Raw genomic sequence first — 57,671 nt, 5'->3', positions numbered from 1 at the left:
GCTGGTCGCCGACACCGTGCTCGACGGGGCCAGGTACGGCACGTACACCCTGCGGGCCGCCTCGGTGCGCGGGGACTCCGCGCGGTTCCGCGGCGAGCCCCGGCGCGACGCCCTGCTCACCGTGCGCTTCGGCGCGGCCGACAACGCCCTCGTACTCGTCGCCGTCGCCAGCGGGGCCCGCGCCGCCGAGGGCGCCCATCTCGCGGCCGCCGACGCCTGCCGCTGGATCGGCGGTGCTGTCGGCCGTAGCCACGCCCGCCTCGCCGAGGACATAAGGGCAGGCCGCCGGGCCGACCTCAAATCGGGTCTGCAACGCCTCACCGACCGCAGCTACGGCAGGCTCCGCGCCCGCGCCGCCGAGCTGGGGCTCGAACCGCACGAGTACACCGCGGGCCTGCGCTGCCTGTTGCTGTCGGCCGACCCCGACTGCCGCACCCGGGTCTTCTTCGGAGTGGGCGGCGGCGGGCTCTTCCGGCTGCGTGACGGCGTCTGGCGGGACCTCGAACCGGACGTTCCGGCGCCCGGGGCCGTCACCGGGGAGCCCGTCGTGGGTTTCGGATCCGCGTCCCCCGAGAGCGGGCCCCACGGTGACCGGCTGACCATGGACCTGGGGATCACGACACCTCCGTCCCCGTACATCGAGAGCTCGCCCCCGCCGCCCGCGGAGCCCTTCCGGTTCCGGGCCTCGGTGGCCCGACCGGGGGACACGCTGCTGCTCTGCAGCACCGGGCTGGCCGAGCCGTTGCGCGGCGAGCGCGCCCTCGCCGACGAGCTCGCCGAACGCTGGACGCCCCCGGAACCGCCCGGCCTTGCGGCCTTCCTCGCGGACACCCAGCTCAGGGTGAAGGGGTACGCCGACGACCGCACGAGTGTCGGCGTCTGGGAGGCGTAACCGTGCGGGCCATGGGTTGATGGACTCCTAGCGCGCTGCCGGCGCGGAGAGGATACGCACCCATGGCCAAGCAGAACGTGTCGGAGCAGTTCGTCGACATTCTCGTCCGGGCGGGCGTGAAGAGGCTCTACGGCGTCGTCGGCGACAGCCTCAACCCGGTCGTCGACGCCATCCGCCGTAACTCCGCCATCGAGTGGATCCAGGTCAGGCACGAGGAGACCGCCGCCTTCGCCGCCGGTGCCGAGGCGCAGATCACCGGCGCCCTCGCGGCCTGCGCGGGCTCCTGCGGCCCCGGCAATCTGCACCTCATCAACGGCCTCTACGACGCCCACCGTTCCATGGCCCCCGTCCTCGCCCTCGCCTCGCACATCCCTTCGAGCGAGATCGGTCTCGGCTACTTCCAGGAGACGCATCCGGGCCTGCTCTTCCAGGAGTGCAGCCACTACAACGAGATGATCTCCAACCCGCAGCAGATGCCGCGGCTGCTCCAGACGGCGATTCAGCACGCGATCGGCCGCGGCGGGGTCAGCGTCGTCTCCATGCCGGGTGACATCGCCTCCCAGCCGGCGCCGGAGAAGTCGATCGAGCATGCCCTGGTCACCTCGCGGCCGACGGTACGGCCCGGCGACGAGGAGATCGAGAAGCTCTGCCGGATGGTCGACGAGGCGAAGCGGGTGACCCTGTTCTGCGGCAGCGGCACCGCGGGCGCGCACGCCGAGGTCATGGAGTTCGCCGAGCGGGTGAAGGCCCCGGTGGGGCACGCGTTGCGCGGCAAGGAGTGGATCCAGTACGACAACCCGTACGACGTCGGCATGAGCGGGCTGCTCGGCTACGGCGCCGCGTACGAGGCGACCCATGAGTGCGATCTGCTGGTCCTGCTCGGCACCGACTTCCCGTACAACGCCTTCCTGCCCACCGATGTGAAGATCGTCCAGGTCGATGTGCGCCCCGAGAACCTGGGGCGCCGCTCCAAGCTGGATCTGGCGGTGTGGGGCGATGTCCGCGAGACGCTGCGCTGTCTGACGCCGCGGGTGAAGGCCAAGACCGACCGGAAGTTCCTCGACCGGATGCTGAAGAAGCACGCCGAAGCGCTGGAGGGCGTGGTCAAGGCGTACACCCGCAAGGTCGAGAAGCACATCCCGATCCATCCGGAGTACGTCGCTTCGGTGCTCGACGAACTCGCCGACGATGATGCCGTGTTCACCGTCGACACCGGGATGTGCAATGTCTGGGCGGCCCGCTATCTGTCCCCGAACGGCAAACGTCGGGTGATCGGTTCGTTCAGCCACGGCTCGATGGCCAACGCGCTGCCTCAAGCCATCGGCGCCCAGTTCGTCGACCGGAACCGGCAGGTCGTGTCGATGTCCGGCGACGGCGGATTCACCATGCTGATGGGCGACTTCCTGACCCTTGTCCAGTACGACCTGCCGGTGAAGGTGGTCCTGTTCAACAACTCCTCCCTGTCCATGGTGGAGTTGGAGATGCTGGTCGCCGGTCTGCCGTCGTTCGGCACGACCAACAAGAACCCGGACTTCGCCGCGATCGCGCGGGCCGCCGGGGCCTACGGCGTACGGGTCGAGAAGCCCAAGCAGCTCGAAGGCGCCCTCAAGGACGCCTTCAAGCAGAAGGGACCGGCCCTGATCGACGTCGTCACCGATCCGAACGCGCTCTCCATCCCGCCGAGGATCAGCGCGGAGATGGTGACCGGGTTCGCGCTCTCCGCCAGCAAGATCGTGCTGGACGGAGGCGTGGGCCGGATGGTGCAGATGGCCCGCTCCAACCTGCGGAACGTGCCCCGCCCCTGAGGGCCCGTCGGGTGACCTCCGATCGAAGGTCACCCGACAGGCTCTGAGCCGGTCCGGGGCGGGGCGGTCGCTCAGGCCGGGGTCAGCCGTACCGTCAGGATCTGGAACGGCCGCAGCGCCAGCACGAGACCGTGCTCATCGGCCGTCGCCTCGTGCAGGGGTCGCTCCAGCAGGTCGGTGATCTGTGCCCGCACGACGGGGAAGCCGACCCGGAGCGCCGCCTCGGCCCGGCCGCCCGCCGACTCGTACAGCCGCACGATCACATCGCCGCTGCGGTCCTCGGCCAGCTTCACCGACTCCACGGTCACCGCCGGGTGCCCGGTGGTGATCAGCGACGGCACCATCGGGGCCACTGCCGCCCGCAGCGGCAGATTGAGCGCGAGCCCCGCGCGGACCGCGTCCGTGACCTCCGCGCCGGGCGCCAGCGCGTACCGGAACCGGTGCGTCCCGAGGTCGGTCTCCGGGTCCGGGCTGTGCGGGGCGCGCAGCAGCGTCAGCCGTACGGTCGTGGCGAGACCCGACTCGTGCGGGGTCCGTGTCACATCGTGCCCGTATGTCGAGTCGTTGAGCACCGCGACCCCGTACCCCGGCTCGGCGACCCGCAGCCAGCGGTGCGCGCAGATCTCGAAACGGGCCGCGTCCCAGCCGGTGTTGTCGTGCGTGGCCCGGTGGACGTGGCCGAACTGGATCTCTGCCGTGGACCGTTCGGCATGCACATCGAGCGGGAATGCAGCCTTGAGGACCTTCTCCGACTCCTGCCAGTCCACCTCGGTCTCGATGTCGACCTGCCGGCTGCCCGCAGCCAGCCGGATCTCCTGCACGAGCCGGGACTTCCCGAACGTCCGCACCACGCGCACCGCCGTCCGCAGCGGTCCTTCCTCGACCAGCTCGACCGATTCGGCATCGGTCAGATCGGTGCGGGAGCGGCGGTAGTGCCGGTCGATGTCCCAGGCGTCCCAGTGGTTGGGGTGATCAGGGTGCAGCTGAAGGAGGTTGGCCCGGTGGCCGGGGGCGATGACCTCGCGATGCGCGTCGAGATCGCGGACGGCCGCGATCAGCCCGTCGTGGTCGACGGTGACCCGCAGGAGCCCGTTGTCGAGGACGAACCCGCCGTCCGCCGTGCGGCTCGTCACCGCCTCCCGCTCCGGCACCGCCGATCCGTCGAGCAGTCCCGCACCCAGTCCCGGTGACCGTGCGAACACCGCCGTACGCCCCTCGTCCAGCGGCTGCGACTGGGCGCCGGACGGCAGCACAGCGCTTGCCTCCGCATCCAGCTCGATCACCTGACCTCGGTCGTACGGCGAGGAGTTCAGCGCGACGAGTCCATCTGCCGCGCCCAGCTGCGTGACCGCTTCCGCCACCAGGTCCGCCAGCTCCGCCCGCACCTCTTCGTACGTGTCGCGGGCCTCGCGGTGCACCCACGCGATCGACGAGCCCGGCAGGATGTCATGGAACTGATGCAGCAGGACCGTCTTCCACACCCGGTCCAGCGTCTCGTACGGATACGCGTATCCGGGTGCCCGCAGGGCCGCCGCAGTCGCCCACAACTCGGCCTCGCGCAGCAGGTGTTCACTGCGCCGGTTGCCCTGCTTGGTCTTGGCCTGGGTGGTGTAAGTCGCCCGGTGCAGCTCCAGGTACAGCTCGCCGGACCAGACCGGCGCCTGCTCCGCGTACTCCTCCTCGGCCGCCGCGAAGAACGCCGACGGCTTCTCGATCTCCACCCGCGGCGACCCTTCCAGATCCCGCAGCCTGCGCGCCTTCTCCAGCATCTCCCGGGTCGGACCGCCCCCGCCGTCACCCCAGCCGAACGGAACCAGGGACCGGGTCGCCCGCCCCTTGTCCGCGAAGTTCTTCTCCGCATGCGCGAGTTGACGTGCGTGGAAGTTCGCGTTGTACGTGTCGACGGGCGGGAAGTGGGTGAAGACGCGGGTCCCGTCGATGCCCTCCCACCAGAAGGTGTGATGCGGCATCTTGTTGGTCTGGTTCCAGGACAGCTTCTGCGTCAGGAACCACTTCACCCCTGCCAGCCGTGCCAGCTGCGGGAAGGCGGCCGTGTAGCCGAAGGAGTCCGGCAGCCAGATCTCCTGCGTCTCCACCCCCAACTCCTGCTCGAAGAAGCGCTTCCCGTGCACGATCTGCCGCGCCAGCGCCTCGCCGCCCGGCATGTTGGCATCGGACTCCACCCACATCGAGCCGACCGGCGCCCACTGCCCGTCCGCCACCGCCCGCTTGATCCGCTCCCAGATGTGCGGCTGATGATCACGCACCCAGGCGTACTGCTGGGCCTGCGAACACGCGAAGACCAGCTCCGGATAGTCCTGGGCGAGTGCGGTGACGTTGGCGAACGTACGCGAGGCCTTCCGTACCGTCTCGCGCAGCGGCCACAGCCACGCGGAGTCGATGTGCGCATGGCCGGCCGCCGAGATCCGGTGCGCACTCGCCGACGCCGGGCGGGACAGGGCCTCGGCCAGCTCGGCGCGGCCCGCGGCCGCCGTGCCTGCCACGTCGTGCAGGTCCAGGGCGTCCAGCATCCGCTCCAGCGCACGCAGGATCTCGTGGCGCCGCGACCGGTCGGCGGGCAGCTCGTGCATCAGCTCGGACAGCACCTCGATGTCCAGGACGAGATGCCAGACCTCCTCGTCCAGCACGGCCAGGTCCGCGGAGGCGAACCTGTAGAGCGGCCGGTCACCCGCCGTCAGGACGTCACCGAGCGGTGTCGGCTCGAAGCCGTGCTCCAGGACGGCAGGGTTGGCCGCCGCCTCCAGCAGCAGGGAGACCGACTCACCGCCCGACGCCGAGGCCGAGACGGTCAGATGGCGATTGTGCGGATGGATGCCCTTGAGCGGTACGCCCTCGGCGTCGTAGAGCATCCCCTCGGCCTGGAAGCCGGGTCCCTGACCGGAGAAGCCGGGATCCACCACCACCTCGACATGGCGCCCCGCCCACGCCTCGGGCACCGTGCCCTCCAGCCGGAACCAGCTGGTCGACCAGGGCCTGCCCCACTCGGTTCCGGTCGCGAAGGGCTCGTACGTCCCCTTCATGGCCTCCACCACCGGCACCGGCTCGCCCGGGGCATGCCACACCGAGAGACCGAGCGGGGACCGGTCCGCGTACTGGGCGGGGCGGATGAATTGATGGAGAGCCCGCTCCAGGCGGCCCTCCACCAGCGTGCGGTCGTCGTGCATCACGGCTCCTCGGGGTCGGCGGCTGCGGGGTGCTCATGGCACCACTTCCCCGGCGACGCGCAAGGCACCCCTGGTGCAGGTCCGTGACGGACGACGTGCCCCGGCGGGCACCGGAGCCGTACGCACTCGGTGCGCGGCGGCAGGCGCGGCGACGGTCAGCGCAGTCGCAGTGTGCCGGGTCCGGTCCGTTCCTCGATGATCTCCACCAGTTGGTCGAACAGCGTCGGACCGTGTCCGGCCAGTGCCTCGTCCAGATCCCGCTGGAGGGCCGGCCGGTTGGTGGGGTGTGCCCGGCCGAGCAGCCGGCGCACGTGGCGTGCGGTCTCCTCGTGGCCCAGGGCGCGTGCGGAGCTTGCGTGGTCGCGCCACTCGATGACGAAGTCGCCGTCGTCCGGTGTCCCCATGCCGCCGCTCAGACAGTCCGCGAAGGCGTCGAGGTTGCGGCCGAAGTAGCCACCGGGACCGTTCACCGCCTCGCCGATCACCTGCCAGAACCGTTCCAGTCCGGTGACTTCGGAGCCGTCGATCACATAGGTCACGGTCATGGGCGCAGCGTACAAGGCACCGTCGTCCCGTCGGTCCGGTGATCCGCGCCGCAGGTGGGGGGCTACGGCGCGGACCGGTCCGGAGGGTGCTGCCGGTGGAGCGTCAGCAGCCGTGGTCGACGAGGTCGAACGTGACGTAGTGGTCGGCGGTGTAGTAGTCCTCCTGGCTCTGCTCACCCGTGACGATGCGTCGCGCGCCGCGGGTCGGTGAGCCCGGGGTGATCACCGTGTACTCGTGGTAGTAGCCGGTGTTCCGGCTGGGCAGCACGCCTTCCCGGTTCTGGAAGACGACGCCGTCCTGCGAGTAGGGGTAGGGACCGCCCGCCTCGATGAGATCGAGTGTGTCGTGCGCCTGGGACGGCAGGTCCGAGTAGCAGATGCTGCCGACCGATGCGGTGGCGGCGGTGGCGGAGGCCGTGATGGGGCCACCGACGAAGAGGACGGACAGGAGGGCGGCGACACCGCCGAGCGTGGTGATCCGTGGGGGGATTCGCATGTCCACCATGATGACGCGCGTAGACATGTCCCCGTCAACGTCAACTCATGTGAATTTTTTGGAAGTTAACCGCGAAGACGGGAATGTGTCGGCCGTGTTTCCGAGGCCGGGAGGGCTGCCCCGTTCCCATATGTGCTTATTGATGAGTCGACAAGCGTGACAGCTCGCGTGCGGGGCATGCATCCCGGGAAGGTGTTCGACGAGAAGGGGGTGATTCACTGTGCACGCGGGGGAAACGATGGAGCGTCAGCAGCTGATTCGAATGCACCGCAGACTGGCTCATACCGATCTGGCGGACATCTCCGAAGTGCGCTGTGCGCTGCGGGAATTCCTACGATACCGATGGCGCGAGGAGTCGGCCGAAGTGGCGGAGCTCCTGCTGAGCGAACTGGTGACGAACGCCCTGGTCCATACACGGCACGGCGCGGTCGTCACGGTGACCGTGGCGCCCGCGACGCTACGGGTCGAGGTGCGGGATTTCGTATCCGGACTGCCCATGTCGTACGTACCGGACGCCGACGACGGTACGCACGGCAGAGGGCTGATCCTGGTGCAGAGTCTCGCGGACGCCTGGGGTGTGAAGGCGCACGCGTTGGGCAAGGTGGTCTGGTTCGAACTGGCCGGCGGAAGGCCCTGAGGGGTCCGGAAGTCCGTACGAGCCGGATGCCAGGACCGGGCCTTCCGCCTCGAGCCGCACGGACGTCCACCGTCCGGGTGCCGCGGAGCTGGGTCCCGATCAGCCGAACTGCTGCTCCAGGTCCTTGAGTTTCCGCTCCAGCGAGTCGAGCCGGGGCAGGGCCTGGGTGTCGTCCTCGGCGGTGAGATCGACGGTCCTCGGATCACTTGTGTCGCGGTCCGGGGAGCCCTTCGAGCTCGCGCCGTTCACGGCTTGCAGGGACGGCCTGGGGCGTAGAGGCAGCTGTCCCGGCTCCGGTATGGCGGGCTCCACGACGGACTGTGCGGAGCCCGCCGCCGGGGCGATGGCCGAGACATCGATCTGGGTATCGCCCCGGCCGCCCCGGCCCCAGGCCCGGTTCTGCCGGTTCAAGGCCTTGATGTGGGCCCGGTCCAGCTTCTCCTGGTCCCTCCTGCGGAGACGGTTCTGTTCCTTCTCCCGCCGGTCCTCGCGTACCTCGTCGACCGCTTCGTCCAGCGTGCGTACGCCCTCCAGCAGCATCAACGACCAGGCGCCGAAGGTCTCCCGGGGCGCGCGCAGCCACCGTACGATCCGGATCTGCGGCAACGGGCGGGGTACCAGGCCCTGTTCGCGCAGCGCGGCCCGGCGGGTCTGTTTCAGTGCCCGGTCGAAGAGCACCGCTGCGGACAGCGACATCCCGGCGAAGAAGTGCGGGGCACCCGCATGGTCCATGCCGCGCGGCGCGTGCACCCAGTTGAACCAGGCGGCCGCGCCCGCGAACGTCCACACCAGCAGCCGGGAGCCGAGCGCCGCGTCACCGTGGCTGGCCTCGCGCACGGCGAGCACGGAGCAGAACATCGCCGCCCCGTCGAGGCCGAACGGGACGAGGTACTCCCAGCCACCGGAGAGGCTGAGGTTCTGCCGGCCGAAGCCGACCAGTCCATGGAAGGAGAGCGCGGCGGCGACTGCCGCGCAGCAGAACAGCAGCACGTACGAGGCGGTGGCGTAGAGCGCCTCCTTGCGCCTGCGCCGGTCCTCGCTGCGTTCCCAGCTGTCGTCGGCCGCGGACTTGTCAGCGGCGCGCTTGCCGCGCGCGACCATCGCCACCGCCGCCATGACCCCCACGAGCAGGACTGCGCCCGGAAGTAGCCAGTTCAGCGATATGTCGGTCAGTCTCATGCGCGGTCCCTTGCATCGCGTTAGGGGTTTCGGGCGCCATAGTGGCGGAAATCCCTTCGGGCTCAGAGGGTTTCGGGGCAAGAGAATGCCATTGGGGTGCGGGGTCGTGCGGATGGGCTGAAACTCCTCGAACGCCCGTATGTGGCACCCGAGTTGCGTTCGAATGTCGCCGGGCCGCGCGGTCGGTACGGATCAGGCGGGCGTCAGCTTCCGTACCCGGTCGGTGTCGCACGTACGCGGGCAGGTGACGCAGGTGTCCTCGGGCCGCAGTGTGTAGAAGAGGCAGCAGCTGGCCCGGTCGCGGGTGGGCAGCGACTCGCCGTTCGGCCCGGTCAGTTCGCGGAAGCCCGCTGTGCCGACATACGGCTTGGTGGTACCCGGCAGGAGCGCCTCCAGCTCGATCATCGCCCGCCGCTCCTCGCCGAGCAGATGGGCGATGTACCAGAGACCCTCGACGATCTCGTCCGTCGCCATGCCCCACAGGGCCCGCTTGCCGCGGCGCATCCGGGGGCCGAAGCCGTCGAGCACCGGACCGATGTGCTCGGCCACCGCGGCCAGCACCTCGGCTCGCAGCGCGGCCTCGTCCGCCACCACGCTGGCCCCCGGCAGCGCCGCCGCCGGATCGTCCGGCAGGCAGGCGAACTCCCTTACGCGCACGGCCAGATGGCCCAGGGTCCGCTGGAACGCCACGTCCTCGACGGGGATCCGCGGCACCCGCCGGTGCAGGAACCACGGCACTGTCACCAGAAGACACGCCGACCAGGCGTAGCGGTGCAGGCCGAAGCTGGCGACCACATCGGGCCGCGCCTGCTGCCCGTAGTCCCGCAGCACCTGCGCGTTGTCCCAGGCGAGAAACGTGTCCAGAGCGGCGCCGCCGGCCGCGAGCTCGTGCGCACCCACCCAGCCGACGCCGGAGGGGGTCGGCTCGTCGTCCCCGAGAACCTCGGCACGCAGCCCGGTGAAGACCTCGGCCAGGCGGGTGTACGCGTCCGACACCGCGGACGTCGTCGTGTCGGGAAGCAGGGTGGGCAGGGTCATGCAGGGACCACCGAATCGCGATCGTTTGCAGGTTAGCCTTACCTTACCCGAAGAGATCGATGTTTGAACTGCGCCCTCCTCCGCCTATCGTGCACAGGAGGCATGGCGCAGGCGGCCCTGCCCGGAGCAGGCCGAGGAGGTCGGAGTGGAGCAGGGCAGAGCGCATCAGCAGGTGCGTCCGCCGTACACGTCCACCGCATCCGCGGCCGTCCGGTCGGCCGCGGCCCCCGACCGGGTGCCGGGTCAGGCGCGCGCCCATCGGGCGCGGGACGAGCAGCAACCCGGTGTGCAGTCGCCCGGTGAACAGCCGCGCGGCGAACGGGCCCGCGGGGAGCACATCCACTGCGAGTCGCCCGTGCCCCGCGTCGTGGTGCAGCGGCACTCCGTACGCGGGCAGATCCTGGACGCACTGCGCGCCGCCCTCGTCGACGGTGAGCTGCTGCCGGGCCAGGTCTACTCCGCCCCGGTGCTGGGCGCCCGCTTCGGAGTCTCGGCGACACCGGTCCGTGAGGCGATGCAGCAGCTTGCCATCGAGGGCGCCGTGGAGGTCGTCCCGAACCGGGGCTTCCGGGTCGCCGAGCGCGGCCCGCACGAGCTGGCCGAGCTTGCGGAGGTGCGCGCCCTGATCGAGGTCCCCGTCATGCTGCGGCTGGCCCGCACCGTGGACCAGGCCAGCTGGACCGCTCTGCGCCCGCTGGCCGACGCCACGGTCGCGGCCGCGGCGGTGGGCGACCGGGCGAGCTACGCGGAGTCCGACCGGGCCTTCCATCGAGCGGTCCTCGCGCTCTCCGGCAACCAGCAACTCGTGATGGTCGCGGACGACCTGCACCGCCGCTCCCAATGGCCCCTGGGGCACAACCCGGCCACCCGGCGGGCCGACCTCCTCGCCGACGCCGTGGAACACACCGCGCTGCTCGACGCGCTGATCGCCGAGGACCTGTCCGTCGTGCAGTCGCTGGTACGCGAACACTTCACCGGTGCGGACCGCTGACCTCCCTCGTCCGGGCTGCCACCATCTGCTCGGACCGCTGTGGATACTCTGTGCCCCTCATCGCGTGATCGTTTTGAGGGGGCGGGGATGATACGGAACCGAGTGCCTCGGCGGGTGTCCGCGCTGCTGGTGGTGCTGGGACTGACGCTGGCGGCGGCGGGCTGCTCCGAGTCCGGCAAGTCCACCGGGAGGCCTCCGGGGACGTCCACTCCCGCGAAGCCGTCGTCGAGCGTGAGCCCCACCCGTACACCTGCGGATTCCGCCGCGCCTTCGCCGGCGCCCTCGGCGACCCCGTCCGCCTCCGCCACGGTCGCCGTCCCCGTGCCGTCGACGAGGAAGCCCGCACCGCCGAAATCCCCGGTCGTGCCGCCCCGGCGCGACAGCGACGGGCAGAACGGGAAGCCCGCCGCCGCGGTACCGCAGAACCCGAACCGCGGCTCGAACCCGCCGCCCGCTCCGCCGCGTCCGACGCCGACCCCCGAGTGGAGCGACGCAGGCTGGAAGCCCGGCGACCCGGTCGAGGACCGCGCCTGACGGCCCGCCGCGGCGGGCCCGTGCTCAGTTCGCCTCGGCCGTCTCCGGGGTGGGCGGGTCCAGGTGCGGTGCCAGCCAGGTGGGGACGCCGCCCAGGAGGCGGAAGAGGCGGCCCGCCTCGGCGCGCAGCCGTGCTGCCGCCTCCGGTTCCGGTTCGGTGTCCGCCAGGGCGATGAGGGCGGGGGCCGTACCGACCAGGTAGCCCAGCTCCTCCCGTATCCGCAGCGACTCGGCGAACCCGTGCCGGGCCTCGGCCAGTTCGCCCTCGCGCAACGAGAGCAGCGCGAGATGGCGCCAGGTGGAGGAGAGCAGCAGTTGGTCGCCCTGGGCCGTGGCGCCGGCGTGCGCCCTGCGGTACGCGGCGCGGGCGGCCTGCGGCGAGTCGGCGATGTTCTGGGCGATCAGGCCCCGGCGGAAGTCGAGCAGCGGGCGCGCCGGGGCGGCGGGGGAGAGCAGCGCGGCCGACCGGCTCAGCGCGACACGGGCTTCGTCGGCCCGGTCCCGTACCCCGAGAAGTGTCGATGCGTACGCCAGGTGACCCCGTTCGCACGCCGCGGCCCCGCGCTCGGCGTCGTCGTGGGCGAGGGCCTCGGCGGTGCGCAGGGCGTCCTCGGCGTCGGTCCAGCCCTGGCCGGTGTACAGGCACCGCTCGGTCAGCAGCGCCGTCCGCTGGAGTGCCGCTGCCGGATCGGCGGCGGCGTCGTGCTCGAGCAGAGCGGCGGCATCCGTCCAGCAGGCGCGTGACCGCAGCCGCCATACCGCTGTCTGGAGCGGCGGATCGTCATCTGCTGTCGTTCCGGAACCAGACATGGCGGTATACGCCACATTGCCCTCCCCGAGCGCGCCATTGAGCTGTTGAGTCTGGCGGCATCTCAGCACGGAATGGCACGCCGGGCCAAGGGGTCAGGTGAATGAATTCACAATCGGTCGGTCGCGGGCAGGGCTGTGGTAGGTCCGCCGAGTCAGCTCATACGCAGGGCCAGGAAGAAATCGAGCTTGTCCTCCAGGCGGGAAAGGTCACGCCCCGTCAACTGCTCGATTCGCCCGACCCGGTAGCGCAATGTGTTGACGTGCAGGTGCAGCCGGGCCGCGCAGCGGGTCCACGAACCGTCGCAGTCCAGGAACGCTTCCAGCGTGGGAATGAGTTCGGCGCGGTGGCGTCGGTCGTAGTCGCGCAGCGGGTCGAGCAACCGTGCGGTGAACGCACGGCGCACATCGTCGGGGACGAACGGCAGCAGCAGGACGTGCGAGGCCAGCTCGTGGTGACCCGCCGCGCAGACCCGGCCGGGACGGGCCGCCGCCACCCGGCGGGCGTGCCGTGCCTCCTCCAGGGCGCCGCGCAGACCCTCGGGGGAGTGCACGGCGGCGCTGACACCCAGTGTCAGGCGGCCGTCGTCGGCAAGGCCGGCGGAGAGCGGCGCGCGCACGGCGGCGAGCAGCGCGTCGGCGTGCAGCGCCGGGTCCTCCTTGGCCGTCGTCGCGCCGGCTGTGCCGTCGGCCTCCGTGCCGTCCACGCCATCGGCGGACGGTGCGGCGCGGGCGGGCAGGGGTACGAGCGCGACGGCCTCGTCGCCGGTGTGCGCGACCGCGATCCGGTCGGCGGAGTCGGGGCCGGTGACCGCCGGGTCGACGAGGATCTCCTCCAGCAGCGCCTGGGCGACCGGGCCGCCCGCGATGCCGGATGTGACCGGCCCGCCCGTGGCGCCCGGCGCGCCCTCCGCGCCCCACTCGACCCGGGCCACCACGACCTGCCAGTGCGGTGCGGTACCCAGGCCGGGCAGCAGGACCGGGGCGGCGACCCGCAGCCTGGCCGCGATCTCGGTGGGTGCGGCGCCCGTCTGGACCAGTTCCAGGACTTCCTGGGCGAGCCTGCGGCGTACCGTACGGGCCGCGTCGCGCCGGTCCCGTTCGACCGCGATCAGCTGGGTGACACCCTGGAGCAGATCCAGCCGGGCGGCCGGCCAGTCGCTCGCGTCGGCCTCGACGGCGAGCAGCCAGTCGGAGAGAACCGACTCGCGGACGTCGCGGGAGGCGGGGGCCGCGCCCCGGCCGGTGTTGCGGATCGGGAACAGCGAATACGCGATGCCGTCGACCGTGGCCCGGTGCGGACCCCGGCGGCCGGTGCGGGTGGCGGCCAGATGGTGGCCCGCCAGCGTCGCGCCCACCTGTCCGGGCAGCGGCTCACCGGCGTCCGCGATCTGCCGGCCGGTGGGGGAGAGCACCCAGGCGTGCAGGTCGAGGTCGGAGCCGAGCAGGTCCAGGACCACGTCGGGGCCGCCGCCGGCCGGACCCGAGGTCATCAGCCTGCGGTGCCGGTCGACGACCGCCGCCAGGTCACCCGCTCGCTCACCGGAGACCTGACGCACCACGTATTCGGTGATCGTTGCGAACGCGACGGTCTCATCGACGGCGAAGATCGGCAGGCGATGCCGCTCGCACGCCTCGATCAGATCGCCCGGGATCTCGCCGAGCTCCGCCTCGCCCGCCGCGAGCCCGGCGACCCCGGCGCCCGCGAGGATCCGTACGAACGGCTCCGAGTCCGCCGCGTCCCGGCGCCAGGCCAGGCCGGTCAGTACCAGCTCGCCACCGGTCAGATAGCGGCTCGGGTCCCGCAGGTCGGTGGTCATGACGCCACGGACGGACCGGTCGAGCTCGTGCTCGCCGCCGAGCAGCCGCAGGCCCAGCGCATCGGTTTCCAGCAGTGCGCGCAGCCGCATGTCGTTGCCGCCGATCTCTTTCGTTGATGCGGGTGAAAACTGGGTATTGCGGTGAGGTCACTGAGCCCCGCCATTCGTTCGAATCTACAAGACGAGGACGGAGACCAGCCAACTCCTTCATGGTTTCGGTGACTGCACCGCGTGGAGTCCCGGTTGTGTACTGGGCCACACACCGCGTTAACAGCACATGAACCAGCCAATCGAGGGCCGGCCGTCCCCAGCCCCAGCGAACGACCCGATTGAGAAGAAGAGAGCCACTCATGGACTTCCTTCGCCCCGCCAGCTGGGAGGAGGCGCTCGCCGCCAAGGCCGAGCACCCGACGGCTGTGCCCATCGCGGGCGGTACCGATGTGATGGTCGAGATCAACTTCGACCACCGGCGGCCCGAGTACCTCCTCGACCTGAACCGCATCGGTGAGCTGTCCGAGTGGGAGGTGGGCCAGGAGGACGTGCGGCTCGGCGCCTCCGTGCCGTACAGCCACATCATGGAGCACCTGCGGACCGAACTGCCCGGTCTGGCGCTCGCCTCGCACACCGTCGCATCGCCGCAGATCCGCAACCGCGGCGGCGTCGGCGGCAACCTCGGAACCGCGTCGCCCGCCGGTGACGCGCACCCCGCACTGCTCGCCGCGGGCGCCGAGGTCGAGGCAGAATCCGTGCGCGGGACCCGGATGATCCCGATCGACGCCTTCTACACGGGCGTCAAGCGCAACGCCCTCGAACCGGACGAGCTGATCCGGGCCGTGCACATCAAGAAGGCCGACGGGCCACAGCAGTACTCGAAGGTCGGCACCCGCAACGCGATGGTCATCGCCGTCTGTGCCTTCGGCCTCGCCCTGCACCCGGAGACCCGCACGGTCCGTACCGGCATCGGCTCCGCCGCCCCGACACCCGTCCGGGCGAAGGACGCGGAGGAATTCCTGAACGCCGCGCTCGAGGAAGGCGGGTTCTGGGACAGCCGCACCGTCATCACGCCGTCCATCGCCGCACAGTTCGCCACGCTCGCCGCAGGCGCCTGCAACCCGATCGACGATGTCCGCGGCACCGCGAGCTACCGCAGGCACGCGGTGGGAATCATGGCCCGCCGCACCCTCGGCTGGACCTGGGAGTCGTACCGCGGCAACGGCCGCAGCACCGAAGGAGCTGCCTGATCATGCGCGTCAATTTCACGGTCAACGGCCGTAAGCACGAGGCCGACGACGTCTGGGAGGGCGAGTCCCTCCTCTACGTGCTGCGCGAGCGGATGGGCCTGCCCGGTTCCAAGAACGCCTGCGAGCAGGGCGAGTGCGGCTCCTGCACCGTCCGCCTCGACGGCGTCCCGGTCTGCTCCTGCCTGGTCGCCGCGGGCCAGGTGGAGGGCCGCGAGGTCGTCACAGTGGAGGGCCTCGCCGACTTCGCCGCCCACCGGTCCGAGGCGCACCCCGGCAGTGGCTGCGCCTCCGGCGCCTGCGGCACCTCGCTCGACCAGGCCCGTCGGTGGGAGGCCAAGCCGGCCGCCGAACAGTCCCGCAGCACCGGTGAACTCTCCCCGATCCAGCAGGCGTTCATCGACGCCGGCGCCGTCCAGTGCGGCTTCTGCACCCCCGGCCTGCTGGTCGCCGCCGACGAGCTGCTGGAACGCAACCCGGAGCCGTCCGACGCGGACATCCGCGAGGCGCTCTCCGGCAACCTCTGCCGCTGCACCGGCTACGAGAAGATCCTCGACGCGGTCCGCCTCGCGGCCGCCCGCGCGGAAGAGACGGTGTGACGATGGGCGTTACCGGCTCCCCCACGAACATCCACCAGGGCACCCGCACCAAGGGCGGCATCGGCGAGTCCACGCTCCGCCCCGACGGCATCCTGAAGGTCACCGGCGAGTTCGCGTACTCCTCGGACATGTGGCACGAGGACATGCTCTGGGGCCACACGCTGCGCTCCACGGTGGCGCACGCCGAGATCGTCTCGATCGACATCTCCCAGGCGCTCGCCACCCCCGGCGTGCACGCCGTACTCACCTACGACGACCTGCCGACCTCGGTGAAGAACTACGGCCTCGAGATCCAGGACACCCCCGTCCTCGCCCACGGCAAGGTCCGTCACCACGGCGAACCGGTGGCGCTCGTCGCCGCCGACCACCCGGAGACGGCCCGCCGCGCCGCCGCGAAGATCAGGGTCGACTACCGCGAGCTGCCCGTCGTCACCGACGAGGCGTCCGCCACCGCCCCCGACGCGATCCTCATCCACGAGGGACGCAACGACCACCACGCCGGGCACGTCCCGCACCCGAACATCGTCCACCGCCAGCCCATCGTCCGCGGCGACGCGGACGCGGCAGCGGCCCGGGCCGACGTCGTCGTCAGCGGCGAATACGTCTTCGGCATGCAGGACCAGGCCTTCCTCGGTCCCGAGTCCGGCCTGGCGGTCCCCGCCGAGGACGGCGGCGTCGATCTGTACGTCGCCACGCAGTGGCTGCACTCCGACCTCCGCCAGATCGCCCCCGTCCTCGGCCTGCCCGAGGACAAGGTCCGCATGACGCTCTCCGGCGTCGGCGGCGCCTTCGGCGGCCGCGAGGACCTGTCGATGCAGATCCACGCCTGCCTGCTGGCGCTCCGCACCGGCAAGCCGGTCAAGATCGTCTACAACAGGTTCGAGTCCTTCTTCGGGCACGTCCACCGCCATCCGGCGAAGCTCTGGTACGAGCACGGCGCCACCCGCGACGGCAAGCTCACCCACATGAAGTGCCGCATCGTGCTGGACGGCGGCGCCTACGCCTCGGCGTCCCCGGCCGTCGTCGGCAACGCCTCCTCACTCTCCGTCGGACCGTACGTCATCGACGACGTCGACATCGAGGCGATCGCGCTCTACACCAACAACCCGCCGTGCGGCGCCATGCGTGGCTTCGGCGCGGTCCAGGCGTGCTTCGCCTACGAGGCGCAGATGGACAAGCTCGCCGCCGAACTGGGCATGGACCCGGTCGAGTTCAGGCAGCTCAACGCCATGGAGCAGGGCACCCTCCTGCCGACCGGGCAGGTCGTCGACTCGCCCGCCCCGGTCGCCGAGCTGCTGCGCCGGGTGAAGGCCCGGCCGCTGCCGCCCGAGCGCCAGTGGGAGGTCGCCGGTGAGGAGGCCGACGTGCGGGCGCTGCCCGGCGGTCTGTCGAACACCACCCACGGCGAAGGTGTCGTGCGCGGCATCGGTTACGCGGTCGGCCTCAAGAACGTCGGCTTCTCCGAGGGCTTCGACGACTACTCCACCGCCCGGGTCCGGATGGAGGTCGTCGGCGGCGTGCCGGTCGCCACCGTGCACACGGCGATGGCGGAGGTCGGGCAGGGCGGCGTCACCGTGCACGCCCAGATCGCCCGCACCGAGCTGGGCGTCGCCCAGGTCACCATCCAGCCGGCCGACACCCGGGTCGGCTCCGCCGGATCCACCTCCGCCTCCCGGCAGACATACGTCACCGGCGGCGCCGTGAAGCACTCCTGCGAGGCCGTCCGCGAGAAGGTCCTGGAGATCGGGCGCCGCAAGTTCGGTACGTACCACCCCGCCTGGGCCACCGCCGATCTGCTCCTCGAAGGCGGCAAGGTGGTCACCGACGGCGGCGAGGTGCTGGCCGATCTCGTCGACGTACTGGAGGACGAGGCGGTCGACATCGAGCTGGAGTGGCGCCACCGGCCCACCGAGGCGTTCGACCTGCGCACCGGACAGGGCAACGGGCACGTCCAGTACTCCTTCGCCGCGCACCGTGCGGTCGTCGAGGTCGACACCGAGCTCGGCCTGGTCAAGGTCATCGAACTGGCCTGCGCCCAGGACGTCGGCAAGGCGCTCAACCCGCTGTCGGTGGTCGGCCAGATCCAGGGCGGCACCACCCAGGGACTGGGTGTCGCCGTCATGGAGGAGATCATCGTCGACCCGAAGACCGCGAAGGTGCGCAACCCGTCCTTCACGGACTACCTGATCCCCACCATCCTCGACACGCCGACCATCCCGGTCGATGTGCTCGAACTCGCCGACGACCACGCCCCGTACGGGCTCCGTGGCATCGGTGAGGCCCCGACCCTGTCGTCGACCCCGGCCGTCCTCGCGGCGATCCGGGACGCGACGGGCCTGGAGCTGAACAGGACGCCGGTGCGCCCCGAGCACCTCACCGGCACCTGAGAGGCCGTCGGGTGACCTCCGACCGGGCGGCCACGCCCTGGCACGCACGCTTCCCGCGTTGTCGTCGGTCGGCGACGCTCCGCGTCGCCTCCCTCCTCCGCCTTGGAAGCGCACGCACCAGACCGCGTCCGCTTCCCGATCCGAGGTCACCCGCCAGCCTCGGAGGGCAGCTCCCGCCGAACCCTCCGGGCGGTGCGTGCCTTCCAGGAACGTCACACTTCCGCCGCGGCACCGCCCGGAGACCCGGAGTACCGCACCGCTCGCGGTCCTCGGCACCACCCGGCAGTACCCGCAGTACCGCTGTACCGGCAACACCCGCACCACCGAGCAGTACCCGCACATCCACCTTGAATGAACAGTTCGTCTCGGGCCGTCCCCCGGGTCGTGCAGCCAAGCAGTCATCCCAAATCCCGCATTCCGATTCTCCATCGCGGGTGCCCCTGTGAACCTTGGGAGTCAGGCATCATGACCCAGCAGTCAGTGGAGCCCAGGACCATCGCGGAGGAGGCGGGCCCCGGCTCGCGCATCCCCGCCGGCAGATCCTGGCTCGACCGGTACTTTCACATATCCGAGCGTGGATCCACGGTCGCGCGCGAAGTGCGCGGCGGCGTCACGACCTTCATGGCCATGGCGTACATCCTGCTGCTCAATCCGCTCATCCTCGGCGGCAAGGACGTCGAAGGGCATCTGCTCAGCCAGCCGGGACTGATCACCGCCACCGCGCTCGCCGCGGCCGCGACCACCCTGCTGATGGGCTTCGTCGGCAAGGTGCCGCTGGCGCTGGCCGCCGGTCTCAGCGTCTCCGGCGTTCTCGCGTCGCAGGTCGCCCCCGCCATGACCTGGCCGCAGGCCATGGGCATGTGCGTCATGTACGGCCTGGTGATCTGCCTCCTGGTGGTCACCGGCCTGCGCGAGCTGATCATGAACGCGATCCCGCTCCCGCTGAAGCACGGCATCACCATGGGCATCGGGCTCTTCATCGCCCTGATCGGTCTGTACAAGGCCGGGTTCGTCGGCAAGGGCTCGCCGACCGGACCGCCCGTCACACTCGGCATCAACGGCGAGCTCGCCGGCTGGCCCGTCCTGATCTTCTGCGTCACCCTGCTGATGATCTTCATGCTGCAGGCCCGCGCCGTCCCCGGCGCGATCCTGATCGGCATCGTCGTCGGCACCGTGATCGCGGTCGTCGTCCACAAGGCGGCCGGTCTCGATGCCAAGGCATGGAACATGTCTCCGCCGGAACTGGGCGGCAGCGCGGTCTCCGCCCCGGACTTCTCGCTCTTCGGGAAGGTCGAGTTCGGCGGCTGGGGCGACGTCGGCGCGATGACCGTCGGCTTCATCGTCTTCACCTTGGTGCTGGCCGGCTTCTTCGACGCGATGGCCACCATCATCGGCGTCGGTACGGAGGCCGGGCTGGCCGACGACAAGGGCCGGATGCCGGGCCTGTCCAAGGCGCTGTTCATCGACGGCGCAGGCGGTGCGATCGGCGGTGTCGCGGGCGGCTCCGGCCAGACCGTGTTCGTCGAGTCGGCGACCGGTGTCGGCGAAGGCGCACGGACCGGTCTCGCCTCCGTGGTCACCGGCCTGTTCTTCGCGGCCTGCCTCTTCTTCACCCCGCTCACCGCGATCGTGCCACCCCAGGTCGCCTCCGCGGCCCTGGTCGTCATCGGCGCGATGATGATGCAGAACGCCAAGCACGTCGACTGGAGCGACCGCGCGATCGCCGTCCCGGTCTTCCTCACCGTCGTGCTGATGCCCTTCACGTACAGCATCACCCCGGGCGTCGCCGCCGGTGTGATCTCCTATGTCGCGATCAAGGTGGCACAGGGCAAGATCCGTGAGATCGGCGGGTTCATGTGGGGTCTGACGGTGATCTTCGTCGTCTACTTCGCTCTGCATCCGATCGAAAGCTGGCTGGGCGTCAACTGACCCCGCCCCTGAACACCACGCTCAAAGGAGACACGCCATGCTGGACATCGCCGAAGAGCTTCATCGGTGGGTCGGGCAGGGACGCGAATTCGCCGTCGCCACCGTCGTGGAGGTCGGCGGGAGCGCGCCCCGGCAGCCGGGAGCAGCCCTCGCCGTCGACCGCGACGGCACGGCGATCGGGTCGGTCTCCGGCGGGTGTGTGGAGGGCGCGGTGTACGAGCTGTGCCAACAGGCCCTCGACGACGGCACCACCGTGCGGGAGCGGTTCGGCTACAGCGACGAGGACGCCTTCGCCGTGGGTCTGACCTGCGGCGGTGTCATCGACATCCTGGTGACACCGGTCCGTGCGGACGACCCCGCACGCCCGGTGTTCGCCGCCGCGCTCGCCGCCGCGGCGACAGGGGAGGCGGCGGCGGTCGTACGGATCACGGACGGGCCCGCCGAACTCCTCGGCCGCCCCCTCCTCGTCCGTCCCGACGATTCGTACGAGGGCGGGCTCGGCGGACATCCGGAGCTGGACCGCACCGCGGCGGCCGAGGCCCGCGCGATGCTGGACGTGGGCCGGACCGGCCCTCTCACGATCGGTGCCGAGGGATCGCGCTGCGGCCGACCGCTCGGGCTGCTCGTCGAGTCGAGCGTCCCGCCGCCCCGGATGATCGTATTCGGGGCCATCGACTTCGCCGCCGCCCTGGTCCGGGTCGGCAAATTCCTCGGGTACCACGTCACCGTGTGCGACGCCCGGCCGGTCTTCGCGACCGAGGCCCGCTTCCCGGACGCCGACGAGGTGGTCGTCGACTGGCCGCACCGCTATCTGGCGGCCACCGCCGTGGATGCGCGCACGGCCCTGTGCGTGCTGACCCACGACGCGAAATTCGATGTCCCGCTGCTGGAGACGGCGTTGAAACTGCGGGTCGCCTACGTCGGGGCGATGGGCTCGCGCCGCACCCACCTGGAGCGCAACGAACGGCTCCGCGAGGTCGGCGTCACCGAACTCGAACTGGCCAGGCTGCACTCGCCGATCGGTCTCGATCTCGGCGCACGCACCCCGGAGGAGACCGCCCTGTCGATCGCCGCCGAGATCGTCGCCGAGCGGCGCGGCGGCAGCGGAGTCCCACTCACCGGCGCGCACACCCCGATCCATCACGAAAGCGGGCAGCCGCCGGCCGGATGGATCTCCTCGGTGGCCTGACCGGCTCCCTGGCTGCGACACGGAATCCGGCGCGGGCTCACCGGGACGTGGCCCGATGCCGCCGGGTGAGCATCAGCCGTCGACCGCCGTCCGGGTGAAACCGGCTGAAAGAGACGCAGTTGAGGGGGTGTCCGCCGGAACTCCTGAATCGGCGGGATGCCGCCACGGCGGCATTCCGCCAGCCATGGGCGCAGACGCGGGTGGGGATCTGCCGGTAGATCAACCCCATGACATTCACACCCTCCTCCGCTTCCGGCCGGGCGAGACCCGTGCGTGCGGGACGCAGGGCCCTGCTCATAGCGACCTCCGTCGCTCTCGTGAGTGGAGCCCTGCTGCCCGCGGCAGGTGCCGCTTCGGCGGCGCAGGCCGCCCCCGAGGCCAGCGGACACTCCCGGAACCCCGTCCATCAGTACGACATCACCCTGCTCACGGGCGACGTGGTCCACTACGTGGACGGCGTCGGCAAGCAGGACACCGTCACGGTGGACCGGCCCGACGGCGCGGTCGGTGGTGTGCATGTGCAGCAGGCGGGAGACGACATCTACGTCATTCCCGATGAAGCGACCCCGCTGCTGGCGGCCGGAAAGCTGGACCGCCGGCTGTTCGATGTCACGGCCCTCGCCAAGATGGGCTACGACGACAAGAGGGCCGGTGGCATCCCGCTCATCGCCACCTACTCGGCGAGCCGGTCCCGTTCGCTGCCCGCCACCCCCAGTGGTGCCAAGACGGTCCGTCGGCTCGACAGCATCCACGGCGCCGCGCTGAAGGCCGACAAGGACACCGCCCGTTCCTTCTGGAACGACATCGCGCGTCCGTCCGACGCCCGTTCGCTGGACGACGGCATCGCCAAGCTGTGGCTGGACGGCCGCGCGAAGGCCACGCTCAAGGACTCCGTGCCGCAGATCAATGCCCCGCAGGCGTGGGCCGAGGGATTTGACGGCAAGGGCACCAAGGTCGCCGTCCTCGACACCGGCATCGACCCGACCCACCCGGACGTCAAGGACCGCATTCTCGAGTCCAAGAGCTTCGTTCCCGGTGAAGAGGTCCTCGACAAGAACGGCCACGGCACGCACGTCGCCTCCACCATCGCGGGCTCCGGCGCCGCGTCGGACGGCGTCAACAAGGGGGTCGCCCCGGGTGCGGACCTGATCATCGGCAAGGTCCTCGGCAACGGGGGCTCCGGCGAGGACTCCGGGATCATCGCCGCGATGGAGTGGGCGAAGGCCGAAGGCGCCGACGTCGTCTCCATGAGCCTCGGCTCCAGCATCCCGGACGACGGCACCGACCCGATGTCGCAGGCGGTCGACGCCCTCTCGGCGGACGGTGGTCCGCTGTTCGTGATCGCGGCCGGGAACGCGTACGGCGCGGGCACCATCGGTTCTCCCGGTTCGGCCGACAAGGCGCTGACCGTCGCCGCCGTCGACAAGCAGGACGCCCGCGCGGACTTCTCCTCCATGGGCCCGCTCACCCGGTCGTACGGTCTGAAGCCCGACCTGTCCGCCCCCGGCGTCGACATCAACGCCGCGGCCTCGCAGGCGGTCCCGGGAATCAGCGGCATGTACCAGCAGATGTCCGGTACGTCGATGGCCACCCCGCACGTCGCGGGCGCCGCGGCGATCCTGAAGCAGCGTCACCCCGACTGGTCCGGTCAGCGCATCAAGGACGCGCTGATGACCTCGTCGAAGCGGCTGCCCGACTACACGCCGTACGAGCAGGGCACCGGCCGGCTCGACGTCAAGGCGGCGGTCGACACGACGATCGAGGCCACCGGCTCCGTCGCGGTCGCGTCGTACGACTGGCCGCACAGCGCCTCCGACCCGGTCGCCGAGCGGACGATCACGTACCGCAACACCGGTGCGCAGGACGTCACCCTGGATCTGGCCCCCGACACGGACGCGGCCGCGTACACGCTCTCCACGTCGAAGCTGACCGTCCCCGCCGGTTCCACCGCCGACGCCGTGCTCTCGCTCGACCCGTCGAAGGTCGCGGCCGGCACCACGTTCTCCGGCCAGGTCGTCGCGAAGGACGCGTCCGGCGCGACGGTCGCGCACACCGGCTTCGCCCTGAACAAGGAGCAGGAGCTCTACGACCTGACGCTCAGGCTCCGCGACCGCGCGGGCAAGCCGATGGACGGCTATGTCGTCCTCGGCGAGCTGAACGACCCGTATCTCAACCTCAACGCCGTGCCGGTCGCCGGCGACACCACACTGCGGCTGCCTCCGGGCACCTACACCTCCTGGGCCTCCGTCGACGTCGACGGTGACCGCCCGGACTCGAAGGCCGTCGCCTTCCTCGCGGAGCCCGAAACGGTCCTCGACAAGCCGACCACCGTCACCTTGGACGCGTCCAAGGCGCGCAAGATCAGTGTGCGGACGCCGAAGGAGACCGAGACCCGGCAACTGCGCTACGACATGGCGCGCACCACGCCGAACGGCGGGGTCTTCCGTGACGCGTACCAGATCCCGGTGGCGTACGACCAGCTGTGGGCGAGCCCCACCAAGAAGGTCACCCAGGGCAGCTTCAGCTTCCTGACCCGCTGGCGCCAGGGCGAGAAGCAGATCGACCTGTCGGTAGACGGCCGTGATGTGCCGGTCACCGTGCAGGGCGGAGCGCCCGTCGCCGAGGACAGCAGTCAGAAGCTGTCCGCGGTCTTCGCGGGCAACGGTGCCGAGGCCGACTACAAGGGTCTGGACGCCAGGGGCAAGGCTGTCGTGGTCCGCCGCAGCGACGCGGTCGCCGCGGCCGACCGGCTCGCCAACGCGCTCGCCGCGGGCGCCAAGGCGCTCTTCGTCGTCAACGACGGACGCGGCGTGGCGATGGAGTGGTACACCGAGTACGGCACCACGACCACCATCCCGGTCGCATCGGTGCAGCAGCTGGCCGGCGAGACCCTGATCAAGGCGGTCACGCGGGGCGAGAAGCTCTCCATGACCCAGCGCAGGTTCGCCCGGTACGTGTACGACCTGGTCGACCGCCACAACGGCAGCGTCCCGGACCGCTCGCTGGCGTTCGCTCCGAGGACGGGTGAACTGGCGAAGGTGGAGAACACCTTCTACGGCCACAAGGCCACGCTCGGCGGGGGCTACCGCTACGACATTCCGGACTACGGGCCGGGCCTCGGCTTCGCGGAGTACGAGAAGTTCCCCGGCACACGCGACGAGTGGGTCACCCCGCTCCCGGGCGCTTCCTTCTGGTACGAGGACCACTCGGTCTTCAACGCCACGGAGACCGGATTCGCGCACGAGATGCGTAGCGGCGAGATGGACTACACGGCGGGCCGCACCTACCGCGCCGAATGGTTCGCGCCGATCAGCCGCCCGCGTCTGGGCACCGGCTTCTGGGGTCCGTTCCGTTCCGTCACCAACGACATGCAGTTCAATTTCACGCCGTGGACGGACTCGGGCGCGGGGCACTCGGGCTCCATGCCGGAGGACGAGTACGACACCACCACCACCGCGTTCTACCAGGGCGACACGCTGATCCGGAAGGTCGCAGGCCGGGCCGGATACATCGGGGACCTGTCGGCGGAGAAGCTGCCGTACCGCTTCGTCCTCGACTCCACCCGCGACGGTGACGTGTGGAAGACCTCCACCCGCACGCACACCGAGTGGAGCTTCGTCTCGGGCCAGATGGACCAGAACGGTCCCTGGCAGGCCGACCTCCCGCTGCTGCAGCTGGACTACAAGGTCGACACCGACCTCGCCGGTGACGTCGAGGCCGGCCGGTGGACCGAGATCGGTCTCTCCTCCGGCACGCAGGAGTGGCTGGACGGCGCGGTGAAGGCCAGGAAGGCCTCGCTGTCGGTCAGCTACGACGACGGCAGGACCTGGAGCGCCACGGAGCTGCGCAAGACCTCGGAGGGCAACTGGACCGCTCGGTTCAGGACGCCCCACAAGGCCGGCGGTTTCGTCTCGGTGAAGGCGCACAGCGAGGCCGGGAACGGGCTCGGCATCGATCAGGAGATCATCCGGGCGTTCGGTCTGAAGTGACCTCGGCCGAAGTCGCCTGCTGAGCACGCTGCTCGAGGCGGCTCCGCTCCCCACGGGGAGCGGAGCCGCCTCTTCGCGTTCCGGAGGGACGGTGCGGTGGAGGGAACCGTGGTACCACCTGAATTCCCGTGCCACCGGCCGAGCCGTTACCCGCGGGACCGCCGGACGCGCCTTTCCGCGTACACCACCGTGTGGGGCGCCGGCAGCGAGGACGTCACCGTCGGTCCCGGCTGAATGCGAACCCCGCGCAGAGCAGCACCGGGGCCGCCGCGAGCGTGAAACACACCGTGAGCGGCAGCCGGCCCACCAGCAGACCGACCGCGGCCGTGCCACCGGAAGACCCCGCATTGAGCGCGGTGTTGACCCAGGCGCCGGCCTGCGTACGGCTGCCGGCGCCGACGGACTCGTCCGCAATCAGATACGCGGTGGTGATGGCCGGCGCGACGAACAGCCCGGCCGCGGTGACCACGGCCACCAGGACGTACACGTTCGGCGACACCCCTGCCGCGACCGAGGAAACCCCGAGGGCCGTGCCAAGTGCCGTCAGGCGCAGCCGACTCGGCATGCGCCACGAGACGGCGCCGTACGCCAGACCGCCGACCGCGCTCCCCGCTGAGAGCGCCGCGAGCACCCAGGCCACCGAGGCGCCCTGATGATGCTCCTCGGTGAAGGCCACCAGGAGCAGGTCGAGGGCGCCCAGGCAAAGCCCCACCCCGGCCGAGACCACGGCGGCGTGACGCAGCCCGACGTTACCGAGCAGTCGTTTCCCGGACGGTCCGGAAGGCGGCAGGGGTGTCGTTCCGGACGGGCGGCCGCTCGTACCGCGCAGCGCCGGGGACGAGACCAGCGCCGACGCGCCGACGAGTACGAGCGCGGCGCTGACGGCCACACCGGCCGCCGGCTCGGCGAACCTCACCAGCAGACCCACCAGCAGCGGCCCGGTGACGAACAGCAGCTCCTCGGCCACCCCGTCCAGGCTGTACGCGCGCTGCAGCAGTTCCCGGTCGGGTACGAGGCTGCTCCACACGGTCCGCATCACAGGCCCGAGCGGTGGGGTGCAGGCACCGGCGGTGACGGCCAGCGCACCCAGCGGGAGCCCTGAGGCGCCGGGCTGCCAGGTGGCATACGCCAGAGCGGAGAGGAGCAGTGCGTAGGCGGCCCCCATGGGCGGCAGCGCCCGACGTGGCCCGTACCGGTCGATCAGCGCGGCACGGGCGGGTGAGAGGAAGACGCTGGTCGCGCCGAACAGCGCCATGACGGCGCCCGCCACGGAGTACGAGCCGGTGGCGTCCTTGACAGCCAGCATCAGGGAGAGGGAGACCATCCCGTACGACAGCCGTCCCAGCAGTGCGGCGCCGAAGGTGCGGCCGGCATGACGGGTGCGCAGGACGGTTGCGTACGAGGGAGCGTGCGAAGGCGAAAGCATGAGGACTGTTCCTCCGGAAGGCAGCGCGGAGTTACGCGCTGTGTGTGCAGGGACGCCGAAGCGCCGCACCCGGTGTGGCGGGGTGCGGTCGGTGCGGGGTCCTAGGCACGGAGGAGGAACATGTGTGCAACGTAGCAGGCGACCGGTCGGTGCGGACACCCCGCAGAAGGCGTCTGCCGGTGCCCTCAAACGGCCGGTCCGCCCACCGACTTGTCCAGGATCTCCTCGGCGGTCCACCACGGCCGGGGCAGGCACCGGCCCACATCCCCGGCGCGACGGAGAAGATCGTCCGTGGACGTGACGCCGAGATCGGCGACCGCCGCCCGGAAGGCCGGGGTGCGCGCGGCGTGCGGCTCCGGGGCGCCGACGGCCAGGATGGTGTCCCCCGAGCGTGGGCGGTCGGGTGTCCCGGCGGGCCGCAGCGGGCTCGGCGCCGGCCCGCCGGACGGGGGCTGCCGCGCCGCAGCCCCGCTGTGCGGCCGCTCAGTCAGGTGCCCAACGGCGCAGACGGGGCGGACACCTGATGGACCGTTCGATGATCCGCCGGGACCGTCTCCGGCGCACCGTGTCGTCGGGGACGCCGTTCAGCGGCCGCGTTCCGGCACGCAGGGTCAGCGCCCCGCGTGCAGCGCCGCCCAGGTGTTGCTGCTCACGATCCCGGTGACCGCCAGCCCCTGACGGGTCTGGTACGTGCGGACCGCCGTCGCCGTGACGGGACCGAAGGTCCCGACGGCGTCCACGGTCGTGCCGAGCGCCGCGGTCAGCGACCGCTGGAGCCGCTTCACATCGGCGCCCGAGTCGCCCTGTCGCAGCGTCGGCGTGGAGCCGGCCGACAGCAGCGCGGTCCAGGTCTTCGGGCCGACGTTGCCGCCCGCGGGCAGCCCGTGGCGTGTCTGGTACGCCTTCACCGCGCTGAGCGTGGCCGCGCCGAAGCTGCCGTCCACGGTGCCCGCGGCGAAGCCCTGCGTGTTCAGCAACTGCTGCACCGCCGTGACGTGGGCGCCCGACGCTCCGCTCTGCAGGAGCGGGTACGAGTCGAAGCCCAGTCCGTCGCCGCTGCTGCCGTCACCGGCGCTCCCGCTGGTGCTGCCGTTGCTGCCGCTTCCGTTGCTGCTGTCGCCCTCGACGAAGCCCATGTAGCGGTTCCAGTCCCAGTACCGCCCCGGGTCGGTGTGGTCGGTGCCCGGCGCCTCGTCGTGCCCGATGATGTGGGCCCGGTCCTTCGGGATCCCGTACTTGTCGCACAGTGCTCTGGTCAGTGCGGCCGAGGCGCGGTACATCGTGTCCGTGAACCAGGACGGGTCGTCGATGTACCCCTCGTGCTCGATGCCGAGCGCCGATGCGTTGGCCTGCTTCGCGTGGTACGCGGTGTCGCTGTCCCGCACGGTCTGGGTGATCTGCCCGTCGGAGGAGCGGACCACGTAATGAGCGCTCACCTCGGCCTCGGGGTCCTGGAACCACTTGATGGAGCCCTCGTACGAGCCCTGCGTGACATGGATGATCACCTTGTCGATCGTTGCCGTCCGGCCGACGGAGAAGTTGTGCGCGTCGGCCGGGACCCACAGTGCCGACGGGTAGGGGGTGATCGGGGCGCGTCCGGAGGTGGCGGAGAGGGTGCCTTTCTCCGGCGCGACGGGGCGTGCGGTGACCGAGATCTGCTCGCCACCGGGGACGGTGGCGGCGAACCCGTGGGTCAGGAACGCGTAGACGGTGTCCGCGTAGCGGGCGGCGGCGGGGCCGGTCGTGCCGCTGTACTGCGCGACGGCCGGGTACCAGGCGTCGATGTCGTCGCGTTCGTTGCCGTCCAGGCCCAGCCGGTCCGCGTAGGAACGCAGTACGGCCGCACCGCCCAGGATGTTGGCCGTGGTGTCCCGCCGCAGCCGGGACAGCGGCTCGCCGGTGATGGCGGCCGCCTTCTCCAGCGTCCGGTTCGCCGGGTTGCTCGCCAGGTGCATCACGCCGTACCCGTTCGCCTGGCTGGGGCGCCCGGTGTGGCCGTCGAGGTGGGTCTCGCCGTAGCCGACGGCGGCGAGCAGATCACGCGGTACGTCGTACTTTCCGGCCGCCTTCACGAACGCGCGGTCCATGGTGCGTCCGCCGTCGGCGGCTGTCGCCGGAAGGTGTGCGGCCGAGGTGGCGGCGGCCGGTGTGCCGGTCGCGGTCAGTGCGGTGACGGCGAGGGCCGCCAGGACGGATGCGCGGCGCCCGGTGTGGGCTGCGGCTCGTCTGGGCATACCTGCTCCTGCTCTGTGGGGGGAGAGAGAAGAACGAACGGCCCCCGGACCCTGGTGGGGTGGGCCGGGGGCCACGAAGCCCGATCAAGGTATTCATGTGTCCAAGGCATGACAATGATCTTGAGACGTGTCGAACTCCCTTTCACTCCAATGGGGTTGGCCCACAGATCGAGGCCCCTCCGTGTGGAGCTGTGGATTCGTACACCTGGACGGTCAACCACCGCACGAGGGACAGCGGACCGGACACCTCACCGCGAAGGCGTATAAAGGGTCCCCCGGAACCGGCCGGCGTCCCCCGATGGCACGTGCACCTCGCGCGGCAGGTGTCACCGTGTACGACAGCGGAGGAGTGCCCCCATGAGCACAGCAGAAGAGATCAGTGCCTTGCTGGTGTCGAACTTCGGTACCGATCCCCTGGTGATCGCGCCCGAGGTGCCGCTCCATCAGCTCCGCCTGGACTCACTGGCTCTGGAGGAACTGCGGCTCCTCATCGAGGACCGGATGGGGGTCGATCTGGAGGATGTCCAGTTGACCTCGCGGGACACCTTGGGCCGGCTGGTCGAGACGATCCACGGCAAGGTGGCCGCGTGACAACGCGTCCGGCCGGCGAGAGTTCGGTGGCCCGTCCGGTGGCCGGGAGCCGGGTGGCCCGGCCGGCCGACGAGAGCCCCGTGACCCGCCCGGTCGCCGTGCGTCGGATCCCGCCGCAGCGTCCGGAGCCGTTCGGTGCCGCCGTCACCGGAATCGGTCTGGTCACCTCCGCGGGCGTGGGCGCCGATGCCACCTGGCGCACCGTCTCCGAGGCGGTCATCGCCCCCTCCGTCCTGCGGCGGACCGAACTCACCGACCTGCCCTGCGACTTCATGTACACGATCACCGGCCTCGACACGAAGGCCGTCCTGGGTGTGGCCACGCACCGGCTGATGGACCGCTTCTCACAGCTCGCGGTCATCGCGGCTCGCGAAGCCGTCGCCGACGCCGGGCTCGACCCCTCGGTCTGGGACGGTGGACGGGTCGCTGTCGTCATCGGCTCCGCACACGGCGGACTGCCCTTCTACGACGAGCAGCACGTCACTCTCGCCGGGCGCGGTGCGCGCCGCGTCTCCCCGAAGCTCGCCCCGCTGACCGTCGTCAACGGCGCCGCCAGCAGCGTCGCCACGGACCTCGGTGCCCGCGGTCCGAGCCAGGCCGTCTCCACCGCCTGCTCGTCCGGCACCGTCGCGATCGGCACCGCCCACCAGATGCTGCGCACCGGCGCCTGCGACATCGTCATCGCGGGAGGCGCCGAATCGGTCTGCTCCCGGCTGCTGATCGCCAGCGGCTGCCGTCTGAAGGCCGTGTCCACCCGCCGTGACGACCCCGAGGCGGCCTGCCGCCCGTTCGACACCCACCGCGACGGCTTCGTCGTCGGCGAGGGCGCCGGCCTCCTGGTGCTCGAGCGCCCGGAACACGCCCGCGCCCGCGGTGCCACGGTCCGCGCCCGCATCGCCGGATACGGGGCGTCCAGCGATGCGTACTCCGCGGTCGCCCCCGACCCCGACGGGCTCGGCATCGAACGGGCGCTGCGCACCGCCCTCGCCGACGCCGGGCTCGACGGCACGGACGTCGGCCATGTCAACGCCCACGGCACCTCGACGGTGGCCAACGACCTCATCGAGGGCACGATGCTCCACCGGGTCCTCGGCGACCGTCCGCTCGTCACCTCGACCAAGGCGATGACCGGACACACCCTCGGCGCCGCGGGCGGCATCGAAACGGTACTGACCGTGCTCGCGCTCCAGTGCCAACTGGTGCCGCCCACGGTCAATCTCGACGCGCCCGACCCGGCGATCCCCATCGATGTGGTCAGCAAGGAGGCCCGGCCGGGCGTGTTCGACGTCGCCGTCAAGACCTCGCTCGGCTTCGGCGGCCACAACGCAGCACTCGTCCTCACCAGGGCCTGACGCAGAAACGGAAGACCCCGCATGCCCGAGGAGACTGTCCGGACGCTGTCGGTGTACGGACTGCGGTACGGCTACCGGCGCCTGCAGCAGCCCGCACCACGCACCGAACCGGTCGTCATCCTCGGCGGCGCACTCCAGGGAATGTTCGGCTGGCCTCAGATGGACGACCACGTGGGGGCGGTCGCCGACGTCGTGACCGCCGACCTGCCCGGCATGGGCGGGGCCGACGCCCTCCCGGCCGTCCCCAGTGCTGGGATCATGCGCTCCGCCCTCACCCGCATCATCGACGACCTGGGTGTGGAGAAGGTCAATCTCTTCGGGTACTCCTACGGCACCTCGATCGCCCTCCAGTGCGCTCAGGGCAACCCGGGCCGCGTCGCCCGGCTGATCCTCGGCGGCGTGCCGTCCCACGTCGACGACAGCCAACGCAGCCACTGGCGACGGGTCGAGGACCGGCTGCAGGCCGGTGACATCGAGGGCGCCGCGACCCTCGCCGCCGAGGGGCTGATGTGCCTCGACCCGGACCGCACGGTCCATCGCAGGGAGCTGGCGCTGCGCTATGTGCGCCGCTCGCTCCTGCACGCGCTGTGCCACTCTCCGCATGCCGCGGACTCGCTGTGCCGGGTGCTGGGGGACCCGCCGGACTTCTCCGGCGGCCTCGCCGGCGTGCCCACTCTGGTCTTCGCCGGCGAGCACGACACGGTGAGCTCCCCCGCGCAGCAGCGGGAGTTCGCCGCCACCATCGAGGGAAGCCGGTTCCTCACCATCACGGAGTCCGACCACTGGGTCGTCCTCGAACGCCCCGACGACGTGGCGGATCTCGTGGCCCGCTTCTTCACCGACCGGCCTCTCGAAACCGCCCCGGGGCTCGCCGCGCTGCCGCGCCCGCGTCGGGCGGAGCACGGCGCGACGGCCCCCGGGCTCACCCCGAAGTGCTGAACCGGCCGGTGATTTCGCGGCTCCCGGCTCGACCACATCGTCGCATCGCACGCTGCGGCCGAGCCGGGGGAGAGCCGTGCGGGGCCGCACAGCTCCTGACACCCGCGCCCCTCCCGACACCCGCCTGGCGGGCCGGTCAGGTCAGTGGTGACCGTGGTCCGGAGCGTTCACGTCCACGCGCACGATCTGCGGGTCGTGGTCGCTCGCCTGGTCGGCGAACTCCGCGTTGATGTGCACCACGTCGTAGTCGAAGCGGCGGACACCGGGGCTGACCAGGATGTGGTCGAGGGTCTGCGAGTTGCCCTCGTACACGTAGCTGTACTGCTCGTTACTCGGCAGGGTCGTGATCAGCGGCTTGAGCGCCTTGCCGCCGGTCAGCGCGGTCATCGTCGGCGAGAACGCGAAGTCGTTGAGGTCGCCGAGCGTGATGACCCGCGCCGACTTGTCCGCCGCCAGCAGCGACTTGACGAAGGTGTTGACCTCCGTCGCCTGCTTCACCCGCTTCGTCTCCGAGCTGCGCGTCGGCTCCTGGTAGCGGCCGTGCAGAGGCTGGTCGCCGCCCTTGGAGGCGAAGTGGTTGCCGATGACGAACACCGGCTGCCCATGGAAGCGGAACTCGCCGACCAGCGGCTTGCGGCTGTCGTCCCAGGCGTCGCTGGTCGGGGCGATCCGGCCGGGCGAGGCCGACAGGGTGACGCCCTTCTTCGTCCTGACCGCCGTCACCGCAGTGGTCGCGTCGCCGCCCGGACGGTCCACGAAGTCGACCCGCTTGGGGTTGAAGAGGAAGACGTTCCGGATGTTGCCGCCGGGCTCGCCGCCGTCCTTACCGTTCTCGGGGGCGATGTAGCGCCACGAGTACCGGGGACCGCCCGCCGCGACGATGGCGTCGGTGAAGCGCTTGAGCGTAGCGTCGGAACCGACCGTGCCGTCGTTCACCGCACCGTTGTCGTCCTGGATCTCCTCCAGCGACACGATGTCGGGCGAGGAGAGGTTGACCGCGACACCCGCGGCGAGGGTGTCGAACTTGCTCTGCTCGTCGAGCGCGTCCAGGTTCTCCACGTTGTACGTGGCGACCGCGAGTTCCTTGCCCTTCTGCTCCCGGGTGACCTCGCGCCGCAGGTGGTGGTCGGTGAGCGTGCCGAGCTCGGTGGCCTGGAGGTTGTAGCCGCCGAAGGAGTCGTAGTCCAGGACACCGGTGGTGGTGCCGGACAGCACGTCGCCCACGTTCGCGACGGGGAACGGGCGGGTGGTGTCGAGCGACATCACCTTGATGCGACCGGTGTTCTGGTCGGTGTACGAGGAGTACAGGGTGCCGCCGCGCCGGGTCGGGTTCTCCTTCGGCTTGATGGTCACCCAGACCTCGTGGTACGCGGTCGTCGCGCCCGTGACCCGGGTGTCGGCGATCTCGACGCGGGTGCCTTCGAGCGACTCGTAGAGGTCGAGGGCGTACGTCGCCGGGTCGAGGGCCAGCGCGTCGATCGATCCGCCGTCCGCCGAGGGGACGTATGCGGCCGGTACGGAGGCGGCGTCGAGCACGACCGGCGCGGGCAGCGCGTTGCCCGACGACAGGACCGTGACCCTGGGGGCGGTGATCTCGGTGATCGACTGGGTGGTGGTCGACGGGTAGTACTCGTCCACCTTGCCGCTGACCAGTACCGAGTCGCCCACGGCGACCGCCGGTGCGGCGGAGCCGGTGTACACGAAGACCCCTTCGCCCGTACGGGGATCCGCGTCAGGCGTGGCGTCCTGGATCCAGAAGCCGCGTGAACCGCTGGTCCGCACACCGGTGACGATGCCGGGGACGCCGGTCACCGACTGGCCGTTCAGCGGCGAGACGCGGGTGGTGCCCTGGATGTCGTGCACCCGCACGGTACCGGGCTCGGTCGGGTTGCCCGGATCGCCCGGTCCCGCACCGCCGGAGGTCTCACCGGCCGTGTTGAACGGCGTCGGGGCCCCCGCGGACAGGTCGGCCGCATTGTCGTCGGTGTCGGCGAGCGAAGCGGCGCGCGCCACGGACGCGGTGGCGGAGGTACCCGTCGCCGGCCCGCTGCCCTCGCGTACGACCGCGGAGCCGTAGCCGACGAGGTCCACGATGCGGGTGTCGGCCGCGCAGTCGGCCGCGGTCTTGCAGGTGAGCGGGGTGGTGCCGGAGACGAGGGCGACGGTGCCGCTGGTGGCGGACATCGCGACGGTGCCGGTGGCGTCCGGGGTCGGCAGAGCGACCGTGCCGCCGGTGCCCGCGGCCTGGGCGACCAGGTAGCGGCCGCCGGGAGCGACGGATCCGGTCAGCGCGGAGACCTGCCACAGGGAACCGGCGGACGGCGAGCCCGGCAGGTACTGGACGCTGAAGCCGGACAGGTCGTACGCGGCGGAGCCGGCGTTGGCCAGCTCGATGAAGTCGCGGGTGAGCGTCGCACCCGAGTTGCCCCCGCCGCCGTACACCTCGGAGATCACGGCGGTCGAGGACGGCGCCGCGAAGGCGGCGGGCAGAGCGGTCGCCGAGAGGGTCACGGCGACCGCGCCGGCCAGCAGGACGGAACGCGGTCTGGATATGTGCACGGTCAGCTGCCCCTCAGAGTGTGATGAGAGGCCACAAGCTATGCGCGTAGAACCGGCGATGACAAGGCATCAGAGGTTAATTCCAGAAATCGTTCCGACGCCCTGGTCCCCGGTCGTCCGTCCGTCGCTCGACATGCAACCAAAAGGTTGCCTATAGTGGTGGTGGTGACCAGGGAGAGCGGAGAGGCGATGGCGACCGCGGCGGCGATGGACGCGATATTCAAGGCGCTGGCCGATCCGAGCCGTCGACAGCTCCTCGACCGGCTCAACGCGCGCGGCGGGCAGACTCTGCGCGAGCTGAGCGAGGGGCTCGCCATGAGCCGGCAGGCGGTGAGCAAACATCTGGCGGTCCTGGAGTCCGCCCTGCTGGTCACCACCGTCCGCAGGGGGCGGGAGAAGCTCCACTACCTCAACCCGGTGCCCGTCCAGGAAGTCGCCGACCGCTGGATCGGTCGGTACGAGCGCGGCCGTATGACCGCCCTGTCCCGTCTCAAACGCACACTGGAAGGAAGTCCGGTCATGGACAAGCCCGAGTTCGTCTACGTCACGTACATCCAGACCACGGCGGAAAAGCTCTACCAGGCGCTGATCGACCCCGAGTTCATCAAGATCTACATGGGCGGTTACGGCCCCGAGTCGACGTGGGAGGTCGGCGCGCCGGTCCGCTGGAAGATGGACCCCGAGGGCGAGTTCGAGGAGGTCGGCCAGCGGGTCCTGGAGGCGGAGCCCGGCAAGCGGCTCTCGTACACCTGGCACACCCTGCAGCCCATGCACCGCGAGATGTTCGGTCGGATGTCGGACGAGGAGTGGGCCGAGGCGGTGAAGGAGCGGTCCAAGGTCACGTTCGACATCGAGCCCGCCGAGGAGGCCGCGATGGGCGTCAAGCTGACCATCACGCACGATGGCTTCGACAGTCCGGACAGCAAGATGCTGGAGGGTGTCAGCGGCGGCTGGATCATGATCCTCTCGACGCTCAAGACCCTGCTGGAGGGTGGCAGGTTCGTCTCCGACCAGGGCCGGGACGCGTCCGCGTAAGGCTGCCGAACGCACGGTCCGCCACCCACGGTTGTCCATGATGCGGGCAGTGGTTTGACCGGGTTACGTCATTCCGGCTAGGTTGCCCGCCATGCAGCTATCCGCACACCTGACGACGCGAGGTCATGTCGACCTCAAGCGTGTGTGCTCCGCTGCGTGTCACCAGGCCTGAGAGCACGGCGCCCGCGCGACCGGCCACAGGCGAACCCTCGGGTGCAGCCCATCGGATCTTCGCAGGGTGTTTCTCTCCACGGGAGAAGCAGAGCCCGCTCACCGTGCCCCGCACGGGCAGCAGCGGTCTGCCACGCGCTCCTTCTTCGACGAGCGCGCACCGCGTCACCCGCTGCCACCGAGGACCTGGAAGACACTGTGAAGAGTCTGTCTGCGGCCGCCCGCCGAACCACCCCCCTGCTCCGTTCCGACATACCCGCCGTCGGCCCCGCCCGCCGCGTCCCGGGCACCGGCTCCGTGCTGAGCGCGATCCTCGACCACGGCCCGGTCGCCAGGTCCACCGTCGCCCGGCTCACGGGCCTTTCGCCCGCCTCCGTGACCGGTCACGTCGGCCAGCTGCTCGCCCGCGGACTGGTCCGCGAGAGCGCGGAGACCGCAGGCCCCCGGGGGCTCGGGCGGCCGCACATCCCCGTGGAGATCGACACCGGCCGCTACCTGGTGGCCGGGGCACACATCGCCGTGGCCCACTCGACCGTGTCCCTGATGGATCTGCGCGGACGGATCGTCGCCGAGGAACGGCAGCCGCACCGCACCACGGACCCGCACCGGCTGCTCGCCGACCTCGCCGAGCGCATACCCCGTCTGGTGTCCGCGCGCGCTGCGGGACGGACCGTGCCGGCCCTCGGCGTCGCCACCGGGCACCGGGTCGACCCCCTCGCCGGGATGATCGTGGAACATCCACTGCTCGGCTGGCGCGATGTGCCGGTACGGGACATCCTCTCCGCCGCGACCGGGCTGCCGGTCCATGTGGACAGCCACTCCCGGGCGTTGGCGCGGGCCGAGCAGATGTTCGGCGAGGCGTCGACCCGGGCCAGCATGGTGCTGCTGTTCATCGGCGCGGTCGTGGACGCTGCTTTCGCCACCGAGGGCGCCATGCACCGGGGGCCGCGCTCCGGAGCGGGCAGCATCGCCCATCTCCCGCTCGGGGCAGGCGGGTCCGGTGACGCCGAACCGTGTTCGTGCGGGCGGTCCGGCTGTCTCCAGTCCGAGGTGTCGGAGCGGGCCATGGTGCGGCGCGCGGCGGAACAGGGGTTGCTGGTGACCTCGTTCAGGGAGCTGCTGGACCAGGCCCTGGCCGGGGAGGCGCGGGCGGTGGCGTTGTTCAGGCGCCGGGCCGGGCTGGTGGGCCGGGCCGCGGCGCTGCTCCTGGACATGTTCGACCCCGCGGTACTCGTCGTGGTCGAACCGGGAGCGGGCCGCATCCCGGAATGTCTGGCCGATCTCCGCGAACAGGTGGCGGAACGCTCCTGGGTCTGCGACGACCCGGAGCGTGCGGTCGTGCCGAGCAGCTTCACCGGCTCCGTACTGGCCACCGCCGGTGGCGCGGTGGCGCTCGGGGCGCTGTACCTGGACCCGCTCGGCCCTTGGCCCGCGCTGCCCGCGGTGTCCTGACGGAGCGGCACGATATCCGACTTAATTCAGGAAGTTGCATTGTTGACCGGGCACGAGCCCGAACGGGATGATGGATTCATGACCAGCCAGCAGCGGAATTCCCGGTACGCGCCCTCAGTGGCGCGCCACCGCCGCGCGGCCACGCCGGTGCGTATCACCGTCCGGTGTTCCTGTTGTCGCTCCTGTCCGGGTTGCCGATAACCATCCGCTGATTTTTCGCGAACGGTTACGCGTGGATACGCGCTGCCTCCATCAGGTCCGCGCCCAGCGTACTTGTGCAGAATTCTCCTGCCATCCCTCCCCGGCTTCCTCGCTTTTCCCATCTCTTTTCCCTCCGCCCTTTCCGACTCGGGAGAGACGTTGACTGTCACTGTGCCCTCATATCCCTCGACGGCCGCGACGGGCATTGCCCCGGACCGGTTCAAGCAGGCCTTCCGCCGCTATCCGGCCGGTGTGGTCGTCATCACCGCCGACGCCGGCCACGGACCCGTCGGTTTCACCGCGACTTCGCTCGCGTCGCTGTCGCTCGACCCACCACTGGTCTCCTTCGGGATCGGGACCACCACCTCGTCCTGGCCCCACATCGAGCGGGCCGACACAGCGGTCGTCAACTTCCTCGGCGCCGAACAGCGGCCGCTGGCAAAGACGTTCGCCACCAGCGGCATCGACAGGTTCGCCGCACCGACCGGCTGGCGGCGGCTGCCGCAGGGCGAACCGGTGCTCGACGGGGTGGCCGGCTGGCTGCGGCTGGAGATCGAGCAGACCGTCCCGGCCGGCGACCACCGCATCGTCATCGCACGGGTCGTGGACTCCTGGCTCGACGAGGAGCGCAGCCCCCTCCTCTTCCACAACGGCACGTACCACACCCTCTGACCGCCGGGACGACGCGCTGCCGCTCGCGACCTCTCGACATCCCCAGCGACTTCTCATGACCACTGATCGGGAATTCACCATGTCACGCAACGATGTACGCCACGCAGTCGGCCGCCGGTCGTTCCTCGTCCTTACGGGTGGGGCGATCCTGGGACTCGCCGCCTGCGCTCCGCAGGCAAGGACGGTCGCCGATGCGGAGCCTGCCGGAAAGCTTCCCTCAGGTGCTCCGCCGCCAGGCACCGAACTGTCGATCGCCGTACGCACCACACATCTTCAGCTTGGACCCGCCGGTTTGCGGAAGGATCTCGCGTTCACCGTTTCGCAGTGGCCGAATCTGAGCGCCGGGCCCGACATCATCCAGGGATTCCGGGCGCATTCCATCGACTTGGCGGCCAACGCAGGAATACCGCCGATCCAGGCCGAGGCCATCGGCGTCGGAGCGAAGATCGTCGCGGTACAGGTGCGCAACCACCCGTCCTATGTCTTCGCGACCGCCCCCGGCTCCGGCATCAGAACGGTCGAGGACTTCCGCGGGAAGAAGATCGGCTTCTCCCAGGGGCAGGCGCAGGGCGTCGTCGTGCTGCGGGCTCTGAAGAAGGCCGGCCTGAAGAACAGCGATGTCGAGCTGGTCGCCCTGCCCAGCACCCAGTTCCTGACCGCGCTGCAGTCCAAGCAGGTCGATGTCGCCCCGCTGGGCGAGCCGACACTGACCAAGTACCTCAGCCAGTACGCCGAGGACGGCGCCCGCGGAGTGACCACCGATGTGGTGGACCTGCTCTCCGTCCTGTGGGCACCCGACGAGGTGCTGAACGACAAGGCGAAGGCCGCGGCCATCCGCAACTTCGTCCCGCTGTGGTCCCGCGGCCTGGTCTGGGCGTGGGAGAACACCGACGAGTGGATCGACACCTACTACGTCAAGGACCAGGGCGTGACGGAGGCGGACGGCAAGCGCATCGTCGCCTCCCTGCACGAGCCGCGGTTCCCGGTGAGCTGGGACAAGGCGATCGCGTGGGAGCAGGAGACCGCCGACCTGATGGCCGAGGGCGGCTTCGTACCGAAGCAGGACGTCTCCCGGCTGTTCGACCGCCGCTTCGAGGGGCTCGCGGCGAAGGCCGTACCGGCCAGGTATCGGGAGACGTCATGACCGAGTTGCTGTCGCAGGCCCACCCGGCACAGCCGGAGGCGGGCACCGCCGCGCCGAACGGCTCGCCGGACGCGCACCAGGCGCGCGGCGCCCAAGGGCGGCCCGCCGTCTCCCACGCCGTTCCGGTGGCGCCGGCCGTATCCGTCGCCCGCTCCGACCGAAGGCGGCTCGGCCCAGGCCGCTCCCTCCCCTTCGGCCGGCTGATCGGCCCGGTGCTCGTGGTGGCCGTGTGGTGGGGAGCCTCCGCCGTCGGCTATCTCGATCCCCGGATCCTGTCCGGACCCGGCACCGTGGTGTCCACCGCGTCGGACCTGATCCAGAGCGGCCGCCTCCAGGACAATGTGCTGATCTCGCTCCAACGAGCCGGCCTAGGCCTCTTCTTCGGTGTGGCCGCCGGGGTGATCCTCGCCGTGGCCGCCGGTCTGAGCCGCACCGGTGAGTACCTCCTCGACGGGCCGCTCCAGATCAAGCGCGCCATCCCGTCGTTGGCGATGCTCCCGCTGCTCATCCTCTGGCTCGGCATCGGCGAGCAGATGAAGGTCACCGTGATCGCGCTCGGCGTCGCGGTGAACATGTACATCAATACGTACTCCTCGCTGACCGGCATCGACAGCAGGTACGTCGAACTCGCCGAGGGGCTCGACCTGAGCCGCCCGCAGTTCATCCGCAAGGTCGTCGTCCCCGGCTCGCTGCCCGGCTTCTTCGTCGGTCTGCGGCTCGGCGTCACCGCGTCCTGGCTCGGCCTGATCGTGGTCGAGCAGATCAATGCCACGAGCGGCATCGGCTACATGATGTTCCAGGCCCAGCAGTACGCCCAGTCCGACGTGATCATCGTGGGGCTGGTGGCCTACGGGATCTTCGGCTTCGCCTCGGACGCGGCGGTACGCGCCATCGAGAGGAGGGCCCTGTCATGGCGACGCACTCTGGCGGGCTGACCGGTACCCACGAAGAGACCGGGACCGGGACCGGTGCCGCGACCGAGACACGGCCGGCGGCGGTACGGACCAGGAACCTGGTCCGCCGGTTCGGCGACCGGAAAGTGCTCAAGGAACTCGATCTGACCGTGGGGCCGGGGGAGTTCACCGCCCTCCTCGGCCGCAGCGGCTCCGGCAAGTCCACCCTCCTGCGGGCCGTGGCCCGGCTCGACCACACCGTCGAGGGCTCCGGGGGACTCACCGTCCCGGACCGGGTCTCGCTCTCCTTCCAGGACTCCCGGCTGCTGCCCTGGCTCCGGGTGCTGGACAACGTCGTACTCGGTCTGCGCGGCCCCAAGGCGCGTGAACGCGGACTGACCGCGCTCGCGGAGGTCGGTCTGGAGGGCCGCGGCCGGTCCTGGCCCCATGAACTGTCCGGCGGCGAACAGCAACGGGCGGCGCTGGCGCGGGCACTCGTCCGCGAACCCGAACTTCTCCTGGCAGACGAGCCGTTCGGCGCCCTTGACGCCCTCACACGGATCAAGATGCACGGCCTGCTGCGCGAACTGTACGAGCGCCACCGCCCCGCGGTGCTGCTGGTCACCCACGACGTCGACGAGGCCGTCGAACTCGCCGACCGGGTGCTGGTTCTGGAGGACGGGCGGATCTCGGTCGACCTCACCGTCGACCTGCCGACCCCGCGCTCGCGACGCGACCCCCGGTTCCAGGAGTACCGCGACACCCTGCTGACCGCGCTCGGCGTGACACAGCCCCAGACCCGTTCCGAAGCGAAGGAAACCCATGTCCCGCAAGTCTGACCGCAAGCCGCTCCACCTGAATGCCTTCCTGATGTCCACCGGCCATCATGAGGCGTCCTGGCGCCTGCCCGAGAGTCCGGCCGAGGCGAACTCGGACATCGAGCACTACAAGAACCTGGCCCGGATCGCCGAACGCGGCAGGCTGGACTCGCTGTTCCTCGCCGACAGTCCCGTCCTGATGGGTGACCCCGGACGGCGGCCGGCCGCCAAGCTGGAGCCCACCGTCCTGCTGACCGCGCTGGCCGGGACCACCGAGCACATCGGCCTCATCGCCACCGCGTCGACGAGCTACAACGAGCCGTACAACCTGGCCCGGCGGTTCGCCTCGCTGGACCACATCTCGGGTGGCCGGGCCGGCTGGAACATCGTCACCACGGCCGGCGCCGACGCGGCCCGCAACTTCGGCCTCGACGACACCCCGCTGCACCGCGACCGTTACCGCCGGGCCGCGGAGTTCGTCGAGGTGTCGACCAAACTCTGGGACAGCTGGGCGGACGACGCCGTGATCGCCGACAAGGAACGCGGCGTGCACGCCCTGGCCGAGCGGGTGCGGCGGATCGAGCACACCGGTGAGTACTTCCGGGTCGACGGCCCGCTCAACGTGCAACGTCCTCCACAGGGTTACCCGCTGCTCGTGCAGGCCGGCTCCAGCGAGGACGGCAAGGACTTCGCGGCGCGGTACGCCGAAGCCGTCTTCACCGCCCAGCAGACCCTGGAGGAGGGCATCGCCTTCTACAAGGACGTGAAGCGGCGCGCGGAGGTCGTCGGCCGCAACCCGGACGGCATCAAGATCCTGCCCGGCATCGTGCCCGTCATCGGTGATACGGAGGCCGAAGCGCGTTCCCTGGACGCGGAGTTGGAGGAGCTGATCGTTCCCGAGTACGCGAAGCGGCAGCTCGCGCAGCGGCTCAGGATCGCCCCGGACGACCTCGACCTCGACGCGCAGCTGCCCGAGGACATCCCCACCGAGGACGAGATCGAGGGCGCGAAGAGCCGCTACACGCTCATCGTGGAGCTTGCCAGGCGCGAGAAACTGACGGTACGCCAGTTGATCGGGCGGCTCGGGGGCGGGCGCGGTCACCGCACCTTCGCCGGAACGGCCGAGCAGGTCGCCGACACCATCGAGCACTGGTACGACAGCGGGGCCGCCGACGGCTTCAACATCATGCCCGCCGTACTCCCGTCCGGCCTGGAGGTCTTCGTGGACCGGGTGGTGCCGATCCTCCAGGAACGCGGCCTGTTCCGCACCGAGTACACCGCCCGCACCCTGCGCGGCCACTACGGGCTGCCGCGCCCCGCCAACCGGCTGTTCGAGACCGTCGACCGCGGCGAGGGCCACTTCGGCATCGGTCTGGCGGAGGTCCGGTGACGGACTGTTCGCAACCGGAAACCGGTACGCACCGGCAGCCGCCGCCCGGCTGGGCGCGGCGGCTGCTGGGCTACTGTCTGCGCCACCGCACCGATCTGCTCCTCGCCTTCGGTGCCGCCGTGGTCGCGGCCGTCGCCACCGCCACGCTGCCACTCGTCCTGAGGCACGTGGTGGACGGGGTGGCGGCCGGCACCACCGCCTCGCCGGTCCCGTGGACGGTCCTCCTCGCCGCCATCGGCGCGGTCCGCTTCGGGGCGAGCTTCACCCGGCGCTACCGATCGGGCCGGCTCTCCCTCGGGGTGCAGTACGACCTCCGCAACGACGCGTTCGCCGCGCTGCTGCGGCTCGGCGGCGCCCAGCAGGACGAGCTGCGGACCGGGCAGGTGGTGAGCCGGTCCATCTCGGACATCACGCTCATCCAGACACTGCTGCAGTTCCTGCCCAACCTCACGGGCAACGCCCTGATGTTCCTCTTCTCGCTGGTCTTCATGGCGCTCCTGTCACCACTGCTGACCGTCGTCGCCCTCGTCGTCGGACCGCTGCTCTGGCTGATCGCCCTGCGTTCGCGCCGCGACCTCTTCCCCGCCAACTGGCACGCCCAGCAGGAGGCCGCCGAGGTCGCCTCCACCGTCGAGGCGACGGTCACCGGCGTCCGCGTGGTGAAGGGCTTCGGCCAGGAACAGCGCGAACTCGCAGGGCTGGAACAGCGCGCCCGCAAACTCTTCGCCTCGCGGCTGCGGGTCGTCGGGTTCACCAGCCGCTACAACCCCGCTCTCCAGGCGGTCCCGGCCCTCGGCCAGGTCGCCGTCCTCGCCCTCGGCGGCTGGATGGCCCTGCACGGCCGGATCTCCCTGGGCACCTTTCTCGCCTTCACCACCTATCTCGGCTCCTTCGTCACCCCGGTCCGCCAGGTGGCGACCCTCCTCACCGTCTGGCAGCAGGCGCGGGCCGGTGCCGAACGGGTCCTGGAGGTCGTCGACGAAGCACCGGTGATCACCGACGCGCCGCACGCCCGGGAACTGCCGGACGAACCCCCCGCCGTCTCCTGGCAGAAGGTCACCTTCGGATACGAGGGCGGGGCACCGCTGCTCCGTGACTTCACCCTGGACATCCGTCCGGGCGAGACGCTGGCCCTGATCGGTCCGGCCGGCTCGGGGAAGTCCACTGCGGCGGCCCTGCTGCCCCGGTTCTACGACGTTCCGGCAGGCTCGGTGCGGGTGGGCGGCAGCGATGTACGCGAACTCGCCCTGGCGTCCCTGCGCTCCCGGATCGGCTTCGTCTTCGAGGAGAGCCTGCTGCTCTCCGACACCGTGCGCGCCAATATCGCGTACGGCATCCCGGACGCGACGGACGAGCAGGTGCGGGCGGCGGCCCGCATCGCCCGGGCCGACGAGTTCATCGAACGGCTGCCGCAGGGGTACGACACCGTCGTCGGGGAACAGGGCCTCACCCTCTCCGGAGGGCAGCGCCAGCGGATGGCTCTCGCCCGCGCGCTCGTCGGCGACCCGGCGGTCCTCGTCCTCGACGACGCCACGTCGGCCATCGACGCCCGGGTGGAGTCACAGATCCACCACCGCTTGCGCGAGGACACCCGGCGCCGCACCACACTGATCGTCGCGCACCGCAGATCGACCCTGGAGCTCGCCGACCGGATCGCCGTCCTCGACGACGGCCGCATCGTCGACACCGGAACCCTCGACGAACTCCGGTCCAGGTCGGGCCTGTTCCGCAATCTGCTCTCCACGGCGGAGGCGACGACGGAGCTCGCGGCCGAGGACACGGAAGGCGCGACGGCCGCGGACGGCGCCGAGCCCGCAGCCGACGTGCCGGAACAGGCCGCCGGCACCCTCACCCCCCACCTCTGGCACCGCCCCGACGACTCCACGTCGGACCAGCTCGAAGGCACCGCCGTCCGCGCCGCCCAGGCCCTGGCCGAGGCGGCGGCCACCTCCGGGCCGGGGCGTGGCGGGCCCGGCGGTGGGGTCCTCGGCTCCGCCCCGCCCAGCGCCGAACTCATCGCCGGGCTCGCCCGGCTCCCCCTGCCCGCCGCCGATCCGCAGGTGCCGACCGGGCAGGCCGTCGCCGCCGACCCGGCCTTCCACCTCGGCACGCTGCTCCGCCCGTTCCGCGTGCCGCTGCTGCTCGGCCTGGTGCTGGTCGCGCTGGACGCCCTCGCCCAGATCACCGTGCCCGTACTGGTGAGACAAGGCGTCGACCAAGGCGTCGCCCACCACGCCGGGGGCGTCCTGCTGGCCGCGGCCGCTGCCGCGGCCGTCGTGGTCGCCGCGAACTGGCTGGTCGGCGTGGCCCAGGTCCGCACGACCGGACGGACCGGCGAACGCCTCCTCTACACCCTGCGTGTGAAAACCTTCGCACAGCTGCAGCGGCTCGGCCTCGACTACTACGAGCGGGAGCTCGGCGGCCGGATCATGACCCGGATGACCACCGACGTGGACGCCCTGTCGAACTTCCTGCAGACCGGTCTGATCACCGCGGTGGTGAGTCTGCTGACCGTCCTCGGCGTCCTCGTCACGCTGCTGGCGATCGACGCGGAGCTCGCCCTGGTGCTGCTGGCCGCACTGCCGCTGCTGATCGCCGCGACCGCCCTCTTCCGCCACCATTCGGTCCCCGCCTACCGGGAGGCCAGGGAACGGATCAGCGCGGTCAACGCCTGCCTCCAGGAGAACGTCACCGCCATCCGCGTCACCCAGGCGTTCCGCCGCGAGCGCCGCAACGCCCGTGACTTCGCCGAACTGGCCTGGTCCTTCCGGGACTCCAGGCTGCGTGCCCAGCGCTACATGGGCACGTTCTTCCCGTTCGTCGAGTTCCTCGGCACCCTGTCCGCGGCAGCCGTACTGGCCGTCGGCGCGGGGCAGGTCCGTTCGGGGACACTGAGCGCGGGCACTCTGATCGCCTTCCTCCTCTACGTCGAGCTGTTCTTCTCACCCATCCAGCAGCTCTCCCAGGTCTTCGACGGCTATCAGCAGGCCGTCGTCGGCCTGGGGCGGCTGCGGACGCTGATGCAGACGCCCACCGGCACCCCGCCCGCCGACCACGCACGGCCGGTCGGCAAGTTGCGTGGGGAGATCGAACTCGACTCGGTCTCCTTCGGATACGCGGGCGGCGGCGGCCGGCAGGTCCTGCACGGTGTCTGTCTGCGCATCGCACCGGGCGAGACCGTCGCCCTGGTCGGGGCGACGGGCGCGGGCAAGTCGACCGTCGTCAAACTCCTCGCCCGGTTCTACGACCCGTCGGCGGGCACGGTCCGCGTCGACGGGCACGATCTGCGCGAGCTCGACCTACCCGGCTTCCGCCGCAGACTGGGCGTGGTGCCGCAGGAGGCGCATCTGTTCAGCGGTACGGTCCGGGACGCGATCGCGTACGGGCGCCCGGACGCCACCGACACCGAGGTGGAGGCGGCGGCGCGCGCGGTCGGCGCCCACGACATGGTGGCCGGGCTGCGGCTGGGCTACCTCCAGCCGGTGGGGGAGCGCGGTCGCAACCTCTCCGCCGGACAACGCCAGCTGCTGGCCCTGGCCCGGGCCGAACTCGTCGACCCGGACGTCCTGTTGCTCGACGAGGCGACCGCCTCGCTGGACCTGGCCACCGAGCGCCGGGTCGCCGCCGCGACCCACGTCCTGGCCCGCCGGCGTACCACCGTCGTCGTCGCCCACCGGCTGACGACGGCGGCCCGCGCGGACCGGGTGGTGGTCCTCGACGCGGGAACCGTCGTCGAGACCGGCACCCACGCCGAACTGCTGGCCGCCGACGGTCCGTACCGCCGCCTCTGGGACGCCTTCCGTCAGAGCGGCGACCCGGCGCCGGCCGACGGCCATCCTCAGATCGACGAACTCGTCAAGGAGAGTGCACGATGACCGAGTACCGCAACTTCGGACGCACGGGAGTGAAGGTCAGCCCGCTCTGTCTGGGCACCATGATGTTCGGCGCCCGCGGCAACACGGACCACGACGACAGCATCCGGATCATCCACCACGCCCTGGACTCCGGCATCAATTTCGTCGACACCGCAGACGTGTACTCCGCCGGTGAGTCGGAGACCATCGTCGGCAAGGCGCTCGCCGGTGGCCGCCGCGAGAACGTCGTGCTCGCCACCAAATTCCACGGCAGCCTCGGCAGCGACCCCAACGAGCAGGGCAACTCACGTCGTTGGATCATCCGCGAGGTCGAGAACAGCCTGCGCCGGCTGGGCACCGACTGGATCGATCTCTACCAGGTGCACCGCCCCGAACCGGACACCGACTTCGACGAGACGCTCGGAGCCCTGTCCGACCTGGTGCGCCAGGGCAAGATCCGCTACATCGGTACGTCCACCTTCGAGCCGTCCGCGATCGTCGAGGGCCAGTGGATCGCGGAGCGCCGCGGCCGCGAACGCGTCGTGGCCGAGCAGCCCCCGTACTCCCTGCTCGCCCGCGGCATCGAACGCGAGGTGCTGCCCGTCGCCCAGCGGCACGGACTCGCGGTGCTCTCCTGGAGCCCGCTCGCCGGCGGCTGGCTGACCGGTCGCTACCGCAAGGGGGCGGGCCAGCCCGTCTCCAGCCGTGCCGAACGGCAGGCTGAGCGCTTCGACATCACGTCCCCGGAGAACAGCGCCAAGCTCGACGCCGCCGAGGCCTTCGCCCGGCTGGCCGAGGACGCCGGGCTGACCCTCGTACAGCTGGCCCTGGCGTTCGTCCTGGAGCACCCGGCGGTCACCTCCGCCATCATCGGCCCGCGGACCTTCGAACAGCTGGCGGGCCAGCTCGGCGCGGACCGGGTGCGGCTGGGCGGGGACGTTCTCGACCAGATCGACAAGATCGTGCCGCCCGGCACCAACCTGTCGGCCCGCGACGCCGGTTACCAACCGGCCGCGCTGACCGACCCCGCGCTGCGCCGCCGGACGGCCAGGACCGCGTAGCGCCCGCTCAGGCGCCGGGTACCCGGTCCAGGAAGCCGCTGACGGAGCTGATGCGCCCGTCGTCGTCGAGGGTGATGACGTCGGACCCGGCGGCGGGCGCCGTACCGTCGGCGGTGGAGACCAGGTCCCAGCTGAAACGGACGATGTCGTGGTGCCCGTCGGGGGTGCCGGTCAGCTTGAACTCGAAGCCCGGGAACTGCTGACGGGCACCACTGATCGCGGCGGCGAGCCCGTCGTGGCCGCGTACGTCGGCCAGCGGGTCGGTGTAGGTGGCGTCCTCGGTGAACGCGGCTGCGACGGCCTTGGCGAGGTCCTCGGGCGTCGCTGCGTTCCAGGCGACGAAGTAGCGCCGGACGGCGTCCTCGTATGCGGTCATCGTGCTGTCCTTCCGTCATGTCCCGGCCCTGCGACCGAGCTCCTGTGCCGCTCGTGAGGAACACGATGTCCGACGGGGGAGAAGGCGTCGATTACCTCCCAGGTCATGGTCGACATTTCCCCGGTCACGGTCGGACGGTCGTCGGAGGGAGCCCCACGAGGGAGGGGCACGGCCGGATTCGGCGGACCGGTTTCATCTGATTTTCACGGAGGGCCTCTACGGTGGACGTCGTGACCGAGATGAGCCCTCCCGGCTGGCATACGGACCCCGGGTACACAGGAACAGGCCCCGTTCAGGAACGCTGGTGGGACGGGAGCCGCTGGACCGACCAGCTCCGCATGCCGCCTGCGGCCGTCCGGCGCCGCCGGATCCGGATCGGGGTCGGCGTCACCGCGGGTGTGGTGGTCCTCGCCGCCATTGCGGGCGGTGTCCTGATGCTGACCGACGACTCCGGCCGTACGAAGAACACCTCCTCCGACGCCGCGTCGCCCGCGCCCAGTCCTTCCGGCGGGCAGGACGGCCGGGGCGGCCGGGGTGGTCCCGGCGACGGTGGCCGGAGCCCGGCGCCCGACCAGCAGCAACCGCAGCAGCCGCCGTCCGAGGACGGCTATGTGACGGACGTGATGAGCGGCGTAAGCCTTCCGGTGCCGGACGGCTGGAAGGGGCAGTCGGCCACGATCGGTGCGTCGGTGAGCACCGGCACGTACACCTGCCCGGCCGACACCTCGCAGAAGTGCGAGCGAGGCGGAGTGTTCGCCGCCCCGGCCCAGGCGCTCAAGATCACGGCGAGCACGGCGGAGGCGGCGGCCAAGGCGGACATCTCCGTCAACGCCAAGGAGTCGTACGGCGGCAAGGCCTACGGCGCCATCAGCTCGCACCAGCAGCTCAAGTCCGAGCCGGTCACCGTCGCCGGCCAGAAGGGCTATCTGGTGCGCTGGAAGGTGGTCACGAAGAAGGGCGACGACGGGTACGTGCAGTCGCTGGTCCTCCCGTCCCCACACGCCGCGGACATGCTGGTGGTCGTGCGCTCCGGCTTCGACATCAGCTCCAAGGCGCCCTCGCTCTCGGTGATGGACGAGATCACGAAGGGCATCAAGGCCGCTTCCGGTACAGGGTCGGGATCCGGACAGACCGCCTGAGGAGCCTCACCTCCCGGCGGGCGGGCCATCACTTCACGCGGGTGCCGCGCGACGGCGGTACCGCGTTACCGATTGCCAGCGGCGAGCGGGCCAGTTCGACGCAACCCAGGGCGATCAGGGTGAGCGCAGCCAGTTCGGGCAGCAGCCACCAGTCGGTACGCAGATGCTCGCCGAACAGGGTCACGCCGTACAGGATGCTGATCACCGCGTCGCCCAGCGTCAGCATCGGCTGTACGGCGACCAGGGTGCCCGCCTGCAGGGCGTTCTGAAGGAGGAACAACGATCCCACCCCGGCGGCGGCGGTGGCGTACAGCTGCCAGGACGTCATGAGCGCGGCTGCCCCGCCACCGTCGCCGAGCTGCCCCATGGCGTCCTTCATCAGGGCGGCGGTGAGCGCGTACCCGCATGCGGCGGCCAGACCGAGCAGCGCCCCACGGGCGTTGCCGCGGGCGGACCGTGCTCCGGCGATCAGCGCCGCCTCGAAGATCCCCGTCAGGACCAGTGCCGGGATCCATGCCGCGCCCCGCACCGAGGAACTTCCGCCGCCCGGCGCGGCGGAGGCCATGCCGAGGGCCAGTCCGAACGTCACGGCAGCCACCCCGTACCAGACCGCACGGGGCACCCGGACCCGCATCACGAACCCGGCCAGCAGCAGCGTCGCCGGCAGCTCGATCACGAAGATCGGCTGGACCACCGAGATCGGGCCGGTGGCCAGCGCAGTGGCCTGGCAGACGGCGGCGACGATCACCAGGCCGATCCCGGCCAGCCACACCTTCTGGCGCAGCAGATGGCCGATCAGCGACAGACGCATCGCCTCGGTGTCGGGTACCGAGCGGGCGGCGCGGCGTTGCAGCACAGAGGCGGCGCCGTTGCTGAGTGCGGTCAGGATGGCGAACAGGACACTGATCACCGGACCATGATGCGGGCGGTCCGCCCACAATCCCGGGTCCTGCCGTCGTCGGTGCGGCGGCCCAAGGAGAGATGGGATACGCAGTCGCGGACCGAAGCTGTCCGCAAGTCCGCGTAGCGTGCCGTTCATGGCCGCGAAGACGCACACCGCCGCACCCGCCTCGTCCCCCGTGCTGTCGCCCCGCGCACTGGGCCGCGCCACCCTGGCGCGCCAACTGCTCCTGCGCCGGAGCCCGATGTCCGCGAGGGACGCCGTCGGGCATCTCGTCGGGCTCCAGGCACAGAACACCAAGCCGCCCTACCACCAGCTCTTCGCCCGGCTCGAAGGCTTCGACCCCGCCGAGCTCTCCGGGCTGATGGAGTCCCGCGAGGTGGTCCGTATCGTCACCCTGCGGTCCACCATCCACACCCACACCGCCGACGACGCGCTCACCCTGCGCCCGCTGGTCCAGCCGGCCCGCGACCGGGAGCTGAAGATGTTCCGCGACGGGCTCGTCGGTGTGGATCCGGGCCGGCTCGCGGCGCTCGGCCGGGAGCTTGTCGAGGAACGGCCCCGTACCCCGAAGGAGATGCGCGAGGTGCTGCTCGCCGAGTGGCCGGACGCCGACCCGCAGGCCCTGACCGTGGCAGCCCGCTGCGTCCTGCCCCTGGTCCAGGTCACCCCGCGCGGGCTGTGGGGCCGCAGCGGCCAGGTCGCGCTGACCACCGTGGAGCACTGGCTCGGCCGGCCGGCGGAGCCGACGCCCACACCCGACGCGACCGTGCTGCGCTACCTCGGGGCGTTCGGCCCCGCCTCCGTGAAGGACATGCAGATGTGGGCGGGGCTGACCCGGCTGCGGGAAGCCTTCGAACGGCTGCGGCCGCAGCTGATCACCTTCCGCGACGAGAACGGCGTCGAGCTCTTCGACCTGCCGGACGCCCCGCGCCCCGACGCGGACACCCCTGCCCCGCCGCGCTTCCTGCCCGAGTTCGACAACGTGCTGCTCGGCCACGCCGACCGTACGCGCGTCATCCCACCGCAGTACCGGGGACGCAACGGGAACGGCAACCAGGCGTACGGAACCGTGCTGGTCGACGGGTCCCTCGCCGCGATCTGGCGATTCGGCGCGCCCGGCACGAAGTCCGGCGGGAAGCCCGGCGGCGAGGAGATCGTCACCGTGCAGGCGCTGGGGAAGCTCAGCCGGGCCGAGCGCGACGCCGTTACGGAGGAAGGGCTGCGGATGCTCGCCACGATGGCGACCACGCGGGCACCCGTGCACGACGTCCGGTTCGGGCCGTTCATCGACTTCGGGCGGTGAACCGGGTTCAGTCGGCGCGGCCCGTCGCCGCCACCGTCACGCCCAGGCCGATCATGGCGAAGCCACCCGCCCCGCCGATCAGCGACAGCCGTCGGTCCGACCGGGCGAACCAACTCCGGGCGGCCGAGGCGCCGAGCCCCCAGAGCGTGTCCGTCACGAGACCGATGGCGATCGGAACCAGGCCCAACAGCAACATCTGGGCCGGGAGATGACCCGCCGACGGATCCACGAACTGGGGGAGCACGGCGGCGAAGAAGACGATTCCCTTGGGGTTGGTGACACCGACGACCACACCGTCCGCCGCCGTCCGCAGATCACCACGCGCCGGCCTTTCCGACGACGCATGGACGGCCCCCAGCTTCATCTCCTTGCGGTGCCGGAACGCCTGCACCCCCAGGAGGACCAGATACGCCGCACCTGCCAGCTTCACGGCCACGAAGACCGCCGCCGAGCGCTCCACCAGCGAACCGATCCCCAGCGCGACCGCCACCACCAGGCCGTACGAGCCGACGACATTGCCCAGCACCGTGGCCAGCGCGGTGCGGCGGCCGTGGGCCAGTGCCCGGCCGATCACGAAGAGCACGCTCGGCCCCGGAATCACGATCACCAGCAGGGACATCGCCGCGAAGGCGAGATATTGATGCGTGGACACCATGTCCGTCACCCCCTCGGCCCCGACGCTACGGCAGAGGCCCCCGCCGACGTCAGACACGCGACCGTCAGACACGCGGCCAGGAACGACCGGCGCAGAGAGGCGGGCCTCGCCATGCGCCGGTCGGTCTACGGCAGCAGCCCCGCCCGGCGCGCGGCGACCACCGCTTCCAGCCGGGTGTGCGCCCCCAGCTTCCGCATCGCCGAGCGCAGATAGCCCTTCACCGTCTCCGGTCGAAGGCCCAGCCGGCCGGCTGCCACGGCGTTGGTCGCACCCGATGCCACACAGGCGAGGACATCGACCTCGCGCGGCGCCAGCAGCACCTCCCGGGCGTGCGGCTCCTGCGTCCCGGACGCCGAGGCCAGCCGCGCGCACACCGAGAGCAGCTCCTCGCGCAACGCCGGGTCGGTCACCTTGGGGGCGAGCGCGCGCAGTTCACGATGCGCCTCGCGGACGTCCTCCCAGGCCCCCGGAGCGGCCCGGGGATCCGTCACCTGGTCACGGGTGACGGACAGCAGCTGCTGCACCTCGTCGCGGACGACAAGGGCCTGCTCCACGTCGCGGGCCGCCGCGACCGCCGCGTCGAACATACGGTCCCCGAGGGTGAGCGGCTCACGCAGCGCCCCGTACAGCACGCCCCGTACCCTCCGGCGTACGACGACGGGCACCGCGACCACCGAGCGCAGGCCCTCCGCGGCGACCGCGGTGTCGTACTCGTGGCTGATGTGCCGCGACGACGGGTAGTCGGTCACCGCGCACGGCCGCGACAGGGCGATCGACTTGCCGCCGAGCCCGCTGCCGGCCGATATGACGAGCCCGCGCAGCGCGGTGGTCTGCGCACCGTTGAGTTCCACGATCCTGGCGTGGCGCGGGTCCGAGAGCAGTCCGCCGAACGTGACGGGCAGTCCGCTCGTCCGGCGCAGCCGCAGCAGCGCCGCTTGCATCTCGACCGTATCGACCGGTTCCGGCACGCTGTCGCCTCTCTGCCCCGCCCTCTGTACCCCCGTTCGGGGGTGGTGAGACCTGGGTCACTGTTTTCATGATGTTAAGTGACCGGTCCGGTCCGCAATGAGGAGGGCACATGTCGGCAACGAACGCGACGGAAACGTTTCGGGCCGCCCGGGACTTTCTGCTGCAGCACCGCGCGGACTACGCGGCGGCCTACGAGGGTTTCCGCTGGCCCCGGACCGACCATTTCAACTGGGCGCTCGACTGGTTCGACGTCATCGCCGAGAACAACGACCGCACCGCTCTGCACATCGTGGAGGAGGACGGCCGGCGCACCGAGGCGTCCTTCGCCCGGATGTCCGCCCGCTCCAATCAGGCGGCGAACTGGCTGCGTGCCCAGGGGGTACGCGCCGGTGACCGGATCCTCGTCATGCTGGGCAACCAGGTCGAACTGTGGGAGACGGCCCTCGCCGCCATGAAGCTGCGCGCGGTCGTCATCCCCGCCACCCCGCTCCTCGGCCCCGTCGATCTGCGTGACCGGGTGGACCGTGGCCGGGTCCGCCATGTGATCGTGCGGGACGCGGACGCCGCGAAGTTCGACGAGGTGCCCGGTGACTACACGCGGCTCGCCGTCGGCGGCGAGGTCGAGGGCTGGCATTCGTACACCGGCGCCGACGAGCAGCCGGAGAGTTTCGAGGCGGACCGGGAGACCGACGCCGACGAACCGCTGATGCTGTACTTCACGTCCGGCACGACCGCCAGCCCCAAGCTGGTCGAGCACACCCATGTCTCGTACCCCGTGGGGCACCTGTCGACGATGTACTGGATCGGTCTCAGGCCCGGAGACGTCCACCTCAACATTTCCTCGCCGGGCTGGGCCAAGCACGCCTGGTCGAACCTCTTCGCGCCGTGGAGCGCCGAGGCGACCGTCTTCATCTTCAACTACACCCGGTTCGACGCGGGCCGGCTGATGGCCGAGATGGACCGCTCGGGCGTCACCAGCTTCTGCGCCCCGCCCACCGTCTGGCGGATGCTGATCCAGGCCGACCTCTCCCAGCTGAGGACCCCGCCGCGCGAGGTCGTCGCGGCGGGCGAACCGCTGAACCCCGAGGTCATCGAGACCGTCCGGCGCGCATGGGGCGTCACCATCCGGGACGGATTCGGCCAGACCGAGACGGCCGTCCAGGTCGCCAACACCCCCGGCCAGCTGCTGAAGTCGGGTTCCATGGGGCGGCCGAGCCCCGGCTTCAAGGTGGAGCTCCTGGACCCGGTCACCGGCCGGCCCGGCGCGACGGAGGGCGAGATCTCCCTCGATCTCTCGGACCGTCCGATCGGCCTGATGACCGGATACCACGGCGACCCGGACCGTACGGCCGAGGCGATGGCCGGCGGCTACTACCGCACCGGCGACATCGGCTCCCGCGACGAGGACGGCTACATCACGTATGTCGGCCGTGCCGACGACGTCTTCAAGGCATCCGACTACAAGATCTCGCCGTTCGAGCTGGAGAGCGCCCTGCTGGAGCACGAGGCGGTCGCCGAGGCCGCGGTCGTGCCCGCGCCCGACCCGGTCCGGCTCGCGGTCCCGAAGGCGTACGTCGTGCTCGCGGAGGGCTGGGAGCCCGGCCCGGACACCGCCAAGGTGCTCTTCGCACACTCGCGGGCGGTGCTCGCGCCGTACAAGCGGATCCGCCGGCTGGAATTCGCCGAACTGCCGAAGACCGTGTCAGGCAAGATCCGCCGGATCGAGCTGCGCGAGCGTACGGCCGAGGGCGTCGGCACCGAATTCGACGAGGGGGACCTGCGATGAGCCGACGGACCGGCCTTTCCTACGCGCGCGGCACCAGCACCACGGCCCTGCTCGGCGACACCATCGGGCGCAATCTCGACCGGGCGATCGAGGCGCACCCGGACCGTGAGGCGCTTGTCGACGTCGCCTCGGGGCGGCGCTGGACGTACGCGGAATTCGGCGCCGACGTCGACGAGTTGGCGCGCGCGCTGATGGGCTCAGGAGTGGCCAAGGGCGACCGCGTCGGCATCTGGGCGATCAACTGCCCCGAGTGGGTGCTCGTCCAGTACGCCACCGCCCGCATCGGCGCGGTCATGGTCAACATCAACCCGGCCTACCGGGCGCACGAGCTGGAGTATGTGCTCGGTCAGGCCGGGATCTCCCTCCTGATCTCCTCGCTCGCCCACCGCACCAGCGACTACCGCGCCCTCGTCGGCCAGGTCCGGGCCGACTGCCCGGCCCTGCGCACCGTGCACTACATCGGCGATCCGTCCTGGGACGAGCTGACGGCAGCGGCCGCGGGCGTCACCGCCGGACAACTGGCGGCCAGAGAGGCCGAGCTGTCCTGCGACGACCCGATCAACATCCAGTACACCTCGGGCACGACGGGCTTCCCCAAGGGCGCCACCCTCTCGCACCACAACATCCTCAACAACGGCTATTTCGTCGGGGAGATGGTCGCCTACACGGAACAGGACCGGGTGTGCCTGCCCGTTCCCTTCTACCACTGCTTCGGCATGGTGATGGGCAACCTCGGCATCACCTCGCACGGCGCCTGCATCGTGATCCCGGCCCCCGCCTTCGAACCCGCCGCCGTCCTCGCGGCGGTCCAGGCGGAGCGCTGCACCTCGCTCTACGGCGTCCCGACCATGTTCATCGCGGAGCTGAACCACCCGGACTTCGCCTCGTACGACCTCTCCTCGCTGCGTACCGGGATCATGGCCGGATCACCCTGCCCGGTCGAGGTGATGAAGCGGGTCGTCGCCGAGATGCACATGGACGAGGTGTCCATCTGCTACGGCATGACGGAGACCTCGCCGGTCTCCACCCAGACCCGCCGTGACGACGACCTGGAGCGCCGCACCGGAACGGTCGGCCGGGTGATGCCGCACGTCGAGGTGAAGGTCGTCGACCCGGCGACGGGCGTGACCCTGGAGCGCGGCGCGGCCGGTGAGCTCTGCACCCGCGGCTACAGCGTGATGCTCGGCTACTGGGAGCAGCCCGAGCGGACCGCGGAGGTGATCGACGCGGGGCGCTGGATGCATACCGGCGACCTCGCGGTGATGCGCGAGGACGGCTACGTACAGATCGTCGGCCGCATCAAGGACATGATCATCCGCGGTGGCGAGAACGTGTACCCGCGGGAGATCGAGGAGTTCCTCTACGGCCATCCGAAGATTGGCGACGTGCAGGTGGTGGGTGTCCCGGACGAGACGTACGGCGAGGAGATCCTGGCCTGCGTCATCCCCCGGGACCCGGCGCAGCCGCCGACCCTGGAGGAGGTGACGGAGTACTGCCGCGAGCAGCTCGCGCACTACAAGATTCCACGACGGCTGCAGATCCTGGAGAGCTTCCCGATGACGGTGAGCGGGAAGGTCCGGAAGATCGAACTGCGGGAGAACTACGGCTAGGGCGGGAGCGGCGCCGACGGGCGCGCTGTCAGGCGGCTTCGATGATGTCGCCGGCAGCGCCCCGAGTGGCCGCCGCCCATTCGACGAGCAGCACCTCGTAGGCCGCGGACTCCACGGAGGACCAGTCCTGGCCGGCTCGTGCGTCGACGAGCGCACGAATCGCCTCGTTCGCCTCGACGGCGGACGGGTGGGTCGGCTGCGCGGACTGTCCGATGCTCTGTGCGGTGTTTCGTGGGGAGAAAGGTGGTGGGAGTTGTGGAGTTAAGACCATGCACACCACTCTACGGCCGCCCACCGACAGCGACCGAACATTTGTGGCCGCAGGACCGAACGTGACCGATTGCACTCGCTGTTGCCGGCCGGTTCCGCTGCGGCGTCGGGGTGCGCGTCCTGGCCGGCGCGGGGGCTCGCGCGGAAGCACCCGCACCGTGTCGCCGTGTCAGAGTTCGCGTCGCATGCAGACCCTCGGCCAGCGGTCCAGGCCGTGTTCGGCCTCCTCCGCCCTGATCTTCCGCAACCCGTCGGTGAGTTCGGCCTCGGTCAGCGTGCGGAAGCCGAGGCGCGTGTAGTACGGCGCGTTCCACGGGACGTGCGAGAAGGTGGTGAGGGTGAGGGCTTCGAGCCGCCGCCCGCCCGCCCAGAGCGCGAGGTGGTCGATGAGCGCGCTGCCGACGCCGCGCCGGGCGGCGGACGGATGGACCGAGACCTGCTCGACATGGGCCGCGCCGTCGACCGGATCGGCGATCAGGTAGCCGACCGGACGGTCGTCGGCGTCCGCGGCCACCCAGGCGCGGCCGGCCCTGCGGTACTCGTCCAGCAGATCGAGAGGCGGCGGGTCGTCGTCCGCGACGGCGGACATGGCGAGGGTGCGGAAGGGTTCGCCTGCGGCGCGCTCGATCTCCTGGAGCAGCGGAAGATCGGAGCGGCGGGCGGGACGGATGCGCATGCCGCCAGTATGGCGCTCGGTACGGCGGTCAGGCGCCGGTGGAGAGCAGTTCGTCCGCCGGGCCGTTGACCGGCTGCGGGGTCCCGGTGAGGTCCATCACGAAGAGCGGGATGCAGAGACCGTCCCCCCGCGCCCTGGCGTCCTGCGCATAGCCCGCCAGTGAGAAGAAGACGCTGGTCACCGAGGCGTTCAAGCCGTTCAGCCAGAGACATTCGACATCGCGCAGGGTGGTCGGCCGGGTGGTCGAGTCGACCTGGGCGATCAGTCCGGCGGCGCGCAGGTCGATCCGGGACGCCGGGCGTTCCGCGGGCTGTACGACGTGGCGGTAGCCCAGCCACCGCAGATACATCGCGGCGGCGGTGACCGCGTCGCGGCCGGTACGGATCGGCATCGGCCGGAACGCCGGGCGGGGCGCAGTCGCCGTCCGCGGCAGCGGGATGTGGGTGGGCAGCGCCCCTGCGTCGGGGCCGGGCGCGGCCTCCGTGGCCGGGCGGACCGGGATCCGCAGCACCGTCCCGCACGGACAGCACAGCTCCGGCTGAGGCCACTGGTCGTGGCGTCCGCAGGTGCGGCAGCGCACGGTCACCCAGTCCTCGTTCCAGGTGCGGTGGGTGATCGGTTCGACCGTTCCGTCGCGCAGCAAGGGCGGGGCGACGGGGGTCCCGCACGGGCACGGGTAGACCGGTGTGAGGTAGGCGTGATCGCGGCTACAGGCCGGGCAGCGTACCGGCACGGACTCCACTGTGGTCTCCCTCCGGCGCCCCCCCGGCGCCGCCCCGGGGCCTCCGCGCCCCGTGTCCCCTGTGCTCCGTCCCCATGGTCCACCAAGAGCGGGGCGCGGGGGAGCGACTTGGCGGATTCACCGGTCTTGACGGCCACTCGGACGCGGCTTAGATTGCTTCCGTATAGCAGAAACAAACTTTCGTAATGC

Annotated in this window: 45 protein-coding genes (1 of these 45 running past the window's edge); 28 read left to right on the top strand and 17 right to left on the bottom strand. The window is 70.9% G+C overall.

The window, feature by feature from the left end; all coding sequences use genetic code 11:
• Positions 1-892 carry the 3' portion of a protein phosphatase 2C domain-containing protein gene (locus tag OG963_RS11840; protein WP_371798869.1) on the top strand. The gene continues 689 nt to the left of window position 1, outside the view, so only the last 892 of its 1,581 coding nucleotides appear in the window; the start codon falls outside the window, past its left edge; its stop codon occupies positions 890-892.
• Between the two features lie 62 nt (positions 893-954).
• On the top strand, positions 955-2,697 hold the full coding sequence (locus OG963_RS11835) for a pyruvate dehydrogenase (protein WP_371798868.1): 1,743 nt from the start codon (positions 955-957) through the stop codon (positions 2,695-2,697).
• A 71-nt stretch (positions 2,698-2,768) separates the two neighbouring features.
• Here the strand turns inward: OG963_RS11835 and OG963_RS11830 are convergent, their stop codons facing one another.
• From OG963_RS11830 to OG963_RS11820, 3 genes are all read right to left on the bottom strand, one after another.
• Positions 2,769-5,882, bottom strand: a complete 3,114-nt coding sequence (locus OG963_RS11830; RefSeq protein ID WP_371798867.1) for an alpha-mannosidase — start codon at positions 5,880-5,882, stop codon at positions 2,769-2,771.
• Positions 5,883-6,037: 155 nt separating this feature from the next.
• Complete coding sequence (locus OG963_RS11825; RefSeq protein ID WP_093775763.1) at positions 6,038-6,427, bottom strand: barstar family protein; 390 nt, start codon at positions 6,425-6,427, stop codon at positions 6,038-6,040.
• Between the two features lie 103 nt (positions 6,428-6,530).
• Positions 6,531-6,923 (bottom strand): ribonuclease domain-containing protein, encoded by a 393-nt coding sequence (locus OG963_RS11820; protein WP_030917051.1) that lies wholly within the window; start codon positions 6,921-6,923, stop codon positions 6,531-6,533.
• Between the two features lie 262 nt (positions 6,924-7,185).
• Here OG963_RS11820 and OG963_RS11815 point away from each other — a divergent pair, with 262 nt between their 5' ends.
• A complete protein-coding gene (locus OG963_RS11815; protein WP_371126449.1) occupies positions 7,186-7,560 on the top strand; it encodes an ATP-binding protein in 375 nt (124 codons plus the stop codon).
• A 99-nt stretch (positions 7,561-7,659) separates the two neighbouring features.
• Here OG963_RS11815 and OG963_RS11810 read toward each other — a convergent pair whose 3' ends face one another.
• The gene (locus OG963_RS11810) at positions 7,660-8,739 is read right to left on the bottom strand and encodes a DUF2637 domain-containing protein (RefSeq protein ID WP_093775764.1); all 1,080 of its coding nucleotides are present in this window, start codon (positions 8,737-8,739) and stop codon (positions 7,660-7,662) included.
• Between the two features lie 192 nt (positions 8,740-8,931).
• A complete protein-coding gene (locus OG963_RS11805; protein WP_371798866.1) occupies positions 8,932-9,777 on the bottom strand; it encodes a (2Fe-2S)-binding protein in 846 nt (281 codons plus the stop codon).
• A gap of 145 nt (positions 9,778-9,922) precedes the next feature.
• Between OG963_RS11805 and OG963_RS11800 the strand changes: the two genes are divergently transcribed.
• Complete coding sequence (locus tag OG963_RS11800) at positions 9,923-10,768, top strand: GntR family transcriptional regulator (RefSeq protein ID WP_030917040.1); 846 nt, start codon at positions 9,923-9,925, stop codon at positions 10,766-10,768.
• A gap of 87 nt (positions 10,769-10,855) precedes the next feature.
• Entirely contained in the window at positions 10,856-11,302 is a 447-nt protein-coding gene (locus tag OG963_RS11795; protein ID WP_371798865.1) for a hypothetical protein, read from the top strand.
• A gap of 24 nt (positions 11,303-11,326) precedes the next feature.
• Here the strand turns inward: OG963_RS11795 and OG963_RS11790 are convergent, their stop codons facing one another.
• Together OG963_RS11790 and OG963_RS11785 are read right to left on the bottom strand one after the other, a co-directional pair.
• Positions 11,327-12,112: a hypothetical protein gene (locus OG963_RS11790; protein WP_093776172.1), complete on the bottom strand. Its 786-nt coding sequence runs from the start codon at positions 12,110-12,112 to the stop codon at positions 11,327-11,329.
• A 152-nt stretch (positions 12,113-12,264) separates the two neighbouring features.
• Positions 12,265-14,019, bottom strand: a complete 1,755-nt coding sequence (locus OG963_RS11785) for a PucR family transcriptional regulator ligand-binding domain-containing protein (protein WP_093775772.1) — start codon at positions 14,017-14,019, stop codon at positions 12,265-12,267.
• Positions 14,020-14,279: 260 nt separating this feature from the next.
• On the opposite strand from OG963_RS11785, the gene OG963_RS11780 reads away from it, so the two are divergent.
• The 7 genes from OG963_RS11780 to OG963_RS11750 all read left to right on the top strand — a co-directional run bounded on the left by OG963_RS11780 (position 14,280) and on the right by OG963_RS11750 (position 25,260).
• Positions 14,280-15,170 (top strand): xanthine dehydrogenase family protein subunit M, encoded by an 891-nt coding sequence (locus OG963_RS11780; protein WP_093930140.1) that lies wholly within the window; start codon positions 14,280-14,282, stop codon positions 15,168-15,170.
• A gap of 2 nt (positions 15,171-15,172) precedes the next feature.
• Positions 15,173-15,766, top strand: coding sequence for a (2Fe-2S)-binding protein (locus tag OG963_RS11775; RefSeq protein ID WP_030917026.1), 594 nt, complete (start codon positions 15,173-15,175; stop codon positions 15,764-15,766).
• A 2-nt stretch (positions 15,767-15,768) separates the two neighbouring features.
• Positions 15,769-18,153 carry a xanthine dehydrogenase subunit D gene (pucD, locus tag OG963_RS11770; RefSeq protein ID WP_371800285.1) on the top strand — a complete coding sequence of 795 codons (2,385 nt, stop codon included), beginning with the start codon at positions 15,769-15,771 and terminating at the stop codon, positions 18,151-18,153.
• 196 nt (positions 18,154-18,349) lie between these two features.
• Entirely contained in the window at positions 18,350-18,508 is a 159-nt protein-coding gene (locus OG963_RS11765) for a hypothetical protein (RefSeq protein ID WP_176902258.1), read from the top strand.
• Positions 18,509-18,618: 110 nt separating this feature from the next.
• Positions 18,619-20,082: an NCS2 family permease gene (locus OG963_RS11760; protein WP_030917021.1), complete on the top strand. Its 1,464-nt coding sequence runs from the start codon at positions 18,619-18,621 to the stop codon at positions 20,080-20,082.
• A gap of 37 nt (positions 20,083-20,119) precedes the next feature.
• Positions 20,120-21,271 (top strand): XdhC/CoxI family protein, encoded by a 1,152-nt coding sequence (locus OG963_RS11755; RefSeq protein WP_030917018.1) that lies wholly within the window; start codon positions 20,120-20,122, stop codon positions 21,269-21,271.
• Positions 21,272-21,498: 227 nt separating this feature from the next.
• Complete coding sequence (locus OG963_RS11750) at positions 21,499-25,260, top strand: S8 family serine peptidase (RefSeq protein ID WP_371798864.1); 3,762 nt, start codon at positions 21,499-21,501, stop codon at positions 25,258-25,260.
• A 214-nt stretch (positions 25,261-25,474) separates the two neighbouring features.
• Here OG963_RS11750 and OG963_RS11745 read toward each other — a convergent pair whose 3' ends face one another.
• Positions 25,475-26,686, bottom strand: a complete 1,212-nt coding sequence (locus OG963_RS11745; RefSeq protein ID WP_371798863.1) for an MFS transporter — start codon at positions 26,684-26,686, stop codon at positions 25,475-25,477.
• 611 nt (positions 26,687-27,297) lie between these two features.
• The gene (locus OG963_RS11740) at positions 27,298-28,920 is read right to left on the bottom strand and encodes a peptidoglycan-binding protein (protein WP_371798862.1); all 1,623 of its coding nucleotides are present in this window, start codon (positions 28,918-28,920) and stop codon (positions 27,298-27,300) included.
• Between the two features lie 357 nt (positions 28,921-29,277).
• Between OG963_RS11740 and OG963_RS11735 the strand changes: the two genes are divergently transcribed.
• From OG963_RS11735 to OG963_RS11725, 3 genes are all read left to right on the top strand, one after another.
• Positions 29,278-29,511, top strand: coding sequence for an acyl carrier protein (locus OG963_RS11735; protein WP_030917005.1), 234 nt, complete (start codon positions 29,278-29,280; stop codon positions 29,509-29,511).
• Between the two features lie 98 nt (positions 29,512-29,609).
• Positions 29,610-30,863: a beta-ketoacyl synthase gene (locus OG963_RS11730; protein ID WP_371800284.1), complete on the top strand. Its 1,254-nt coding sequence runs from the start codon at positions 29,610-29,612 to the stop codon at positions 30,861-30,863.
• 21 nt (positions 30,864-30,884) lie between these two features.
• A complete protein-coding gene (locus OG963_RS11725; protein ID WP_371798861.1) occupies positions 30,885-31,802 on the top strand; it encodes an alpha/beta fold hydrolase in 918 nt (305 codons plus the stop codon).
• 141 nt (positions 31,803-31,943) lie between these two features.
• Here the strand turns inward: OG963_RS11725 and OG963_RS11720 are convergent, their stop codons facing one another.
• Positions 31,944-34,361, bottom strand: coding sequence for an endonuclease/exonuclease/phosphatase family protein (locus OG963_RS11720; RefSeq protein ID WP_362269151.1), 2,418 nt, complete (start codon positions 34,359-34,361; stop codon positions 31,944-31,946).
• A 207-nt stretch (positions 34,362-34,568) separates the two neighbouring features.
• Between OG963_RS11720 and OG963_RS11715 the strand changes: the two genes are divergently transcribed.
• The 9 genes from OG963_RS11715 (at position 34,569) to OG963_RS11675 (ending at position 47,052) form a co-directional block, all read left to right on the top strand.
• Positions 34,569-35,396, top strand: a complete 828-nt coding sequence (locus OG963_RS11715; RefSeq protein WP_327425072.1) for a metalloregulator ArsR/SmtB family transcription factor — start codon at positions 34,569-34,571, stop codon at positions 35,394-35,396.
• Positions 35,397-35,765: 369 nt separating this feature from the next.
• Positions 35,766-37,019, top strand: a complete 1,254-nt coding sequence (locus tag OG963_RS11710; protein WP_371798860.1) for an ROK family protein — start codon at positions 35,766-35,768, stop codon at positions 37,017-37,019.
• 360 nt (positions 37,020-37,379) lie between these two features.
• Complete coding sequence (locus tag OG963_RS11705) at positions 37,380-37,892, top strand: flavin reductase family protein (protein WP_093775790.1); 513 nt, start codon at positions 37,380-37,382, stop codon at positions 37,890-37,892.
• A gap of 79 nt (positions 37,893-37,971) precedes the next feature.
• Complete coding sequence (locus OG963_RS11700) at positions 37,972-39,036, top strand: ABC transporter substrate-binding protein (RefSeq protein ID WP_319739260.1); 1,065 nt, start codon at positions 37,972-37,974, stop codon at positions 39,034-39,036.
• Positions 39,033-39,971 (top strand): ABC transporter permease, encoded by a 939-nt coding sequence (locus OG963_RS11695; RefSeq protein ID WP_093930146.1) that lies wholly within the window; start codon positions 39,033-39,035, stop codon positions 39,969-39,971. Before OG963_RS11700 ends, OG963_RS11695 begins: the two co-directional genes overlap by 4 nt.
• Positions 39,947-40,768 (top strand): ABC transporter ATP-binding protein, encoded by an 822-nt coding sequence (locus OG963_RS11690; protein WP_319329672.1) that lies wholly within the window; start codon positions 39,947-39,949, stop codon positions 40,766-40,768. Before OG963_RS11695 ends, OG963_RS11690 begins: the two co-directional genes overlap by 25 nt.
• Complete coding sequence (locus tag OG963_RS11685; RefSeq protein WP_371798859.1) at positions 40,752-42,137, top strand: LLM class flavin-dependent oxidoreductase; 1,386 nt, start codon at positions 40,752-40,754, stop codon at positions 42,135-42,137. Before OG963_RS11690 ends, OG963_RS11685 begins: the two co-directional genes overlap by 17 nt.
• Positions 42,134-46,012, top strand: a complete 3,879-nt coding sequence (locus OG963_RS11680) for an ABC transporter ATP-binding protein (protein WP_371798858.1) — start codon at positions 42,134-42,136, stop codon at positions 46,010-46,012. The genes OG963_RS11685 and OG963_RS11680 overlap by 4 nt, the downstream gene beginning before the upstream one ends.
• Entirely contained in the window at positions 46,009-47,052 is a 1,044-nt protein-coding gene (locus tag OG963_RS11675) for an aldo/keto reductase (protein WP_371798857.1), read from the top strand. Before OG963_RS11680 ends, OG963_RS11675 begins: the two co-directional genes overlap by 4 nt.
• A 7-nt stretch (positions 47,053-47,059) precedes the next feature.
• Here the strand turns inward: OG963_RS11675 and OG963_RS11670 are convergent, their stop codons facing one another.
• On the bottom strand, positions 47,060-47,428 hold the full coding sequence (locus OG963_RS11670) for a nuclear transport factor 2 family protein (RefSeq protein WP_093775804.1): 369 nt from the start codon (positions 47,426-47,428) through the stop codon (positions 47,060-47,062).
• A 230-nt stretch (positions 47,429-47,658) separates the two neighbouring features.
• Here OG963_RS11670 and OG963_RS11665 point away from each other — a divergent pair, with 230 nt between their 5' ends.
• On the top strand, positions 47,659-48,567 hold the full coding sequence (locus OG963_RS11665) for a DUF2510 domain-containing protein (protein ID WP_256328152.1): 909 nt from the start codon (positions 47,659-47,661) through the stop codon (positions 48,565-48,567).
• Between the two features lie 28 nt (positions 48,568-48,595).
• Here OG963_RS11665 and OG963_RS11660 read toward each other — a convergent pair whose 3' ends face one another.
• Positions 48,596-49,477, bottom strand: a complete 882-nt coding sequence (locus OG963_RS11660) for a DMT family transporter (RefSeq protein WP_093930230.1) — start codon at positions 49,475-49,477, stop codon at positions 48,596-48,598.
• Between the two features lie 127 nt (positions 49,478-49,604).
• Between OG963_RS11660 and OG963_RS11655 the strand changes: the two genes are divergently transcribed.
• Positions 49,605-50,774 (top strand): winged helix DNA-binding domain-containing protein, encoded by a 1,170-nt coding sequence (locus tag OG963_RS11655; protein WP_371798856.1) that lies wholly within the window; start codon positions 49,605-49,607, stop codon positions 50,772-50,774.
• 7 nt (positions 50,775-50,781) lie between these two features.
• Here OG963_RS11655 and OG963_RS11650 read toward each other — a convergent pair whose 3' ends face one another.
• Together OG963_RS11650 and OG963_RS11645 are read right to left on the bottom strand one after the other, a co-directional pair.
• Positions 50,782-51,429, bottom strand: coding sequence for a LysE family translocator (locus OG963_RS11650; protein WP_093775808.1), 648 nt, complete (start codon positions 51,427-51,429; stop codon positions 50,782-50,784).
• A gap of 125 nt (positions 51,430-51,554) precedes the next feature.
• Positions 51,555-52,397 carry a response regulator transcription factor gene (locus OG963_RS11645; RefSeq protein ID WP_371798855.1) on the bottom strand — a complete coding sequence of 281 codons (843 nt, stop codon included), beginning with the start codon at positions 52,395-52,397 and terminating at the stop codon, positions 51,555-51,557.
• A gap of 110 nt (positions 52,398-52,507) precedes the next feature.
• Here OG963_RS11645 and OG963_RS11640 point away from each other — a divergent pair, with 110 nt between their 5' ends.
• Positions 52,508-54,184, top strand: coding sequence for an AMP-binding protein (locus OG963_RS11640; RefSeq protein WP_093775810.1), 1,677 nt, complete (start codon positions 52,508-52,510; stop codon positions 54,182-54,184).
• Complete coding sequence (locus OG963_RS11635; protein ID WP_371798854.1) at positions 54,181-55,794, top strand: AMP-binding protein; 1,614 nt, start codon at positions 54,181-54,183, stop codon at positions 55,792-55,794. Before OG963_RS11640 ends, OG963_RS11635 begins: the two co-directional genes overlap by 4 nt.
• Positions 55,795-55,822: 28 nt before the next feature.
• On the opposite strand, the gene OG963_RS11630 is transcribed toward OG963_RS11635, so the two are convergent.
• The 3 genes from OG963_RS11630 to OG963_RS11620 all read right to left on the bottom strand — a co-directional run bounded on the left by OG963_RS11630 (position 55,823) and on the right by OG963_RS11620 (position 57,482).
• Positions 55,823-56,065: a hypothetical protein gene (locus OG963_RS11630; protein ID WP_319329687.1), complete on the bottom strand. Its 243-nt coding sequence runs from the start codon at positions 56,063-56,065 to the stop codon at positions 55,823-55,825.
• A gap of 168 nt (positions 56,066-56,233) precedes the next feature.
• Complete coding sequence (locus OG963_RS11625; RefSeq protein WP_093775814.1) at positions 56,234-56,740, bottom strand: GNAT family N-acetyltransferase; 507 nt, start codon at positions 56,738-56,740, stop codon at positions 56,234-56,236.
• Positions 56,741-56,768: 28 nt separating this feature from the next.
• A complete protein-coding gene (locus OG963_RS11620; RefSeq protein WP_371798853.1) occupies positions 56,769-57,482 on the bottom strand; it encodes a hypothetical protein in 714 nt (237 codons plus the stop codon).
• Between the last annotated feature and the right edge of the window lie 189 nt (positions 57,483-57,671).

The sequence above is a fragment of the Streptomyces sp. NBC_01707 genome (genome assembly GCF_041438805.1).
In the GTDB taxonomy this organism is placed as follows: domain Bacteria; phylum Actinomycetota; class Actinomycetes; order Streptomycetales; family Streptomycetaceae; genus Streptomyces.
The sequence above is the reverse complement of the archived record's forward strand: the minus strand, read 5'-3'. Positions and strand labels throughout refer to the sequence as shown.

Bases quoted from the DNA above. Each gene is read 5' to 3' on its own strand.
- OG963_RS11835 (WP_371798868.1), top strand. From the start codon at position 955: ATGGCCAAGCAGAACGTGTCGGAGCAGTTCGTCGACATTCTCGTCCGG.
- OG963_RS11830 (WP_371798867.1), bottom strand. From the start codon at position 5,882: ATGCACGACGACCGCACGCTGGTGGAGGGCCGCCTGGAGCGGGCTCTC.
- OG963_RS11825 (WP_093775763.1), bottom strand. From the start codon at position 6,427: ATGACCGTGACCTATGTGATCGACGGCTCCGAAGTCACCGGACTGGAA.
- OG963_RS11820 (WP_030917051.1), bottom strand. From the start codon at position 6,923: ATGCGAATCCCCCCACGGATCACCACGCTCGGCGGTGTCGCCGCCCTC.
- OG963_RS11815 (WP_371126449.1), top strand. From the start codon at position 7,186: ATGCACCGCAGACTGGCTCATACCGATCTGGCGGACATCTCCGAAGTG.
- OG963_RS11810 (WP_093775764.1), bottom strand. From the start codon at position 8,739: ATGAGACTGACCGACATATCGCTGAACTGGCTACTTCCGGGCGCAGTC.
- OG963_RS11805 (WP_371798866.1), bottom strand. From the start codon at position 9,777: ATGACCCTGCCCACCCTGCTTCCCGACACGACGACGTCCGCGGTGTCG.
- OG963_RS11795 (WP_371798865.1), top strand. From the start codon at position 10,856: ATGATACGGAACCGAGTGCCTCGGCGGGTGTCCGCGCTGCTGGTGGTG.
- OG963_RS11790 (WP_093776172.1), bottom strand. From the start codon at position 12,112: ATGTCTGGTTCCGGAACGACAGCAGATGACGATCCGCCGCTCCAGACA.
- OG963_RS11785 (WP_093775772.1), bottom strand. From the start codon at position 14,019: ATGCGGCTGCGCGCACTGCTGGAAACCGATGCGCTGGGCCTGCGGCTG.
- OG963_RS11780 (WP_093930140.1), top strand. From the start codon at position 14,280: ATGGACTTCCTTCGCCCCGCCAGCTGGGAGGAGGCGCTCGCCGCCAAG.
- OG963_RS11775 (WP_030917026.1), top strand. From the start codon at position 15,173: ATGCGCGTCAATTTCACGGTCAACGGCCGTAAGCACGAGGCCGACGAC.
- pucD (WP_371800285.1), top strand. From the start codon at position 15,769: ATGGGCGTTACCGGCTCCCCCACGAACATCCACCAGGGCACCCGCACC.
- OG963_RS11760 (WP_030917021.1), top strand. From the start codon at position 18,619: ATGACCCAGCAGTCAGTGGAGCCCAGGACCATCGCGGAGGAGGCGGGC.
- OG963_RS11755 (WP_030917018.1), top strand. From the start codon at position 20,120: ATGCTGGACATCGCCGAAGAGCTTCATCGGTGGGTCGGGCAGGGACGC.
- OG963_RS11750 (WP_371798864.1), top strand. From the start codon at position 21,499: ATGACATTCACACCCTCCTCCGCTTCCGGCCGGGCGAGACCCGTGCGT.
- OG963_RS11745 (WP_371798863.1), bottom strand. From the start codon at position 26,686: ATGCTTTCGCCTTCGCACGCTCCCTCGTACGCAACCGTCCTGCGCACC.
- OG963_RS11740 (WP_371798862.1), bottom strand. From the start codon at position 28,920: ATGCCCAGACGAGCCGCAGCCCACACCGGGCGCCGCGCATCCGTCCTG.
- OG963_RS11735 (WP_030917005.1), top strand. From the start codon at position 29,278: ATGAGCACAGCAGAAGAGATCAGTGCCTTGCTGGTGTCGAACTTCGGT.
- OG963_RS11725 (WP_371798861.1), top strand. From the start codon at position 30,885: ATGCCCGAGGAGACTGTCCGGACGCTGTCGGTGTACGGACTGCGGTAC.
- OG963_RS11715 (WP_327425072.1), top strand. From the start codon at position 34,569: ATGGACGCGATATTCAAGGCGCTGGCCGATCCGAGCCGTCGACAGCTC.
- OG963_RS11700 (WP_319739260.1), top strand. From the start codon at position 37,972: ATGTCACGCAACGATGTACGCCACGCAGTCGGCCGCCGGTCGTTCCTC.
- OG963_RS11695 (WP_093930146.1), top strand. From the start codon at position 39,033: ATGACCGAGTTGCTGTCGCAGGCCCACCCGGCACAGCCGGAGGCGGGC.
- OG963_RS11690 (WP_319329672.1), top strand. From the start codon at position 39,947: ATGGCGACGCACTCTGGCGGGCTGACCGGTACCCACGAAGAGACCGGG.
- OG963_RS11685 (WP_371798859.1), top strand. From the start codon at position 40,752: ATGTCCCGCAAGTCTGACCGCAAGCCGCTCCACCTGAATGCCTTCCTG.
- OG963_RS11675 (WP_371798857.1), top strand. From the start codon at position 46,009: ATGACCGAGTACCGCAACTTCGGACGCACGGGAGTGAAGGTCAGCCCG.
- OG963_RS11670 (WP_093775804.1), bottom strand. From the start codon at position 47,428: ATGACCGCATACGAGGACGCCGTCCGGCGCTACTTCGTCGCCTGGAAC.
- OG963_RS11655 (WP_371798856.1), top strand. From the start codon at position 49,605: ATGGCCGCGAAGACGCACACCGCCGCACCCGCCTCGTCCCCCGTGCTG.
- OG963_RS11650 (WP_093775808.1), bottom strand. From the start codon at position 51,429: ATGGTGTCCACGCATCAATATCTCGCCTTCGCGGCGATGTCCCTGCTG.
- OG963_RS11640 (WP_093775810.1), top strand. From the start codon at position 52,508: ATGTCGGCAACGAACGCGACGGAAACGTTTCGGGCCGCCCGGGACTTT.
- OG963_RS11635 (WP_371798854.1), top strand. From the start codon at position 54,181: ATGAGCCGACGGACCGGCCTTTCCTACGCGCGCGGCACCAGCACCACG.
- OG963_RS11630 (WP_319329687.1), bottom strand. From the start codon at position 56,065: ATGGTCTTAACTCCACAACTCCCACCACCTTTCTCCCCACGAAACACC.
- OG963_RS11625 (WP_093775814.1), bottom strand. From the start codon at position 56,740: ATGCGCATCCGTCCCGCCCGCCGCTCCGATCTTCCGCTGCTCCAGGAG.